This is a genomic window from Citrobacter sp. S39 (genome assembly GCF_009495675.1).
Taxonomy (GTDB): domain Bacteria; phylum Pseudomonadota; class Gammaproteobacteria; order Enterobacterales; family Enterobacteriaceae; genus Citrobacter; species Citrobacter freundii.
In genome coordinates this window covers 979,076-1,035,762 of the sequence record NZ_CP045555.1, presented here as the reverse complement: position 1 = coordinate 1,035,762, position 56,687 = coordinate 979,076, and the positions used below count along the sequence as shown (strand labels likewise).

The 56,687-nt window shown below is 53.4% G+C and carries 58 protein-coding genes and 1 other annotated feature (1 of these 59 cut by a window edge); of the genes, 21 read left to right on the top strand and 37 right to left on the bottom strand.

What is annotated here, in order from left to right; all coding sequences use genetic code 11:
* A protein-coding gene (locus tag GFB57_RS04820) for a C69 family dipeptidase (RefSeq protein WP_005121531.1) crosses the window boundary here: on the top strand, window positions 1-310 show its end. 1,187 nt of this gene lie to the left of the window's left edge; only the last 310 of its 1,497 coding nucleotides appear in the window; its start codon lies off the left edge, out of view; the stop codon is at window positions 308-310.
* Between the two features lie 36 nt (window positions 311-346).
* On the opposite strand, the gene GFB57_RS04815 is transcribed toward GFB57_RS04820, so the two are convergent.
* Window positions 347-1,249 (bottom strand): LysR family transcriptional regulator, encoded by a 903-nt coding sequence (locus tag GFB57_RS04815; protein WP_003023980.1) that lies wholly within the window; start codon window positions 1,247-1,249, stop codon window positions 347-349.
* A gap of 104 nt (window positions 1,250-1,353) precedes the next feature.
* Between GFB57_RS04815 and GFB57_RS04810 the strand changes: the two genes are divergently transcribed.
* The 3 genes from GFB57_RS04810 (at window position 1,354) to GFB57_RS04800 (ending at window position 3,680) form a co-directional block, all read left to right on the top strand.
* Window positions 1,354-2,361, top strand: coding sequence for a zinc-binding alcohol dehydrogenase family protein (locus tag GFB57_RS04810; RefSeq protein WP_003023978.1), 1,008 nt, complete (start codon window positions 1,354-1,356; stop codon window positions 2,359-2,361).
* Between the two features lies 1 nt (window position 2,362).
* Complete coding sequence (locus GFB57_RS04805) at window positions 2,363-2,659, top strand: putative quinol monooxygenase (RefSeq protein WP_290366938.1); 297 nt, start codon at window positions 2,363-2,365, stop codon at window positions 2,657-2,659.
* A 118-nt stretch (window positions 2,660-2,777) separates the two neighbouring features.
* A complete protein-coding gene (locus GFB57_RS04800; RefSeq protein WP_003023973.1) occupies window positions 2,778-3,680 on the top strand; it encodes a carboxylate/amino acid/amine transporter in 903 nt (300 codons plus the stop codon).
* 28 nt (window positions 3,681-3,708) lie between these two features.
* Here GFB57_RS04800 and nlpA read toward each other — a convergent pair whose 3' ends face one another.
* The 10 genes from nlpA to GFB57_RS04750 form a co-directional block, all read right to left on the bottom strand.
* Window positions 3,709-4,527 (bottom strand): lipoprotein NlpA, encoded by an 819-nt coding sequence (gene nlpA / locus GFB57_RS04795; protein WP_003023970.1) that lies wholly within the window; start codon window positions 4,525-4,527, stop codon window positions 3,709-3,711.
* A 123-nt stretch (window positions 4,528-4,650) separates the two neighbouring features.
* The gene (locus GFB57_RS04790) at window positions 4,651-5,589 is read right to left on the bottom strand and encodes an Rpn family recombination-promoting nuclease/putative transposase (RefSeq protein ID WP_008323821.1); all 939 of its coding nucleotides are present in this window, start codon (window positions 5,587-5,589) and stop codon (window positions 4,651-4,653) included.
* A gap of 210 nt (window positions 5,590-5,799) precedes the next feature.
* Window positions 5,800-6,543 (bottom strand): 2-dehydro-3-deoxy-phosphogluconate aldolase, encoded by a 744-nt coding sequence (locus tag GFB57_RS04785; RefSeq protein ID WP_003023966.1) that lies wholly within the window; start codon window positions 6,541-6,543, stop codon window positions 5,800-5,802.
* Window positions 6,530-7,639 (bottom strand): D-glucosaminate-6-phosphate ammonia lyase, encoded by a 1,110-nt coding sequence (gene dgaE / locus GFB57_RS04780; protein WP_003023964.1) that lies wholly within the window; start codon window positions 7,637-7,639, stop codon window positions 6,530-6,532. The genes GFB57_RS04785 and dgaE overlap by 14 nt, the downstream gene beginning before the upstream one ends.
* Window positions 7,640-7,642: 3 nt before the next feature.
* Window positions 7,643-8,503, bottom strand: a complete 861-nt coding sequence (locus GFB57_RS04775) for a PTS system mannose/fructose/sorbose family transporter subunit IID (protein WP_005121522.1) — start codon at window positions 8,501-8,503, stop codon at window positions 7,643-7,645.
* Window positions 8,500-9,249, bottom strand: coding sequence for a PTS sugar transporter subunit IIC (locus GFB57_RS04770; RefSeq protein ID WP_003023960.1), 750 nt, complete (start codon window positions 9,247-9,249; stop codon window positions 8,500-8,502). The genes GFB57_RS04775 and GFB57_RS04770 overlap by 4 nt, the downstream gene beginning before the upstream one ends.
* A gap of 25 nt (window positions 9,250-9,274) precedes the next feature.
* Window positions 9,275-9,760, bottom strand: a complete 486-nt coding sequence (locus GFB57_RS04765) for a PTS system mannose/fructose/N-acetylgalactosamine-transporter subunit IIB (RefSeq protein WP_003023959.1) — start codon at window positions 9,758-9,760, stop codon at window positions 9,275-9,277.
* Between the two features lie 12 nt (window positions 9,761-9,772).
* Window positions 9,773-10,198 carry a PTS sugar transporter subunit IIA gene (locus GFB57_RS04760; protein ID WP_003023957.1) on the bottom strand — a complete coding sequence of 142 codons (426 nt, stop codon included), beginning with the start codon at window positions 10,196-10,198 and terminating at the stop codon, window positions 9,773-9,775.
* 120 nt (window positions 10,199-10,318) lie between these two features.
* Complete coding sequence (dagR, locus tag GFB57_RS04755; protein ID WP_003023954.1) at window positions 10,319-13,117, bottom strand: transcriptional regulator DagR; 2,799 nt, start codon at window positions 13,115-13,117, stop codon at window positions 10,319-10,321.
* A 90-nt stretch (window positions 13,118-13,207) separates the two neighbouring features.
* Window positions 13,208-13,624 carry a GNAT family N-acetyltransferase gene (locus tag GFB57_RS04750; protein ID WP_003023951.1) on the bottom strand — a complete coding sequence of 139 codons (417 nt, stop codon included), beginning with the start codon at window positions 13,622-13,624 and terminating at the stop codon, window positions 13,208-13,210.
* A gap of 130 nt (window positions 13,625-13,754) precedes the next feature.
* Here GFB57_RS04750 and GFB57_RS04745 point away from each other — a divergent pair, with 130 nt between their 5' ends.
* Together GFB57_RS04745 and GFB57_RS04740 are read left to right on the top strand one after the other, a co-directional pair.
* Entirely contained in the window at window positions 13,755-14,048 is a 294-nt protein-coding gene (locus GFB57_RS04745; protein WP_008323809.1) for a YicS family protein, read from the top strand.
* Window positions 14,049-14,142: 94 nt separating this feature from the next.
* Entirely contained in the window at window positions 14,143-15,525 is a 1,383-nt protein-coding gene (locus GFB57_RS04740) for a glycoside hydrolase family 1 protein (protein ID WP_003023942.1), read from the top strand.
* Between the two features lie 46 nt (window positions 15,526-15,571).
* Here GFB57_RS04740 and nepI read toward each other — a convergent pair whose 3' ends face one another.
* Entirely contained in the window at window positions 15,572-16,765 is a 1,194-nt protein-coding gene (nepI, locus tag GFB57_RS04735) for a purine ribonucleoside efflux pump NepI (protein WP_003023941.1), read from the bottom strand.
* 214 nt (window positions 16,766-16,979) lie between these two features.
* Here nepI and GFB57_RS04730 point away from each other — a divergent pair, with 214 nt between their 5' ends.
* Together GFB57_RS04730 and GFB57_RS04725 are read left to right on the top strand one after the other, a co-directional pair.
* A complete protein-coding gene (locus tag GFB57_RS04730; RefSeq protein ID WP_003023938.1) occupies window positions 16,980-17,339 on the top strand; it encodes a type II toxin-antitoxin system RelE/ParE family toxin in 360 nt (119 codons plus the stop codon).
* Complete coding sequence (locus GFB57_RS04725) at window positions 17,323-17,646, top strand: DNA-binding transcriptional regulator (RefSeq protein ID WP_003023937.1); 324 nt, start codon at window positions 17,323-17,325, stop codon at window positions 17,644-17,646. The genes GFB57_RS04730 and GFB57_RS04725 overlap by 17 nt, the downstream gene beginning before the upstream one ends.
* Before the next feature lie 66 nt (window positions 17,647-17,712).
* On the opposite strand, the gene GFB57_RS04720 is transcribed toward GFB57_RS04725, so the two are convergent.
* The 8 genes from GFB57_RS04720 to rbsK form a co-directional block, all read right to left on the bottom strand.
* Window positions 17,713-18,165 carry a DUF1198 family protein gene (locus GFB57_RS04720; RefSeq protein WP_003023933.1) on the bottom strand — a complete coding sequence of 151 codons (453 nt, stop codon included), beginning with the start codon at window positions 18,163-18,165 and terminating at the stop codon, window positions 17,713-17,715.
* A gap of 125 nt (window positions 18,166-18,290) precedes the next feature.
* A complete protein-coding gene (gene uhpT / locus GFB57_RS04715; protein WP_003023929.1) occupies window positions 18,291-19,682 on the bottom strand; it encodes a hexose-6-phosphate:phosphate antiporter in 1,392 nt (463 codons plus the stop codon).
* A 142-nt stretch (window positions 19,683-19,824) separates the two neighbouring features.
* Window positions 19,825-21,153: an MFS transporter gene (locus GFB57_RS04710; RefSeq protein WP_003023927.1), complete on the bottom strand. Its 1,329-nt coding sequence runs from the start codon at window positions 21,151-21,153 to the stop codon at window positions 19,825-19,827.
* Window positions 21,154-21,162: 9 nt separating this feature from the next.
* A complete protein-coding gene (gene uhpB, locus GFB57_RS04705) occupies window positions 21,163-22,665 on the bottom strand; it encodes a signal transduction histidine-protein kinase/phosphatase UhpB (RefSeq protein WP_008323788.1) in 1,503 nt (500 codons plus the stop codon).
* Entirely contained in the window at window positions 22,662-23,255 is a 594-nt protein-coding gene (gene uhpA, locus GFB57_RS04700; RefSeq protein ID WP_003023923.1) for a transcriptional regulator UhpA, read from the bottom strand. The genes uhpB and uhpA overlap by 4 nt, the downstream gene beginning before the upstream one ends.
* 153 nt (window positions 23,256-23,408) lie before the next feature.
* A complete protein-coding gene (locus GFB57_RS04695) occupies window positions 23,409-24,422 on the bottom strand; it encodes an aldose 1-epimerase family protein (RefSeq protein ID WP_008323784.1) in 1,014 nt (337 codons plus the stop codon).
* Window positions 24,423-24,433: 11 nt separating this feature from the next.
* Entirely contained in the window at window positions 24,434-25,750 is a 1,317-nt protein-coding gene (gene fucP, locus GFB57_RS04690) for an L-fucose:H+ symporter permease (RefSeq protein WP_003023919.1), read from the bottom strand.
* 27 nt (window positions 25,751-25,777) lie between these two features.
* Window positions 25,778-26,698 (bottom strand): ribokinase, encoded by a 921-nt coding sequence (gene rbsK / locus GFB57_RS04685; protein WP_003023917.1) that lies wholly within the window; start codon window positions 26,696-26,698, stop codon window positions 25,778-25,780.
* Between the two features lie 324 nt (window positions 26,699-27,022).
* Between rbsK and GFB57_RS04680 the strand changes: the two genes are divergently transcribed.
* A complete protein-coding gene (locus GFB57_RS04680; protein ID WP_003023916.1) occupies window positions 27,023-27,808 on the top strand; it encodes a DeoR family transcriptional regulator in 786 nt (261 codons plus the stop codon).
* Window position 27,809: 1 nt separating this feature from the next.
* Here the strand turns inward: GFB57_RS04680 and ilvN are convergent, their stop codons facing one another.
* The 3 genes from ilvN to ivbL form a co-directional block, all read right to left on the bottom strand.
* The gene (gene ilvN, locus GFB57_RS04675; RefSeq protein ID WP_003023914.1) at window positions 27,810-28,100 is read right to left on the bottom strand and encodes an acetolactate synthase small subunit; all 291 of its coding nucleotides are present in this window, start codon (window positions 28,098-28,100) and stop codon (window positions 27,810-27,812) included.
* A 3-nt stretch (window positions 28,101-28,103) separates the two neighbouring features.
* The gene (gene ilvB, locus GFB57_RS04670; RefSeq protein WP_003023911.1) at window positions 28,104-29,792 is read right to left on the bottom strand and encodes an acetolactate synthase large subunit; all 1,689 of its coding nucleotides are present in this window, start codon (window positions 29,790-29,792) and stop codon (window positions 28,104-28,106) included.
* A gap of 107 nt (window positions 29,793-29,899) precedes the next feature.
* Complete coding sequence (gene ivbL / locus GFB57_RS04665; protein WP_003827118.1) at window positions 29,900-29,998, bottom strand: ilvB operon leader peptide IvbL; 99 nt, start codon at window positions 29,996-29,998, stop codon at window positions 29,900-29,902.
* Window positions 29,999-30,519: 521 nt separating this feature from the next.
* Between ivbL and tisB the strand changes: the two genes are divergently transcribed.
* The 3 genes from tisB to emrD all read left to right on the top strand — a co-directional run bounded on the left by tisB (window position 30,520) and on the right by emrD (window position 32,944).
* Window positions 30,520-30,609 carry a type I toxin-antitoxin system toxin TisB gene (gene tisB / locus GFB57_RS04660; RefSeq protein ID WP_003023909.1) on the top strand — a complete coding sequence of 30 codons (90 nt, stop codon included), beginning with the start codon at window positions 30,520-30,522 and terminating at the stop codon, window positions 30,607-30,609.
* A 123-nt stretch (window positions 30,610-30,732) separates the two neighbouring features.
* Window positions 30,733-31,566 (top strand): DMT family transporter, encoded by an 834-nt coding sequence (locus GFB57_RS04655; protein WP_003840641.1) that lies wholly within the window; start codon window positions 30,733-30,735, stop codon window positions 31,564-31,566.
* A 193-nt stretch (window positions 31,567-31,759) separates the two neighbouring features.
* Complete coding sequence (gene emrD / locus GFB57_RS04650; protein WP_003023905.1) at window positions 31,760-32,944, top strand: multidrug efflux MFS transporter EmrD; 1,185 nt, start codon at window positions 31,760-31,762, stop codon at window positions 32,942-32,944.
* Here the strand turns inward: emrD and GFB57_RS04645 are convergent.
* Complete coding sequence (locus GFB57_RS04645; protein WP_003023902.1) at window positions 32,871-33,953, bottom strand: cellulase family glycosylhydrolase; 1,083 nt, start codon at window positions 33,951-33,953, stop codon at window positions 32,871-32,873. The two genes, emrD and GFB57_RS04645, sit on opposite strands and share 74 nt — an antisense overlap.
* Window positions 33,954-34,031: 78 nt before the next feature.
* A complete protein-coding gene (dsdC, locus tag GFB57_RS04640; RefSeq protein WP_290366973.1) occupies window positions 34,032-34,958 on the bottom strand; it encodes a DNA-binding transcriptional regulator DsdC in 927 nt (308 codons plus the stop codon).
* A 229-nt stretch (window positions 34,959-35,187) separates the two neighbouring features.
* Between dsdC and dsdX the strand changes: the two genes are divergently transcribed.
* Together dsdX and dsdA are read left to right on the top strand one after the other, a co-directional pair.
* On the top strand, window positions 35,188-36,525 hold the full coding sequence (gene dsdX / locus GFB57_RS04635; RefSeq protein ID WP_003023897.1) for a D-serine transporter DsdX: 1,338 nt from the start codon (window positions 35,188-35,190) through the stop codon (window positions 36,523-36,525).
* Between the two features lie 17 nt (window positions 36,526-36,542).
* Window positions 36,543-37,865 carry a D-serine ammonia-lyase gene (gene dsdA, locus GFB57_RS04630; RefSeq protein WP_003023894.1) on the top strand — a complete coding sequence of 441 codons (1,323 nt, stop codon included), beginning with the start codon at window positions 36,543-36,545 and terminating at the stop codon, window positions 37,863-37,865.
* 2 nt (window positions 37,866-37,867) lie between these two features.
* On the opposite strand, the gene GFB57_RS04625 is transcribed toward dsdA, so the two are convergent.
* From GFB57_RS04625 to ibpA, 6 genes are all read right to left on the bottom strand, one after another.
* On the bottom strand, window positions 37,868-38,380 hold the full coding sequence (locus GFB57_RS04625; protein WP_003023893.1) for a radical SAM protein: 513 nt from the start codon (window positions 38,378-38,380) through the stop codon (window positions 37,868-37,870).
* Between the two features lie 14 nt (window positions 38,381-38,394).
* Window positions 38,395-38,757 carry a DUF202 domain-containing protein gene (locus GFB57_RS04620; protein WP_003023890.1) on the bottom strand — a complete coding sequence of 121 codons (363 nt, stop codon included), beginning with the start codon at window positions 38,755-38,757 and terminating at the stop codon, window positions 38,395-38,397.
* Window positions 38,747-39,094 carry a YidH family protein gene (locus tag GFB57_RS04615; RefSeq protein WP_003023888.1) on the bottom strand — a complete coding sequence of 116 codons (348 nt, stop codon included), beginning with the start codon at window positions 39,092-39,094 and terminating at the stop codon, window positions 38,747-38,749. Before GFB57_RS04615 ends, GFB57_RS04620 begins: the two co-directional genes overlap by 11 nt.
* Window positions 39,095-39,280: 186 nt before the next feature.
* Complete coding sequence (locus tag GFB57_RS04610; RefSeq protein ID WP_003023886.1) at window positions 39,281-40,942, bottom strand: putative transporter; 1,662 nt, start codon at window positions 40,940-40,942, stop codon at window positions 39,281-39,283.
* A 124-nt stretch (window positions 40,943-41,066) separates the two neighbouring features.
* A complete protein-coding gene (gene ibpB, locus GFB57_RS04605) occupies window positions 41,067-41,495 on the bottom strand; it encodes a small heat shock chaperone IbpB (protein ID WP_003023884.1) in 429 nt (142 codons plus the stop codon).
* Window positions 41,496-41,587: 92 nt separating this feature from the next.
* Complete coding sequence (gene ibpA / locus GFB57_RS04600) at window positions 41,588-42,001, bottom strand: small heat shock chaperone IbpA (RefSeq protein WP_003023882.1); 414 nt, start codon at window positions 41,999-42,001, stop codon at window positions 41,588-41,590.
* Window positions 41,995-42,067, bottom strand: a sequence feature (ROSE (Repression Of Heat Shock gene Expression) occurs in the 5'-region of heat shock genes and acts as an RNA thermometer to modulate expression.). (Overlaps the previous gene by 7 nt.)
* A gap of 238 nt (window positions 42,068-42,305) precedes the next feature.
* Between ibpA and GFB57_RS04595 the strand changes: the two genes are divergently transcribed.
* Complete coding sequence (locus GFB57_RS04595) at window positions 42,306-42,638, top strand: YceK/YidQ family lipoprotein (RefSeq protein WP_003023879.1); 333 nt, start codon at window positions 42,306-42,308, stop codon at window positions 42,636-42,638.
* Between the two features lies 1 nt (window position 42,639).
* Here GFB57_RS04595 and GFB57_RS04590 read toward each other — a convergent pair whose 3' ends face one another.
* Window positions 42,640-43,866 carry a DUF3748 domain-containing protein gene (locus tag GFB57_RS04590; protein ID WP_003023876.1) on the bottom strand — a complete coding sequence of 409 codons (1,227 nt, stop codon included), beginning with the start codon at window positions 43,864-43,866 and terminating at the stop codon, window positions 42,640-42,642.
* 99 nt (window positions 43,867-43,965) lie between these two features.
* On the opposite strand from GFB57_RS04590, the gene cbrA reads away from it, so the two are divergent.
* Complete coding sequence (cbrA, locus tag GFB57_RS04585) at window positions 43,966-45,084, top strand: colicin M resistance lipid reductase CbrA (RefSeq protein ID WP_003023873.1); 1,119 nt, start codon at window positions 43,966-43,968, stop codon at window positions 45,082-45,084.
* A 4-nt stretch (window positions 45,085-45,088) separates the two neighbouring features.
* Here the strand turns inward: cbrA and yidA are convergent, their stop codons facing one another.
* From yidA to dnaA, 5 genes are all read right to left on the bottom strand, one after another.
* The gene (gene yidA / locus GFB57_RS04580) at window positions 45,089-45,901 is read right to left on the bottom strand and encodes a sugar-phosphatase (protein ID WP_003023871.1); all 813 of its coding nucleotides are present in this window, start codon (window positions 45,899-45,901) and stop codon (window positions 45,089-45,091) included.
* A 158-nt stretch (window positions 45,902-46,059) separates the two neighbouring features.
* Entirely contained in the window at window positions 46,060-48,474 is a 2,415-nt protein-coding gene (gene gyrB / locus GFB57_RS04575) for a DNA topoisomerase (ATP-hydrolyzing) subunit B (protein ID WP_003023868.1), read from the bottom strand.
* 28 nt (window positions 48,475-48,502) lie between these two features.
* The gene (gene recF / locus GFB57_RS04570; RefSeq protein WP_003023865.1) at window positions 48,503-49,576 is read right to left on the bottom strand and encodes a DNA replication/repair protein RecF; all 1,074 of its coding nucleotides are present in this window, start codon (window positions 49,574-49,576) and stop codon (window positions 48,503-48,505) included.
* A complete protein-coding gene (gene dnaN, locus GFB57_RS04565; RefSeq protein WP_003023863.1) occupies window positions 49,576-50,676 on the bottom strand; it encodes a DNA polymerase III subunit beta in 1,101 nt (366 codons plus the stop codon). Before dnaN ends, recF begins: the two co-directional genes overlap by 1 nt.
* Window positions 50,677-50,680: 4 nt before the next feature.
* Window positions 50,681-52,084, bottom strand: coding sequence for a chromosomal replication initiator protein DnaA (dnaA, locus tag GFB57_RS04560; RefSeq protein ID WP_003023861.1), 1,404 nt, complete (start codon window positions 52,082-52,084; stop codon window positions 50,681-50,683).
* Between the two features lie 606 nt (window positions 52,085-52,690).
* Between dnaA and rpmH the strand changes: the two genes are divergently transcribed.
* The 5 genes from rpmH to mnmE all read left to right on the top strand — a co-directional run bounded on the left by rpmH (window position 52,691) and on the right by mnmE (window position 56,548).
* Entirely contained in the window at window positions 52,691-52,831 is a 141-nt protein-coding gene (gene rpmH / locus GFB57_RS04555; protein WP_003023858.1) for a 50S ribosomal protein L34, read from the top strand.
* Between the two features lie 17 nt (window positions 52,832-52,848).
* Complete coding sequence (gene rnpA / locus GFB57_RS04550; protein ID WP_003023848.1) at window positions 52,849-53,208, top strand: ribonuclease P protein component; 360 nt, start codon at window positions 52,849-52,851, stop codon at window positions 53,206-53,208.
* Entirely contained in the window at window positions 53,172-53,429 is a 258-nt protein-coding gene (gene yidD, locus GFB57_RS04545; RefSeq protein ID WP_003023846.1) for a membrane protein insertion efficiency factor YidD, read from the top strand. The genes rnpA and yidD overlap by 37 nt, the downstream gene beginning before the upstream one ends.
* A 2-nt stretch (window positions 53,430-53,431) precedes the next feature.
* Window positions 53,432-55,078, top strand: a complete 1,647-nt coding sequence (yidC, locus tag GFB57_RS04540) for a membrane protein insertase YidC (RefSeq protein WP_003023844.1) — start codon at window positions 53,432-53,434, stop codon at window positions 55,076-55,078.
* A gap of 105 nt (window positions 55,079-55,183) precedes the next feature.
* Window positions 55,184-56,548 (top strand): tRNA uridine-5-carboxymethylaminomethyl(34) synthesis GTPase MnmE, encoded by a 1,365-nt coding sequence (mnmE, locus tag GFB57_RS04535; RefSeq protein ID WP_003023842.1) that lies wholly within the window; start codon window positions 55,184-55,186, stop codon window positions 56,546-56,548.
* Window positions 56,549-56,687: the final 139 nt, after the last annotated feature.

The window sequence follows — 56,687 nt, the reverse complement described above, 5'->3', positions numbered from 1 at the left end:
CTACTGGAAATATCGTAAATTACAAACGCTGACGATGACCGATTATCCGAAGCTCGCGCCAATCGTCAAAAAAGCCTACAAAGCGTGGGAAGACAAAGTGGCCAAGGAGCAAAAAGAGGTTGAAGCAGAGTATCTGAAGATGGCGAAAACTGATAAACCAGCCGCCGATAAGATGCTGAATGACTTCAACCTGCGCATCATGGCCGACGCCGAGAAGCTGACGGAAGATCTGACTAATCAGCTATTTACCATCCGCACCAAAGACATTCAGTCTGATATCTTCTTTGCAAACGCTGCGAAAAAAGACTGAGTAACGACGCGATAGTATTCTGGCGTAAAGCGCTTACTAGCTTTGCGCCAGCATTTCACACCGCGCCTTCACCGCGTCGTGCAGCAGACGGACCGCCGTTGAAAGCTGCTTCCGATGCGGGCAAATCATATTCAGCGGGACTTTCTCGCCCTGATAATCCGGCATCAGCAGTTGTAATCGACCGTCACGCACATCTTCGCTGACATCCAGCCACGACTTGTACGCCATACCTTCCCCGGCAATTGCCAGCCGTCGGATCACTTCCGCATCGTCGCTCATAATGGTGCCGTTAACCTGCACACTACTGACCTCGCCGTTGCGCGTAAACGTCCAGCGATCGTGCAGGCGGCCGCGTAATACGAAGGTCATGGCGTTGAGCTGTGTTAAATCATCCGGAGTTTGCGGCGCGCCGTTTTGTGCAACCCATTCCGGTGATGCCACCAGCACACGTCGGTTACTCGGTGCAACGGGCAGCGCAATGTAAGACGCGTCTTCGGTATTGCCATAGCGAAACGCAACATCGACGGGGTCTTTAAAGACATCCGTCACCTGATCGGAGAAAAAGATCCGCAGGCGCAGCGCGGGATAGCGGCGTCGAAACGACTGAAAGACCGGCAGCAGCAGGTTACGGCCAAGATCGGAAGGCACGGCGATTTGCAGCGTGCCAGAAACTTCATCTTCTGGGGTCTGAATTTTTTGCAGCCCGGCATGCATCACGTCCAGCATCTGGCGGGCATAGGGTAGCCAGACCTCGCCCTCCGGCGTCAGGCGTAGGCTGCGCGTGGAGCGGGCGAACAAGCGGATAGCCAACGTAGACTCCAGGCGCTTGATAGCTGAACTGACCTGAGCAGGCTGAACGCCGACTTCGCGCGCGGCATCGCTAAAACTATTCAGCGCCGCGGCGCGGACAAACAACGTGAGATCTTCAAGCCGGAACATTTTCACTCCCCGAGTATAAGTCCTGTCGCCGTAGGGCTATTTTTCCCGTTCTGCTACCGGTTTACCATCGAATTATTCAACTGATTCCTGTGACCGGAGAGACCATGAAAGCCATCGCTATTACCCGCGCCGCGACCGACGGCAATAACATTGAATTTTTACAAGAGATTGACCTACCCATGCCAGTCGCTACCGGGCACGATCTGCTGGTTGAAGTGAAAGCCATTTCCGTCAATCCCGTTGATACCAAGGTCCGCGAAGGTTTTAACGCCGATGTGCCGCGCGTTCTGGGCTGGGACGCCGTTGGCGTGGTGAAGTCCGTGGGTGAAGCCGTCACCCTGTTCACACCTGGCGATGAAGTCTGGTACGCCGGAGCACTGGGCCGCGCTGGCAGTAACAGTGAATTTCAGCTGGTTGATGAACGTATTACCGCGCTGAAGCCAAAAACACTAGATAATGCTTCTGCTGCGGCGCTGCCGCTGACCGCCATCACCGCCTGGGAAATGCTGTTCGACCGTCTGGGCGTTGAGGAAAATAGCAATGAAGATGATGTGTTATTGATTGTTGGCGCGGCTGGCGGCGTCGGTTCTATTCTGACGCAACTGGCCAGTAAGCTGACCAAAATGACCGTCATCGGTACGGCATCACGTCCGCAGAGCCAGAAATGGGTTCTTGAAGCGGGCGCTCATCATGTGATTGACCACAACAAGCCGTTGACGGAAGAGCTGGCACGGATAGGCATTAAAGAGGTGACGCACGTTGCCAGCCTGAACAATACCGAGCAGCACTATTCGCAAATTATTGCCGCCCTGGCACCGCAGGGCAAACTGGCGTTGATTGACGATCCGCACACTCTCGATGCGCGTCCGCTGAAGGCCAAAAGCATTTCGCTGCACTGGGAGTTTATGTTTACCCGTTCGATGTTTACCACCCACGACATCATTGCGCAGCATCAGTTACTGACCCGCGTGGCACAGCTGATCGACAGCAACACCCTCCGCACCACGCTGGGCGAACATTTTGGCGCAATCACCGCGGCAAATCTGCAAAAAGCCCACGCGCAAATTGAAACCGGTCGTTCGGTCGGCAAGATTGTGCTGGAGGGGTTTTAACATGTCCGATTCAGAAGTGATTTCAATTATTGCGGTACTGAAAGCCAAACCAGGGAAAATCGATGCACTGAAACAGGCACTGCAGGCTCTGTTACTGCCTACTCGCCGGGAGCCGGGCAATATTGAATATGCCCTGTTCCAGTTACGCGACACGCCGGATGTATTCTACGTACGCGAATCCTGGCACGGTCAGGCCGAGCATATCGCTCTGCCACATTTCCAGGCGTTCATTCTACAAATGAACGATCTGCTAGCCGAACCGCTACGGCTGGATTATCTGACGCCGATTGCGCCATAAAATAACTGCCGAAGCCCCCTGCCGCGTGGGGGGCTACACCAGTCATGTCTCACTCGCTTCGCTATCTCTGCTATGATGCCTGCACACAAATAAAACAAAACAACATGCCGAGGGAAAGATGAGTTCCACCAGAAGAGGGATGATGAACGTCCTGATTGCCGCCGTATTGTGGGGAAGTTCAGGCGTTTGCGCGCAGTACATCATGGAGCAAAGTCAGATGTCGTCGCAGTTTCTGACCATGACACGTCTGATTTTCGCCGGGCTGATTCTGCTGATGCTCTCTTTCGTTCACGGCGACAAAGTGTTCTCCATTATCAAAAACCGCAAAGACGCCATCAGCCTGCTGATTTTTTCCGTAGTTGGAGCGCTCACCGTACAGCTCACCTTTCTGCTGACCATTGAAAAATCCAACGCCGCCACCGCGACGGTGCTGCAATTTTTGTCACCGACCATTATCGTGGCGTGGTTTTCCGTGGTGCGCAAAGCACGACCGGGGATTTTAGTGCTGACCGCAATCTTCACCTCGCTCATCGGCACCTTCTTACTGGTCACCCACGGTAACCCAACGTCGCTGTCTATCTCACCTGCCGCGCTGTTCTGGGGAATTGCCTCGGCGTTTGCCGCCGCGTTCTACACCACCTACCCCTCAACGCTTATCGCGCGCTACGGCACGCTGCCGGTCGTCGGCTGGAGTATGTTAATCGGCGGCATGATCCTGCTGCCGTTTTATGCCGGACAGGGCACTAATTTCGTGGTGAATGGCAGTTTGATTCTGGCGTTTTTCTATCTGGTGGTCATCGGCACGTCGCTGACGTTTAGCCTGTACCTGAAAGGCGCGCAGATGATTGGCGGACCGAAAGCGAGCATTTTAAGCTGCGCAGAACCGTTGAGCAGCGCGTTGCTGTCACTACTGTTGTTAGGTATTACGTTTACCCTGCCAGACTGGCTGGGCACGCTTTTAATCCTCTCATCGGTAGTACTGATCTCAATGGACTCACGTCGCCGCGCCAGAGCGGTTTAACCCCAACCGGCGCGACAACGGGTCACGATTACCAACCCGGAACCGCGCCGCCGTTAAAGATAGTTTCTGCCGCCTTTGCCACTTCCGGTGACTGATAAGATTGCAGGAATTCTTTCACATTCTCGGCATCTTTGTTGTCTTCTCGCGCCACCAGGATGTTCACGTACGGTGAGTTTTTGTCTTCGATAAATACGCTGTCATGTACCGGGGAAAGACCGGTTTGCTGGATGTAGGTGGTACTGATAATCGCTACATCCACTTTCTGATCGTCCAATACGCGCGGCAACTGCGCGCCTTCCAGTTCCATAATTTTCAGATGCCGCGGATTTTCAGTGATATCCAACGCTGTTGGCAGCAGGCCGGTATCCGCTTTCAGCGTAATTAACTTCTCTTTTTGCAGCAGCAACAGCGCCCGCCCGAGGTTGGTTGGATCGTTAGGTATCGCAATCGTTGAACCGTCTTTAAGTTCAGCGACGGTTTTGATTTTCTTCGAATACCCTGCCATCGGGAATACAAAGGTATTGCCCACAGCAACCAGCTTATAGTCGTGTGCTTTATTATCTTGTTCGAGGAACGGACGATGCTGGAAGACATTGGCATCCAGCTCACCATGATTAGTGGCATCGTTAGGCAGCAGAGAACCGCTAAAACCCACCAGCTCCACCTCAAGGCCATATTTTTCTTTAGCGACTTTCTTCGCGACCTCCGCCACATCCTGCTCGGCACCGTTAATCACACCCACTTTGATATGCTTTGCATCACTGCTCTGTTGATCGCATCCTGCCAGCAATAATCCCGCCAGTAATACCGCCGCCCCGGCCCCGAAAAAAGGTATCTTCAGCTTCACGTTTTATCCTTTTGCAATAACCGCCTGATGAGTAATGAAATGACTATAGCGGCAAGGCCGCTGCGGTTTAAAAAACGAAAAAGCATCAGCAAGAAGAAAAAAGCATAACGGGAAAAAGATACATTAGTCGGAAGATGCCGTTAGTTCATCACTTGAAAGCCCGGTGATAATTAGCACCAGTTCACGATCGATCCCCTTCTCCAGCATGGCATGGGCTATCCGCAACGCTTCGTCTTGTTTGCCTTCAATCTTGCCCTTTTGTAATCCCTCTTGTAAGCCACTGTAATGACCCGTTCTTCGCCCTGATTCACGTAAACATTCTGCAATCGTCATTAATCTCTCCTTGTGTTGGGGAACGCGTAAAGCCACCTCGCGAATAAACGCCTCGAAACGCGGTGCGCTGCCAGACTGCATCAGATAATTAAATAGCGTTTCTACCTGGCTGTCATTAGCGTATCCCTTAACCAGCAGAGCAACCAGGTTATCCACCAGCACCATCAGGTCACGTTCACGTATATGCTTCTGGACAAGCTCAAGTAGCGCCATCCGCCGATGCTGCATAATCTCATCATCAGACAGCGCCGTAATGTCTACCAGCGGGAAGGCAGAACCATAAAGCTGCCGTGCGGTTTCTGGATCGTCAAATTCATCCAACCAACACAGCGAGTACGGATACGGGCTGTCAACGCCATGGTAAAAAAGTATTGGCACCACCAGTGGCAGCGTTTTGTGTCCTGCATCAAGGTGATTTTGCATCGCGGCAATGGCGTAACGCATCATCCGAAATGCCATATGAACATCCGATGAACTCTGGTGTTCAATCAACGCGTAGATATAGCCTTTACCGGTTCTAGTTTTTAGCGACCACAGAACATCGGAATAACTGGCACGCAGATCCTCCTCAATAAAACTCCCGGGTTCCAGTTTCAGTGTATCCAGATCGCAAAGCTCATGTAATGACGAAGGAAGATAGGTATCAAGAAAATCCCGCGCCGTATCTGGATGGCCTAAGAATTTTTTAAACACCGCATCATGCGGTGTAGATGTTGTTGGTTTTTGCATGGCGGTCCGTCACCGGAAGAACAAGATGACGGGACATTACTCGCCAGTGGCACAGACCACATCAGGGAAATTACCCCTTTGCGAGGCGCTTTCGAGGATAAATAGATGCTGCTGCAATGCATTCATTTTCCATGAATGATGTTCGCAAAAATACCCGGTAGGCGTGAGCACCTCCGGGCATTCTCTTTTCGCTCTCCAACGATGGCAACATCACACCAGGGCTTTGACTATCTCCATCAACCTGATGATATCTGCAGGCCGGGTATTACCGGTCTGTGGGTCGATAATCGAGCTGTAAACATGCGGCATGACGCGCGATACTCCTGCTTCCAGACAGGATTGCAGGATAATGCCGAAGTTATCGAGATCGATACCGCCGGTCGGTTCAATCAACGTCATGCCGTTGCGTGCCGCTGTCGTCGCCAGTGCGTACAACTCAGGCAGGGACTGCTCACCGCCCATTGGGAAGAACTTCGCCGCATGCGCGCCAGAGTCCAGCATCATACGTACCGCTGCATCACAGGAAACGTGGGCTGGCGTGCCCTGGCTGCTGCTGACGCCAGTGGAGATCAACACTTCCCCCGGCGTGCCCGTGGGACTGACTAACGCGTTGATATGGGTCTGTTCACCGCCCGTTGCCGCCAGCGCGCCTGCCGCAAAACTACAACCGGTAAAGGTCTGGTTGACGTGTGCCGGATGGACCTGTGAGGCAATCATCGCCGCTTTGTAATACTGCGCCGGGTCGCCCGCCCCCAGCCCCACGGAAATCGACGGCACGTCGACCATCCAGCGTTTTACTTCCTTAACCCCTTCCTCAACCGAGGAGAACTGCGCCGAAAGAATGCCGATCACCGCGTGACCTTCGGCAGCGTCATAGATTTCCCGGGCGTTGGCGATATCCTTCGCCAGCACGTTAATAGCCACTTTATTGCGATAAAAATTAATGTGCTGCATGGTCTGCAATCTCCTTTAGTCGGGCCACGATCAGTGCCATTTCCCCTTCTGCGACCGTACGCGGGTCAAGACTAAAGACGCCCTGATGAAGGTTGTAACGGCGAGCGTAAATCGCGATATCACCCTCTCGCAGCTGCGCTTCTACGGCGTAAGCATCCATCCCCAGCTCTTGTGCATTCACCAGAATACGAATCCGCCAGATGGCGCGCCCGGCTTCGTCCTGCTCAATATCCGCATCCAGTCCGCGAATCGCTGAAATCGCCTGCGCCACGGGGCGAAGCTCTTCGGCGGTGACCACGGTTTGCCCCTGATGATAGTTTTCCAGGGCATACACCAGCCCGACCATATTCTCTTTGCCGATCTTCATCGCCCGGGCAATTCCGTGGTGCTGCGCTTTACACGCGGCAATCCACTGTTTCTTCCCGGTGATAAACCCGGAGGTCGGCGCGTTAAAGGCTTTTGCTCCGCTGTAGACCACCATATCCGCCCCGCTCGCCACCCAGGCGTGTAAGTCTTCCTCGGCGGCGGCATCGACAATCAGCGGCAGGTTATGAACCTGCGCAACCCGTACGAAGTCTGCAATGCTCAACATGCCTTTCTGCACGCAGTGGTGCGATTTCACGTACAGCAGCGCGGCGGTGTTATCGGTAATCGCGCTCTCCAACTGCCAGCGGGCCGCCAGATTACTTGAGCCAACCTCCACCACCCGTCCTCCCCCTAAGCGGATCGCGCTGGTGATGGGCGCCCCGTAGTCAACGTTATGCCCGCGCAGCATGACCACTTCATTGGCCATACCCGCGCTGTCCGGCATCAGCGTGACACTAGCCTGGTCACCGCGGGTAATGGCGGCGGCAACGGCAATCGCAATACCCGCCGAGGCGCACGAAGTAACATAGCTGTCCTCCGCGCCGGTGTAGCGGGAAACCAATTCACCGGTACGGTCCACCAGCCGGTCAATTTCAACAAAGGCCGAAGCTGCCCGTGCGGTGGCTTGCATCACCTCCGGCGCGACGCTGGAAACGCCCAGAATCGTCATCTTGCCGCAGGCGTTAATCACCTGTTTTAGCCCCAATTGTTGGTAGATATTCTGTGTCATGGCTTACAGCACTCCCAGCAGTGAGCAGACCACGCTGAGTGCGACAATCGACAGCAAAATCGTGGTGTAACGCGGCCCTTTCTTCACCAGATAGAAATAAATGGCGAACACCGCCGCCAGCGGCAACAGACCGGGGGCAATAGAGTCGAGGATTTGCTGAACCACCACTTCAGAGCCTTTCAGGGCGCTGAGTTTTAACGGCGTGGTGATCTTGACGTAGCTCGCAGAAAGCGCGCCCATCATGATCAGGCCCAGCACGTTCGCGCCGTAGATCAGTTCCTTAATTCGCCCTCCCTGCAGCAGACCGATAATCGAGTCACGTCCCAGCGTATAGCCTTTGTGCACCATACCGTAGCTGATTGCCAACGTAATGGCCGGGTAGAGGATTAACGGTACAATTCCGCCCATCGCGCTGCCATTGGCGGCGAACGGGATAAAAATAGCAATTAACAGCGGCATCACGGCTGCCCAGATGATGGAGTCCCCCATCCCAGCCAGCGGTCCCATTAGCCCGGTTTTAATCCCGGTAATTGAGGCATCGCTGATCGGCTCGCCGCGGGTTTTCTGTTCCTCCATCGCAATGGAGATCCCCTGAATCACCGCCCCGAACGTCTGCTCTGAGTTGAAGAAGTTCAGATGTCGTTTCAGCGCTTCTACCTGTTCCTCTTTTTGCGGGTAGAGCTTTTTGATGATCGGCGTCATAGAGGCGCAGAAAATCAGGCTCTGCAAACGCTCATAGGAGCTGGAAACTTCCGCGCCCAGCCAGTAGATAAACCAGGCTTTGGTGATGTCTGCTTTGGTCAGCGTGCCGCTTTCACGCGCACGCTCCACCAGTTCATGTTGCATTACGTCGCTGCTCATCATGCTGCTCCTTCATTTTTCGCCAGACCTTTAATCAGGAAAGCCACGCAGGTACCAAAGATTGCCATCGCCATGATGTCCACCTTCAGGTACAACACCGCAAAGAAACCGCCAATAAACCACGGCAGCAGGCTCTTTTTACCGATCACCATAATGGTGATGGCGAAGCCCAACGCTGGCAGAATGCCGCCCATAATTTCAAAGGAGTGCGTCAGCCAGTGCGGCATCAGCTTGAGGAAGCTTTCCACCACGTCCTGACCAAAATAGTTGGCGGCGAAAACCACCGGGAAACGCAGTACAAGGCCAAGCAACGCCGGGTAGAGGAATGCACAGCGCATGATGCCCGCCATGTTGGCCGTTTCCGCATGTTTGTCGGCCATATGCACCCATGCCGCGTTTAACGTGCGGCGCAGCTGGTCGAGGAACACGCCGATGACGCCAAACGGGATCGCCAGCGCGATAGCCAGGTTCGGGTCCATTCCGGCCTTCACAGCGATAGGAATTGAAATACAGGCGGCCAGCGCCGGATCCGACGGGACGTTACCGCCTGGCGTAGAGGTCACGCCGAGATAAACCAGCTGCATACCGGCACCGATGATCATCGCCGTTTCCATGTTGCCTAACAGCAGGCCAACGAATACGGCAATCACGACCGGTTGCAGCAGCATAGCGGAGAAGGTGTAGCCAAGGCGTAAACGGGCAAACCAGTAATACAGCCCCATCAGGCTTGCAAAGACTAAAGTATCCATAGTTAAGTACCCTGTTATCAAAGAATTAGAATTTTTTCAGGATATCGTCCAGCGACTGAGGCTTATCTTCCGGGATAGTCTGGAAGAACACCTGAATCCCACGATTTTTCAGGTCGCTCAGAATGCCGACGTCTTTTTCATCCAGCGTAATGTTCTGGAATACCGCTTTGCGGTTTGGCCCACCGCCCAGCCCACCGACCTGAATGGTAGTGACGTCAAACCCCAACTGGACCGCTTCCTGAACCGCCGCCAGAGAAGGGAACAGCACCAGCACTTTGCCGTCACCAAGCTGGTTTTCTTTCCAGGCGGCCGCAAAACTTTGGTTACCAAAGCAATCCACTTTGATGTTTGGCGGCGCGGCCATCAGGTAGATGTTTTTCATAAACGGATCGGCATCCAGCTCATCGCTAACCACCGCAATCCGGTTGGCCTGAGATTGCCCAACCCATTTGGTCACCACTTGTCCATGAATCAGACGGCTATCGATACGACATAAGACGATGTTTGCCATAATGTTTATTCCTTATTGTGATTGTTGTAATTGACGCACGTGGGCGACAACGTCCAGGCAACTGCTACGCCCGGCGTCGACCAGTTCAGCCACGCAGGTGGTCAACTGGCCATGCTCGCGTTTGTCGAGCGCCTCCAGCAGCAAAGAGGCGTTGAGCCCGGAAATAACAGCCACCGGGTAATCGGCGCTCAGCCGTGCCGCCACGTTGGAGGTGGTGCCGCCAATAAAATCAGTCAGGATCAGTGAGCCTTCCGGCATGGTTTTCACTACGGCTTCAACGCGCTGATAAAACTCGCCGAGCGTATCAACGGGCATCAGCGCAATTTCCGTCACGCCTTTGATTTCACCCATCACCATGCGCAGGCTGTTGCAAAGCTGTTGCCCCCAGCCGCCATGGGTCAGCAGCAGGATCTGGGGCAAGGATTCAGTGGTAGTCAAAATGGCCTCCTGGCTCGATTACATAGACATAGGTAAACAGAGCAAAGGCTGTGCCAGAATTTGTGTCACGCGGGGAGGAGAGGAGCGCTGGCGAGGCAGAAAGCCGCGCCAGTAAAGGGATTAGCTATACAGCAGTTCGTAGATATAAAAATATTCCGCGTCCGATAAGCGAATGGCATAGGCCTCTTCGATCGGCAGGAAAGCGGATTTAATGACACTAAACGCGCGATTATCCAGATCCGGCTTGTTCTCCAGCGCCATCTGTAACGGTTTGCGGTTAATCACGATACGCTCGACCATACAGCAGCAGTGGATCAGGAAGCGCAGTGTCACCTGACGGCTCGGTTTGAGCGAAAGCGCGGTGGTCAGATGATTCAGCACGCCTTCCATCTCTTTGAGAATACGCTGCGGGTTGAGCACCGAAATATGGTTAATGATGCTCTCCATAGTCAACGCGCTGATAAAGCGCATCGCGCTGCGCTCCATCTCCAGACGGCGTTCGCTGCTGGAGAGATCTGGCGTCAGCAGGCTGAGTACCAGCTCGGGGCCTTGCTCAGAGAACAGCTCCTCGAGCGAGATAAACGGAATATCCGGCAGTCCTGGCTGGAAAGTGCCCACTATTCCCGCCAGGCGTTCACTGGCGTTAATCGCCTGCTGAACACGCTCCAGGCTGCGAACTTCGTTGTAATCGAGGATCACCATCCGCGTATCCTGCGACATCAACTCACCGAAGCTCTCCTCCAGCACCTTTTTGATTTTTTCTGCCGTTCCCATCCCGGTGATGCAGGAGATAACCAGCACTTTACCGCTGTTTTCCTGCTGCGGAGTACAGAGCTGACAGGGAATATTTTTGCTCTGCATCAACGCCGCCAGCTGCGGCAAGTCGCTGGTTTCGTAGCTTAAATCCAGCCCAATCTCCAGCAGGCTGGTGAGCGTGATATTGGGCATTAGCAGTACGTCTATCTGGAATAACTTACTGATCGTGCTGCCAAAATGGACCAGCGAGCCAATATCCACCATCAGGATCAATCGGCGATATTGCCGGGTCTGGATCATCTGTGTAAGGGCTTCCAGCGTGTCATGCACCGACTGCTCGAAAGGCATATCGATAGCGCTGAACACCTCGCGCTCCAGCACGCGATTCACGTACTGCGCCTGACTTGTGGCGGTCGTCGCACCGTGGGCAATCAAAATCACCCCGCAGTCCGGACTGGCGTCAATCCGTTGGCGGTAATGGCGACACTCTTTGAGGAACAGGCACAGCCAGACCACCTCCGTCGCCGGACACTGAATATGCAGCAGTTCATTGATTTTTCGGCATAACAGCGTAGCGTTTTCGTATTCATCTTTGCAGCGATCGAGGATCAGGCTGGAAGAATAAAGTTGCGGAATAAGGCCGCGCTGCACATAGCCAATCAGCGCCAGGAAGTGTTTGCGCAGCGGGTTAACCAGATTCTCCGGCAGCGTGAAACCGAGCACCTGTTCAACGCAGCCGATCAACAGCGTGACTCGCTCTTCAATCTGATCGCCATAGCGCGGAGGATGCGCCACGCTGTCGCGGCTGTAGAGACCATATTCAAATATCGAACTGAGCTTGTTTTTGAGGATTGCCAGCGTTTCGGCTGGCGGCACGTTGCTGTTACGCAGGTTGATATATTCGCGGGTCAGGAAGCTGTAGAAAAGATCGCTCTCTTCAATTTCGGCTCCGGTGGCCAGCGAATTTTTCAGCGCAGGCAGCGTGCGGGCATCGATGCTCAGGTGTTCTTTGCCTTCGAACAGCGCTCCAACCAACAGACGTTGTTCCGGCGTGGCGTTAAAGGGGATCTCGGTCAGACGTTTATCCAGCTGTAGCGTGTCGCTGTGCTCGGTCATCCCTGAGGCCCAGGCCTGGGCGCAGAGAAACTGAATGTCACTCTTAAGCTGACCAATGTTGCCTTCCAGCGGCTTGTTCAACAGCCAGAGCAGCAGGGTACGGTCGATGCTTATCGTACGCTCGATTTTGCGGCTCTCACGCTGTAAGAAGCCAACGATCAGTTCAACCTGCTCTTCCACCGAACGCTGGCGGATGCCGGGGAGATCGATACATACCTGAATACGTCGCTGGAAAGTGCGCAGCAACGCCGAAGTTACCGGTTCGGTGGTCGCACATATCAGGCGAACCGAGATTGACCGCACCACGGCGCTGGAACCCAGCGGCCGGTATTCGCCTTTGTCGAGAATAGAAAATAGCTTTTCCTGACCTTCATACGGCAGACGATGCACTTCGTCGAGCAGCAGATAGCCGCCGTCGGCTTGCTCGACCAGACCGGGTTTATTTTCATTTGCGCCGGTAAATGCCCCCTGTCGATGACCAAACAGGTGCGAAGAAAGCAACTCCGGGTTATGGGCGTATTCCGCGCAGTTAAAGTAAACCAGCGGCGGCGACGCTCCCACTGCGCGTTCGCAGGCGAAACGATGCATCAGTTCGGCAAAAAAGGTTTTGCCGACGCCGGAGGGACCGGTCAGCAGAACGTGCAGCCCGTGGGGATACAGCACCGCCGCGCGGCCTTTTTCCACCGCGTCGCGCAGGCTGCGATCGTAACCAATCAGGCCAGAAAAGGGATCGTCTGTCGCCTGGTTTTCCTGAACAGGCAACAGGTCGGCAACGGTTTGCACTTCACGCTCGGACTCATCCAGTTTGCGCCCCAGCAGCGTTTCAATCGCCTGACGATGCAGAAAGAATACCGGGCGTCCGCGGCTTTTAATCGCCAAGCCGTCGTTCCAGAGCTGATTGAGATCTTTACTGACCGAGTTGCGCGCCAGTCCGAGGTTAAAGCCGATAGCTTCTGCTGTGAACGCCGTTTCCTGCGCCAGATGGGCAAGATTCAGTCCTCGCGTCAGCCGTTCCAGCTCCCCCAGTATTATCTCAATCCGTCTCATCTCTTTACCGCTTAAGAAATAAATGATTGTTCAGAACATACACTATTCTGCTGCGCAAGAAAGTGAGGCGGCGTCCAGAGCTTCCGGTCATCAAAACGTTTTCGACAAATAATGCCGCGCGGAGCCGGTTTCCGGAAAGTTATCGAGGGTCATTTGCAGCTGATAGCCGTTTTTCTGATAAAACGGCAGCGCCTGGAAACTCATGGTATCCACCAGCGCATGCAGGCATCCTCTCTCACGCGCTGTCTGTTCGGCAGCCTGCATCAATTTTGTGCCGTAACCGCCTTTGCGCAGCGAATCATGCATCCACAGAAAATCAATACACAGCCATTCGCCTTTGATTTTGCCAATCAGCCCGCCCAGAATTTCATTGCTTTCATCGCGCCAGTACACCGCCAGGTCGCCAAAATTGGTGGTTCTCAGGAACTGGCGGTTGTAGGCGCGCAACCCGGCAAGCAGGGCATTTTGATCATCTTCAGTAATGGTATCTGTAATCTGTATTTGCATCCTATCCTCCTGAAAAACTACAACTTCTGGCTGATTATTTGTTTAGAAATTAACACAGGCTGATGAGTGAGGCGCATGCCGTCTACACTTACTCTTGAGATGATGCGCATCGACAACAAGGATTATTATCATGAAACGAGCCGCTTTACCGCTTATTGCCATTCTTTTCACGCTGTCGGGTTTAGCGCAGGCCGATTCGGCTTACGGCTCTCTACAGTCCGTTCATGAAAAAAATACTGTATTGAAGGACTTACGCAAGATTTGCACCCCACAGGGGTCGCCATCCGATGACGTGTGGGAAAAAACGATTATGTCTGATACACGTAATCAGCAGCATATCCGCGAGGCTATTCTGGCAATACAAAGAAATAACCAGAACAACTACTGGGAAGCACTTGGCAAAGTTGAATGCCCGGATTTATAAACATCTTGTTGTAAAATGAGCACTGTAACCGGTTTCTGTGTCGCAAAAACACGTATTGTTGCCAGAACGTATAAATAGCAATGGAGCAATAACAATGCGATACCGTTTTCCAGAAAACTTCTGGTGGGGCAGTGCCTGCTCGGCACTGCAAACCGAAGGGGATAGCCTGAACGGCGGCAAAAGCCAGACCACGTGGGACGTGTGGTTCGACCGCCAGCCAGGTCGTTTCCACCAGGGGGTTGGTCCAGCAAACACCTCAACCTTTTATCAGCACTGGAAACAGGATATCGCACTGCTCAAACAGTTGAAGCACAACAGCTTCCGTACGTCTCTGAGCTGGTCACGCCTGATCCCGGACGGTACCGGCGATGTTAATCCGGAAGCCGTCGATTTCTATAACAACGTCATCGACGAGCTGCTTTCGCAAGGCATTACACCGTTTATCACCCTGTTTCACTTCGACATGCCGATGGTGATGCAGGAGAAAGGCGGCTGGGAAAACCGTGAGGTGGTTGAGGCGTTTGGCCGCTACGCGCAGACCTGTTTTAACTTATTCGGTAACCGGGTTAAGCACTGGTTCACCTTTAACGAGCCGATTGTCCCGGTGGAAGGCGGCTATCTGTATGACTTCCATTACCCTAACGTGGTGGATTTCAAACGCGCGGCCACCGTGGCGTATCACACTGTACTGGCGCATTCCACAGCGGTACGGGCGTATCGCGCCGGAAACTACGGCGGTGAGATCGGTGTGATCCTAAATCTGACGCCCTCTTATCCACGCTCTCAGCACCCGGCGGATGTGAAGGCCGCGGACCATGCGGATCTGCTGTTTAACCGCAGCTTCCTTGACCCGGTACTAAAAGGGGAATATCCGGCGGATCTGGTCGAATTGCTGAAAGAGTACGATCAGCTACCAACCTGTCAGCCAGGCGACAGTCAGCTCATCGCCGAGGGGAAAATCGACCTGCTCGGTATCAATTATTATCAGCCGCGTCGCGTGAAATGTCGTGATACTGCGGTCAATCCAAATGCGCCGTTTATGCCGGAGTGGCTGTTTGATTATTACGAAATGCCGGGGCGTAAAATGAACCCTTACCGTGGCTGGGAAATTTATGAGCCTGGTATTTACGATATTATTACTAATCTTCGTGATAATTACGGCAACCCGCGCTGCTTTATTTCTGAAAACGGTATGGGTGTGGAAAATGAGCAGCGTTTCGTTGAGCATGACCAGATCAACGACAGCTACCGCATTGAATTTGTTTCTGAGCATCTTAAATGTCTACATAAAGGCATCAGCGAAGGTTGTAATTGTCTTGGCTACCATATGTGGACTTTTATTGATAACTGGTCCTGGCTCAACGGATATAAAAACCGCTACGGTTTTGTCCAGTTAGATTTAGACACGCAAAAACGTACGGTGAAAAAGAGCGGCGAATGGTTTGCCCATACTGCCGAAAACAATGGTTTTAATTAAAAATAACCAGGATGCCGGATAGCGATCCGGCATACCGAGCTTTAGTTTATTGCATATCCTTTATGCGAACTTTTGCGGCCACCAGAAGCGCCGTCAGCAGCATCAGACTACCGGAAATCACCAGGGGTGACAGCAATCCGAGAGTATCGAGCGCATAGCCTCCCACCGCAGCCCCACAGGTATTGGCAAGCTGGATCACGGCGACCTGCACCGATCCGGCTTTTTCTGCCTGATCGGCAAGCGAGCGCGTGATCCACGTCGACCAGCCGACCGGTACCAGCGCAAACAACAGTCCCCAGATAATCGCAATACCCGCCGCCACCACTTTGTCACTGCCCCACAGAATCAGGACCAGTGCACTGAGCGCCAGCACCAGTGGCGCACCGGCTAAAGCCAGTTTGACCGAACGCTTCAAAATCATCGACGAAAGCGACGTACCAACAAAGCTGGCAATACCGAAGCTCAGCAGCACCAGCGTCAGGCCATCAACGTCAAAGCCCGCCAGATTCATATAGATCGGGCGAATATAGGTAAAGAAGGCGAACTGCCCGGCAAAGGACATGAAGATGGCAATCATCCCGGCCATCACCCCCGGCCGCTGCAACAGGCTGAACATGTTTTGTTTCTGATGCGAAGGCTCGCCAGGCAGCGAAGGCAACGCTCTCACCACCCAAATTGTGCACAGCACGCCCATCACCGCCGCCGCATTAAACACATTACGCCAGCCAATAATGCCGCCTAAAAAGCTCCCCAGCGGCGCGGCAATCACCAGCGCGATGGAGACTGCGCCAAAAATAACCGACAGCGCTTTCGGCACCGTACGAGCTGGAACCAGACGCATGGTCAGCGACGCCGACATAGCCCAGAAGCCACCAAGCGCCAGACCGAGACAGGCGCGGCCAACGAGCAGCAGCGAAAAAGAGTTGGCAAAGGAAACCAGCAGGCAGGAGAGTGTTAGCAGCACCGAAAACAGGATCACCACATAGCGACGATCGGTCGCCTGAATAATTTGCGTCACAAACAGGCTGGCGAACATGGCGACAAATGCCGTCACGGTCACCGATTGCCCCGCCACACCTTCAGAAATCCCCAGATCCTGCGCCATCGGCGTTAACAGGCTAACGGGCAGAAACTCAACGGTTATCAGGCAGGCAACACAGAACGCCACGGCAAATACCGCCGACCAGTTAGGTCGGGAATTTGCCTCAGCGCGGGATTTTTGTTCAACAGCTTCACTCATTTTGTTACCTGCGTGGGGTTATTGTAGAAAAGTTACGCAGTGTAACATTAAATTTGTGACGTATTTAACGTTTCAGCAACTCTACCGTTTTGCATTGTCACTTGCGTAGAGGCTCGCACATTCCGAACGTGGCTGATTTTTCCCCTTTTTACAGCTAACTAAATGCATAGTATATCACCAGGTGCTATATTTATGGTTACAGGATGTCAACCCGATGCGAGTGTTCAAAACCAAATGGTTTACCAGGGAAGCGAAATCTCATGCGATTAATGACAATGAATTATGTAAAGCAATAGCCGCCACTCTTCAGGGAAGAGCAGACAATCTCGGCGGAGGAGTTTATAAAAAGCGGCTTAATCAAAATCGCGATCGCGCCATCATCCTTGCGAAAGGCGGAGAGCATTGGTTTTATACGTTCTTGTACGCCAAGCAGAACATAGCAAATATTAACAGTAGCGAGTTAAGCGGCTTTCGTGAACTGGCGAAGCATTATGCAAGCCTCGGTGATATGAAAATAGCAGCACTGATTCAGAGTAAAGAACTGGTAGAGGTCTGTCATGACAGCAAAGAATAAATTCAAAAGCCCTGCCTTTGAAGCCATCCATAGCGCAGCTTCTGGATTATTTAGCGTTGGTGCAATTCCACAGGAAACGATGCGCGATTTTGACAAAGCCAGTCTTAGTCACGTGGAAGATCTTCAACCGACTGAGATTAAAGCATTGCGTGAAAAGCTAAATGTAAGCCAACCCGTTTTTGCCCGTTATCTGAACACCAGCGTATCGACAGTGCAAAAATGGGAGAGCGGAGCTAAACGACCTGGTGGGATGTCATTAAAACTACTCAGCATCGTGCAAAAACATGGCCTGGACGTTCTGATGTAATTAGCCACTGCCAGATAGCGACACGTTTTGTCGACCTGAGAACCGTAACGCCATCAGGCATGACTATCAATGCAACCAATGCACGCCATCTTCGGGCTGGAAAAAGGCGTTATAGCGCATTTGAAACGCATTAAGCTCCTGCATGTCCGGCTCCATTTCGCGCAAAAAACCGAGCGCCAGACGCACCTGCGCGTCGGTAATCGGCGCGGCCAGTCGAGCTTTTTGCAGCCAACGGTGCCACTGCAGCAGATTCGGCTCACTGCCGTCGACAATCACGATTTGCCAGATCAACAGCACCTGGGCCGCATTTTGCAGATGTGATTCATCAGGGCGGTGGAGGTACTGTAAAAAAGCCTCACCCTGTACTTTTCCCATCTGATCGATCATCGATTCTACTGGCACGACATCAATGTTCAGTCGCTCGCTCAGACGGCGAATTGCCCGCCGCGACCCGGACGTTAGCACCCGAAATCCCACCACAAAAACAACCACCAGGGTGGCCAACATTATCCAAATCATGCGCACATCCATTACCAGACAGGATGTCCATCATAGCGGCAAATTTATCGCTGTCGATGGATGAACGCCACGGCATAAAAAAGCCCGCCATTAAGGCGGGCAAAAGTTACCAATGCACACTTAACTTAAGCGACTTTCAATTGTTGAATCTTTTTCTCGCGGCGAATTTTACGTTCTTCAAACACGGCCACGATGGCCATCAGACAGATACAACCGATGGCGGCGGTGTCCAGCGCGGCGAAGGTTCCTGCCCAGCCGGTGAGGCCGAAAATCGGCGTGCCGTCGGCAATCATCCCCAGACCAAGCTTGGCGAAGCTGTCACCAATCAGATAAGCAAAGGTGCCTTTAATCCCATCGGCTGCGCCGATCGCTTTTTTCGGTACAAATCCGACTGCCGCAACGCCGATTAACAGCTGCGGACCAAACACCAGGAAGCCCAGCGCAAACAGCGAAGCCAGATAAACGTACTGGTTGCTGGCGTGCTGATAAACGCCCAGGGTGGCGATAATCAACGCCAGCGCCACGCAGGCCACCAGCGCACGGCGGCCATTCGCCAGGTCAGAGAGCCAGCCCCACAGCAGCGTGCCGACCAGCGCGCCCACTTCAAACAGGGTAAAGCCCTGAATCGCCACTTCTTTGGAGAGCTTTAGCTCCTGGAAAGCGTAGACGGTGGACCACTGGTCAATACCGATACGCACTACGTACAGGAAGATGTTCGAGAAACATAACAGCCAGATCACTTTGTTTTTCAGCACGTACTCAACAAAGATCTGCCATTTCGTCATCTCGTTTTCTTCGGTCTCTTTGTCTTCTTCGCTGATCTCCTCACCGAACAACTCTTCAGCTTTACCAAGACCATAAGATTCCGGGGAGTCACTGCCGTAGCGCAGGCCGATAAAACCAACAATCAGCGCGATAATCGACGGGAAGATAAACATCCCGATGACGTGACCGTCGAACAGATAGTTAGCGCCAAACAGCGCCACGCCTGCCGCACCCGCACCGCCGAGGTTGTGGGAGATGTTCCACATACCGAGGTAAGAACCCCGCTTGCGACGCGGCGTCCATTTGGTGATGGTGGAATAGCTACACGAGCCGCCGGTACTCTGGAAGAAACCACTCAGCGCATAGAAGGCGATCATCAGAAACAGGCTGGTTGAACCCGCGCCCATGCTGGCGCTGAAGCCGAGCATACAGATGGCAGAGAGGATCAGCATAAACGGCAGGAACTGCTTGGTGTTTTTACCGTCCGCGTAGTAGGAAACCAGCGTTTTTCCCACGCCGTAGGTGATGGAGAAGCCCAGGCCAATCATCCCCAATTGCGTCATGCTCAGCCCGTAGGTGGAGATCATGTCGTTCTGCGCGATGTTGAAGTTTTTGCGGATCAGGTACATGGTCAGGTAGCCGATAAAGACCACCAGATAGGACTGCATGAACGGTTTGAACCACATTTTGCGCCGCACATCGAGCGGCAGATCCAGGGTCGGCTTGCGCACCTGGTTGAGAAAGGCCAGCATTTGACACTCCCGAGCTAATTTTTATACCTGCGAATAGCAGGCATTGTAAAAATCAGCCGGGAGACGTGCCTGAGACAGCGTCCAGGTGAAACCGGGAAAATTTCTTAGTTTTGCCCCACTCAGGGCAAAAAGGTGAGGTGCATCACGCTTCGTTGAGATCGCGCGGAGCCTGGGCGTTTAAAAACGGCAGCAGCAGCAGCGCGGAAATCCCCGCCGCAATGGCGATCACCACAAAAAACCCGGTCCAGTGCCAGACCTCCATCACCTTCGCCAGGGGCCAGCCGGAGAGCGATGCCCCCAGATAGGCAAACAGCCCAACAAAACCGGTTGCTGCACCTGCTGCCTCTTTGTGCGAACACTCCGCTGCCGCCATGCCGATCAGCATCTGCGGGCCGAAGACGAAGAATCCGGTGGTGAAAAAGCACGCTGCCTGCATCACGTAGCTGGCGAACGGCATCAGCCACAGCGAACCAACGGAGAGCAAAATTCCGGCGGCAAAAATCAGGTTCATTGGACCGCGGTTGCCGTTAAACAGCTTGTCCGAGCCCCACCCCGCCACCAGCGCACCGACAAATCCACCCAGTTCGAACATGGTCACGGCGGTATTGGCAGTCACCAGATCCACACCGAGCGTCTCAGACATGTACAGATTGCCCCAGTCATTAATCGCTGCACGGACCACGTACACCAGCACATAACACAGTGACAGCAGCCAGATATAAGGATTCAGCAGCACATAGCGGGTGAGGATCTCTTTGCGGCTCAGCCCTGCACCTTCCTGCTGCTGAGCAATTTCTAGCTCATCATGCCGCCAGTCGCCAATCGGCGGCAGACCAATCGCCTGCGGTCTGTCGCGCAGCCGCCAGCAGAGGAAAACCCCCACCACAATCGCCAGCAGCCCAGCGATCATCATCCCGGCGCGCCAGCCGTAGTGCAGCGCTGTCGCCGCCATCACGATAGGGATCAGCGCCCCGCCGACGTTGTGCGCGGTATTCCACAGCGCCCACCAGCCACCGCGCTCGGTACGCGAATACCACGCGGTCAATAAACGCGCGCAGACCGGCGACCCCCAGCCCTGGAAAAAGGCGTTCAGCGCCCACAGCACCGCAAAGGCCCACAGTGAGGTAGAGAATCCAAACAGAATGTTCACCACGCCGGTGGCGATCAGCCCGATTCCCATAAAATAGCGGGCGTTGGAGCGGTCGCTGACGATACCGGAAACAAACTTCGACAGGCCGTAGGTGATGTAAAACAGCGTCGCCAGTAGCCCAATATCGCTGCGGGTCAGCACGCCGCTGGTGAGGATATCCGGTACGGCGGCATTGAAGCTTTTGCGTGTGAAATAGAACAGCGCGTAGCCGAGCCAGATAGTGGTCAGGATATGCCGCCGCCAATAGCGATAGCGGGCATCCACTTCCTGCTTGTCGGTGATGAGCGGCGCATTGGCCGGGGCTTTTAAAAACGCAAACATGGCCGCTCCTTACACATAACGTTGAGGCAGTGACACGCTGACCCGCGTGCCGTGCGTACAGGAAATCGACAGCGATCCTCCGAGGGCGCTAATCCGTTCACGCATCCCGGTGAGGCCAAATCCATGCTGATTCGACCCCGGCGGCAGGCCGCTGCCATCGTCCTCAATCACCAGCATCAGCCGTTCATCCTGTTGCCAGCCCTGAAGCGTCACCGCGCTGGCGTTGGCGTGCTTAACGATGTTGTTCAGTCCTTCCTGACAGACGCGAAACAGTGTCACCCGCTGGCTTTCGCTGAGTGCAGATTCGTCAATTCGCCAGTCGAGATGGCTGACGATGCCGCGGCTTTCCAGCTCCATTTCGCGCATCAATGAGCGGATGGCCTGTTCCAGCGTGAGATCGTCCAACTGGCGTGGTCGCAGGCGGCCTAACAGGCGACGCACCGAATCGTACACGCCGAGAGAAAGTTGTTCGATGTGTGCCCCGCTACGCTTCACCCCTGCGTTTTCCGGCGCCAGGCGCTGGACAATACCCGCCTGGGTACGAATGGCGGTGATGGTTTGGCCGATATCATCATGCAGTTCGCGCGCTACGTCCCGACGCACGCTCTCTTCGGTCTCCAGCAGGCGTTCAGCCAGACGATGGTTGCGCGCTAATTCGTTTTGCAGCGACTGGTTAAGCTCACGCAGACGCTGAATGCCCGCGCCGAGCAGCAGCCCGGTCAGGCTTTGCACCAGCAGCGAGAGCAACAGGTCGACGGGATGATCGTGCCAGGTCTGGCTGGCAATCAGCGCGATGGCGTTCATCAGCGTCGCAATCAGCGCCCCCTGCCAGCCGTAGTGCCAGGCCAGCGCAATGATCGGCAACGCGAGGCAAAACGGTGTGAAGCGCGAAAGCTCGGCGGGTAAACCGAGCTGTAGCCACAGGCTGACGCTAAACAGCAGCAGGTACCAGACCAGATGCCGCCCGCGCCAGTTCACCGGCTGCGACACCACCGCAGGGCCCAGCGGCAGCCAGGTGGTGCTGGTCAGATAGTGCCAGAACACCAGGCAGATCGGCGCTAGCGTTAATCCGCCGGTGAGCGTCAGCAGCAACGCGTTCCATGCCTCTTCACCCTGCCCAAGCCAGGGCAGCGATTGCAGCAATGCCGCCGCCGTAAGCGCCGCGCCCTGCAACAGCAGCGTACGCCAGTCACGCTGGTGGCGGTATCGCGATATCAGCATCACCGGGAGTAACGTGAGGAAGCTGCCGATCATCAAAAGTGGCAAATGGGCCAGCACCACTTCCTGTACCAACCAGAAAAGAAGCAGCCATTCCGCGCCCAACAGCACCGGCCAGTAGTCACGTGGACATTGCAGCATCAGCCCCAGACGCAGGCCAAACGGAAACAGCAGTACCGCCAGCTCCGGGCGCTCAACCAGATGCAGGCTGATGCTCCACAGGCAAAACCACGCGGCAGAGAAGATAAAGAAGCAGGCAACAACGGTGATTAACCGGGAACAGAGCGTGTTCATTGCCAGCCGTCAAACATCCGGCGGGCCAGTTCGACGTCGTTGCTGACGCCCAGCTTTTCCATCAGGTTGGCGCGATGCACGTGCACCGTTTTCGGCGACAGACCCAGTTCAGCAGCAATCTCTTTGACCGCCATACCTTGTGCCAGTTTTTCCGCCACCTGACGTTCGCGTTTGGTGAGCGGATCCTGGCGACCAGCCGCCAGTTTGACGGCGATGTCCGGCGTCAGGTAACAGCCGCCGGTCGCAACGGTATGCACCGCTGCGATCAGCTCATCCGGGCTACAGCGTTTAGAAAGGAAACCACGCGCGCCCGCGTTGAGCGCCTGCTCCACCAGCGCCGGGCTGTCGTGGACGGAGAGCATGATAATCGCCATTCCTTTTGGCAACTGGCTTAACAGTTCAAGACCGGAGATATCTGGCATCGAGATATCACAGATACAGACCTGCACGCCGCGCCCCGGTAATCCCGCCAGCGCCTCACTGCCTGAGCCAAACTCAGCCACCACCTGCAAATCAGGTTCCAGCCCCAGCAGTTGGGCAAAGCCGGAGCGGACGATAAGGTGGTCGTCAATAAGGGCAACGGTAATCATGGATTCATCCTGGCGCTAAGACATGCCTGATGGCGCTGCGCTTATCAGGCCTACGGGCGGGTGCCGTTGTAGGCCGGATAAGGCATTAATACCGCCATCCAGCAAAAGCGCTTACCTTAACGATAAGCGCGTTGCTGTTCAAGCCTTGAGCGATCATGCTATGCCCGTTGTGACGGTAAATGTGCGGGTGTGTTTCGGTTCTATCTGAATCAACGTCCCGTTTCGCTCCGCTGCCAGGAAGCCTTCAGGGCGACAAGTCGCGGGTAGGGCGAAGGCTGCCACCTGCTGATCGCCGTTATAGAGGATCCAACGGGTGACATAATTCAGCTCCGCGCTGGAGAAACGCGTCACGAACGTGGTGCCATCAGGTGCGATCATGCTAAATTCAGGCTTATCTGTGTATCTATCCAGTTGGTCAGCGAAGAAAACGATTTCCGGATCGTAAAAATCGGGTTCATTAAGGCGCATCAGCGAAGTCTCACCCTGAATAATCCGCTGATTAAACGCCAGCCACTGCTCGGTAGGCTTAACATGTGCGGGTACCGATTCACGCAGCGTTATGGCTTCATCCGGGATATTCTGGCTGAAGGTCGCTTCCGGGACGTAGGCATAGTTCATATGGCACATGTACTGCAAAGGCATTGCCACTGAAGCGAGGTTAGTGACCGACATCTGAATATCAAACAGCGCGCTCGCCTTGCGCATGACCACCGCAGGATACGCCTGATAATGATGACCGAACCCCATCACATACTCGTAGCGTCCGCTCACGCGCAAATTCTCGCCTTCCAGCTCCAGCCAGGCCTCATCCATCGCAGCACAGGCCATTTCACCATGCAGCGGGTGAGAATCTTCCGGCGACGGGCAGCCATTAGCCAATAGCCCCGAGTGGAAAGCAAAGCAGCCGTAGGTCGCGACCACTTCTGCAGCCGGTTTTGGCTGACTGAACATGTTGCGCATGGTCAGATCATGCCCGTCAAACTGCGCATCCCAGATCATCTGCCCCATCCAGGGCAGAATAACCAGATGTCCACGACTGTTTTCTATCTTCAGCCCTTCCACACCGCTGGCATAACGAAACGCGGTAACCATGAAATCGCTATTTTTCAGTAAGATTCGCGGATGCTCTGCAAAGAGTTCCCGCCACAGCGTGATACGTGTTGTCATGATCGTTCTCCTCAGGAAACCGTCGCTTCAGCCAGATTGTTGCGTACTTTGCTTTCACGCCAGAAGTAGATACCGACGTACACGAAGCACAGCATGGAGACCAGGAACGAAAGTTGCAGCGAGTGGAACATATCAGCCACATAGCCCTGAATTGCCGGAACTACCGCAGCACCGACAATCGCCATGACAATGACAGCTCCCGCCATTTCAGTATGCTCGTTATCCACAGTATCCAGCGTACCGGCGTAGATTGTCGCCCAGCAGGGTCCAAACAGGACGCTCACCAGCACGGCGACGTACACGGCACTGAAGCTTGGCGCCAGCGCAACATAGACGAGGAACAGCGCGCCAATAATGGAGTATAGGATCAGCACTTTTTCCGGATTGAAGCGCGTCATCAATATGTTGGCGATAAACTTGCCGATAAAGAAGCAGGCAAAGCTATAGACCATGAAGGTTGAGGCGTCACGCTCGTTAATATCACCTAATTCCAGCGCCAGACGGATGGTGAATGACCATACCGCGACCTGCATCCCCACGTACAGGAACTGCGCCACAATTCCACGACGGAAACGGGCATTGCTGGCCAGATAACGCAGCGTGTCCATCGCTGACGGACGCTTATGACTCGCCGTTTGCGCGACTTTGCAGGTCGGGAAGCGGGTCAGCAGGAACAACACCATCACCACAACCAGTACCATAATCATGTACTTGTAAGGCTCAAGGGTATTTTCCAGCATCAACACTTTAAAGTTGTGGATCTGTTCCGCGTTCATCCCAGCCATCTGTTTTTCCAGACTCTCGCCTTCAGAGAAGACCAGATATTTGCCCAGCAGAATACCGGCAGCTGCGCCAATGGGGTAAAAGGTCTGGCTGATGTTCAGGCGTAAAGTGGCATACGCTTTTGGGCCAATCATGGAGCTGTAGGTATTAGCTGCCGTTTCCAGGAAGCTCAGGCCAATCGCAATCGCAAAAATTGCCGCGAGGAACATGGTGTAAGTGGCCATGTGCGATGCCGGGAAAAAGAGCGTACAGCCAACAATATAAAGCGTCAGTCCCATTAAGATGGCGATTTTATAGCTGGTCTTTTTAATCACCAATGATGCTGGAATCGCAATTAAAAAATAACCGCCATAAAAGGCACTCTGCACTAATGCCGAAGCAAAGTTGCTGAGTGAAAATACGCTTTTGAATTGCGTAATCAGAATATCATTTAATGCGGCTGCGCATCCCCATAATGGGAATAAACAGGATAACAAAATAAACTGGAACAGAGGCGTCTTATTCAGATAGCCGTCGGGCATCTGAATGATGTTTTTATCGTTCATAGTGCTACCTTTTACAATGCAGGAGTATTATTCGTTTAAGGTAAGAAACTCATTAAATTGTTCGATGCTTGGATAAGATGATTGAGTGCCTTTCCCGGTAACGCTAAATGCAGCGAAGAGAACGGCTTTTTTCATGGCGGCTTCGACATCACCGCTTTGAACGTAATAATGGGCAAAACAACCGATGAAAGCGTCGCCTGCGCCACTGGTATCGACAGCGTTCACTTTAAACGCCGGAACATGGACTTCCAGGTCACGCGTCATCCACAACGCACCTTTCTCACCCATGGTGACGATAATATTGTTCAGACCTTTATCAACCAGAGAACGTGCCGCTGCGCGAATATGGTCATAAGTATCCACTGGCATACCGGTTAATATTTCCAGCTCGGTTTCGTTCGGCACAAAAAAATCACATTTACAGGCATAAGACATATCTAATTCCCGTAATGCAGGGGCGGGATTTAGTAACACTTCAATACCGTGTTTTTTGCCAAATTCAATCGCGTGATAAACGGTTTCCAGCTGCACTTCCAGTTGCAGGACAATAAGCTGACATTTTTTCAGATCTTCCGCCGCACGATCGATATCTTCCGGGGAGAGAAATTTGTTCGCTCCTTTAATAATCAGAATACTGTTGCTGGAGTTCGCATTAACAAAGATCGGTGCGACACCGCTGCTGGTGCAGGGTACCTTTTCGACATAGGTGGTATTAATCCCCCAGGATTCGAGATTGCGAATAGTGTTATCCGCAAAAATATCATCACCGACTTTTGTCAGCATCAGTACTTTGGAATTGAGCTTAGCTGCCGCAACGGCCTGATTTGCGCCTTTGCCCCCGCAGCCAATTTTGAACGCCGGCGCTTCCAGCGTTTCCCCTTCTTTGGGCATCTGGTTGATGTAGGTGATGAGATCCACCATGTTGGAGCCAATAACCGCGATATCCATTTTACTACCTCTCAGAAACAATCACACTAGAATGATATTAAAATAACATTATCATGTTACTTTCGTATCATTTGTGACTAGGATCGCGATTGGAAGATCATTTTATTGTTTATTTATTACGCTAAATGTTGCGACCCCATCACACTACAAATAATGAAGTTGCTTACAATTGACTGAAAGTTAACTGGATATAATCAATAAAACGTGAAAAAACACGCTTTTATTTCCGAATAGTCAGACGTATAGTAATGCGGCAATGCCATGTTCTCAGAAACACAAAAATGTTACTGAAGGAACATGGGAACATGATTCGTGGAGAAGCACATGGAAACTAAGCAAAAAGAACGTATTCGACGTCTGATGGAATTGTTGAAGAAGACCGACCGAATCCATCTGAAAGAGGCGGCACGAATGCTGGAAGTTTCCGTGATGACTATTCGTCGGGATCTCAGTCAGGATGACGAGCCGTTACCGCTTACGCTGCTCGGTGGTTACATTGTGATGGTGAACAAGCCCGCCGCCATCGTTAATGCCCCAGTGCCTGCGCAAAAACAGTATCACCGCGACGATTTACCGGTTGCCATTCTGGCCGCGGGACTGGTAAGTGAAAATGATCTGGTCTTTTTTGATAATGGTGCGGAAATGCCGTTGGTGGTCAGCATGATCCCGGATGATATTTCCTTTACCGGAATTTGCTACTCGCACCGGGTATTCGTGGCGCTAAATGAAAAACCCAACGCCACGGTGATTCTTTGCGGAGGCACCTATCGGGCGAAAAGTGACGCCTTTTACGATACCAGCACCCCCTCTCCGCTGGATGCGCTCAACCCACGAAAAGTATTCATCTCCGCCAGCGGCGTCCATGAGCATTTCGGCGTTAGCTGGTTCAATCCGGACGATCTAGCCACAAAACGCAAAGCAATGGAACGCGGATTACGCAAAATTCTGCTGACGCGCCACGCCCTGTTCGATGAGGTCGCCCCCGCCAGCATTGGTCCACTTTCCACCTTTGACGTACTGATAAGCGACCGTCCGTTACCGGCAGATTACGCAACCCACTGCCGGAACGGCTCTGTCAAAGTGATCACCCCGGATTCAGACGGCGACTAACTCACTCAAAGAACACGGTGATTTTGTTAAACATCGACGGATCGGACTGATTGCGGGCCACTTTCACCACATCTTCAAGCTTGTCGATCTGGCTTATCATCTGCTCAAGACGTTGATCGTCGTTGACCAGTAGCCAGATGCGGCTCTTATCGCTGTCCTGAATCGGTAGACAGAGGATGCCTTCTACGTTGAACGCACGACGGGCGAACAGGCCGCAAACGTGAGTCATTACGCCCGGATGGTTACGTACGGTGAGTTCCAGGATTACGTTGTCATGAGTCTGCTGTTGCATGGCTTATTCCCCCACCATTTCTGTGTTTGCCGCACCCGGCGGCACCATCGGGTACACTTTTTCTTCGGCATCGATGCGCACGTGGATCAGCGCAGGTCCAGGGCGATTAATAATCTCCTGCAACGCTGCCTGTGGGTCCGCTTCGTTATTCAGATCGCAGGTTTCGAGACCAAACCCGGCAGCTATCTGCATAAAGTTAATCATCCCCGGATAGGTCGCGGCAAAAACACCCTGCTTATAGAACAGACTTTGCTGTTGATATACAAGACCTAACGCTTCGTTATTCATCAGAATGATTTTAATATCCAGCTGATTTTCGCTGGCGGTCGCCATTTCCTGAATATTCATCATCAGGCTGCCATCGCCGGAGAAGCACAGCACTTTTTTGTCTGGGTTAGCCAGGGCCGCACCAATCGCCGCAGGCAGGCCAAAGCCCATGGTTCCCAGACCGCCGGAGGTCAGCCACTGGCGTGGACGATTCAGCGGGTAAGCCTGTGCCGCCCACATCTGATGCTGGCCTACGTCAGTGGTGATAATGGCGCTGTCGTCTACGCAGGCAGCCACGGCGTTGATCAATCCATAGTGGCTGAGCGGATTTTTTTCCTGGGGGATCGTGCACGGAAATTCTTGCTGCAGGTCAGACACCAGTTGATGCCACTCTTCACGCGGCTGCGCTTCAATCTGTGGGAGCAATTGTGCCAGAACCTCATCGACATCTGCCTGGATCGCCACATGCGGCTGTTTGATTTTACCCAGCTCCGCGCGGTCAATATCCACGTGGATGATTTTGGCATTCGGGCAGAACTGTTCGGTTTTACCAATCGCCCGGTCATCAAAACGTGCGCCCAGAACAATCAGTAAATCCGCTTCTTGCAGAATAAAGTTGGTGCTGCGTGCGCCATGCATGCCCAGCATGCCTAACGACAGCGGATGCGCTTTTGGCAGCATACCGAGCGCCATCAACGTCATGGTGGTAGGCAGTTTTGCTTTTTCGGCCAGCTCACGAACACGTTCCGGCGCGTTAATTACGCCGCCGCCGAGGTACAGCACCGGGCGTTTGGCGGCGTTAATCATAGCTGCAGCATCGCGAATGCTGTCCTGGCTGAACGCTGGTGCCGCCATTTTCTGCGCGGGTTCCGGCATCTCTTCAATGTCAAAAACAGCGGTTTGAATATCCTTAGGAATGTCTATCCACACCGGGCCTGGACGTCCGGACTGCGCAATGCGGAACGCATCGCTCATGACCTGCGGTAATTCACTGATATGGCGGACCAGATAGTTGTGCTTAGTGATGGGGATAGAGATGCCGTAGGTGTCGACTTCCTGGAAAGCGTCGGTGCCGATCATTGAGGCCGGAACCTGCCCGGTGATACACACCAGCGGGATGGAATCCAGACGCGCATCGGCAATGGCGGTTACCAGGTTGGTTGCGCCCGGTCCACTACAGGCCATACAGACAGCGGGTTTGCCATCGGTTCTCGCCATTCCCTGCGCGATAAACCCCGCGCCCTGCTCGTGGCGCGCCAGGATATGACGGATTTGTGTGCTTTGGCTTAAGGCGTCATATACGGGAAGAATCGAGCCACCTGGAATACCGGTGACGACCTGAATCCCCTGACGTTCCAGGAAATGAACGATGAATTCTGCGCCCGTAAAACGCGTACGCTTGGATGTTATGCCCGAAATTGCCATGCTCCAGTCCTTTTATTCTGGGCCTTTGCTCCGGGCAGGTCTCTGAAACGAAAAACCCCGCCCGGTTTGCGCCGGCGGGGTTTTGGAATCGTGTGTTGATTCGGACCCTACGGCGCATTGCCGACGACCACCACCACACGCACGACGACCGCTGCGCGAGATGGCGCAGTTTTTAGTAGGGTCGCAGTCAGCATGGAAGGGTTCATTAGGGACCTGTCTGTTTGTTGATTAACTGGATTTATACAAACACAGGTTTTTCAGCGTGACAATGGAAAAATTTTCATCTGCACAAAAATGCTTCAACGATCACATTTCATTGTATGTCGTGCAAAAACAAAAAACCCCGCCGGAGCGAGGTTTTTTCAGCGTTGTGCGGTTGGTAGCCGCCGAACACACTGTGTTATGTCAACGAAAAAAGTATACGCGTTCTACGAAGAACACGCAATTTCGGCACGAATTTTGATGTTTTTGAGTATGGAACATGAATAGCGCAATGTCCATAAAGCACTGTTAATTTATACAGTATTTATCTATAATGTCTCGGTACGCAATGTGTTATGCGGGGGCCGCATCGTAAACCGGCGCATCAAAGTCCTGGCTGAAACGGGTGGTGCCGTCAGCGCCTTAACCCCCGCGTGAGCACACTGTGTTATGTCAACAAAGGTGCTGGCAACAGGCAGCGGCGAGGTACGTCAGCACCGTGCTCCTTGTACCAAAAGGAGAGCGTATGAGCCTCGTGGATATCGCTATTCTTATCCTCAAACTCATTGTTGCAGCACTGCAACTCCTTGATGCCGTTCTGAAATACGTTAAGTAATTCAGATTCAAGTCGCACCTAAGGGGGGCGGATAACACTCCGCTCCCCTTTCACCTTCTCCCTGGTGCTTGTATCGCGTCAATATGTTACGTTTTTATGACATCCTCAGGGAAGAATTCCGCCATGACGCTTTCTGTTTTCTGCATTTTGCTGTTCGCCGCACTGCTGCATGCCAGCTGGAATGCCATCGTAAAAGCGGGAAACGACAAGCTGTACTCGGCGATCAGCGTCAGCGGAACCGCTGCGATTATGGCGCTGATTTGTTTACCCTTTGCGCCGCAACCCTCTGCCGCCAGCCTGCCGTTTTTAGCTGTCTCAACCGCATTACAGGTGGTCTATACCGTCCTGGTCGCTAAAACCTATCAGGTTTCGGATATGAGCCAGACCTATCCTCTGATGCGCGGCACAGCGCCACTGCTGGTCGCGATTATCAGCGTCCTGTTTCTTGGTGATAGCCTCTCGCTACTCGCCTGGGTGGGGATTGCCACCATCTGTCTGGCTATTCTCGGGATGGCGTTTAACGGACGCAGCGGTTCGCAACGCGGGATTATCCTGGCGCTCATTAACGCCTGCTTTATCGCCGGTTATACGCTGGTTGATGGCACCGGCGTACGTTTATCAGAAACCGCGCTGGGTTATACGCTGTGGACCTTCTTTCTGAACGGCTCCTGCCTGCTGGGCTGGGCGATGATCGCCAGACGCCGGGAAGCGTCGCGCTATCTTGTACAGCAGTGGAAGAAAGGTATTCTTGGTGGCATTGGCACAATGGGTTCTTACGGCCTGGCGCTGTGGGCCATGACCCAGGCTCCGTTGGCGGTAGTCGCGGCGCTGCGTGAAACCTCTATCCTGTTTGGCGCGCTGCTCGCGTGGCTGCTACTGAAAGAGAAGGTTGCCGGAATACGTCTTGTCGCGGCTGCAGGTATTGCCGTAGGCGCAGTTTTACTACGCTTATCATGATCGCGTTGTAAACCCGATGCAATCCGGCAACATTTGTTGCCGCTTTTTGTTTACATTTCCTGCCGTCCATCACATAAACATTCCAGCCCACTATCTGGCCTTCTTTTTCTGTTGTGGTAGATTCCACGCGCATTTACGGGAAAGTGCAGCACCTTATTCTTCTTTTTTCTCTTTTTTAAAAGTAATCAGCGAAATGAAAAGGCATAGAAGCGTCAATTTGTTGTTGATGTTGGTATTACTGGTGGCGGTAGGTCAGATGGCGCAAACCATTTATATCCCCGCGATTGCTGATATGGCGCGTGAACTGAACGTTCGCGAAGGGGCGGTGCAAAGCGTAATGGCCGCCTATCTGTTGACCTATGGTCTATCACAACTGGTTTACGGTCCCCTTTCAGACCGCGTTGGCCGCCGCCCGGTTATCCTCGCCGGGATGTCTATTTTTATGCTGGCCACGCTGGTCGCGATTACCACGCATAGCCTGACGGTACTGATTATCGCCAGTGCCATCCAGGGGATGGGAACGGGCGTCGGCGGAGTGATGGCGCGAACGTTACCGCGCGATCTGTACGAAGGCACGCAACTGCGCCACGCCAATAGTCTGTTAAACATGGGGATTCTGGTCAGTCCGCTGTTAGCTCCGCTGATTGGCGGTGTGCTGGATACAGTGTGGAACTGGCGCGCCTGCTATATTTTTCTGTTGATTCTGTGTGCGGGCGTGACGTTTAGCATGGCACGCTGGATGCCGGAAACGCGCCCTGCAGGTGCGCCGCGTCCACGGCTGATCGCCAGCTACAAAACCCTGTTTGGTAATAGCGCTTTCACCTGTTACGTGCTGATGTTGATCGGCGGTCTGGCAGGCGTTGCGGTCTTCGAAGCCTGCTCCGGAGTATTATTGGGCGCACGTCTCGGTCTAAGCAGCATGGTGGTCAGTATCCTGTTTATTCTGCCCATCCCGGCGGCGTTTTTCGGTGCATGGTTCGCCGGTCGCCCGAATAAGCGTTTCTCGACGCTAATGTGGCAGTCGGTGACCTGCTGTCTGGTAGCGGGTTTAATGATGTGGATCCCAGGGCTGTTTGACGTGATGAACGTCTGGACGCTGCTGGTTCCTGCCGCACTATTTTTCTTCGGCGCCGGAATGTTGTTTCCGCTGGCAACCAGCGGTGCAATGGAGCCTTTCCCGTTCCTGGCAGGCACTGCTGGCGCGCTGGTTGGGGGATTACAGAACATTGGTTCCGGCGTGCTGGCGTGGTTCTCTGCCATGCTGCCGCAGACCGGGCAAGCCAGTCTGGGCCTGCTGATGACCCTTATGGGGCTGTTGATTTTTGTTTGCTGGCTTCCGCTGGCGTCACGCGTGTCGCATCAGGGACAGGCGGTTTAAGCGTATGATGGCCCGGCTTATCGCCGGGCTTTTCGCATTCTGGCGCGATAATCGTCGTCAGTAACGGTTCCAGCGCCGGACGCCAGGCCCCCTCCTCACCATCATAGAACTGCGTATCCGCATTGATAGCATAGGGAATTTTCGCTTTTTTCAGCTCGCACGCCATAAAGCGGGCAAACGCCATTTGCGAGGCAGAAGGCGCGTTTTTGACGGTTTCTCCCGGCGACCAGCCCCCTACCCAACTGACATGCCCGGTTTTCTGCTGCCAATGAATGGCGGTATTGATACGGGCGCGAATGGCGGCCTTTTCTGCCGCAGTCCCTGAGGTCCACGGATATTTGCCGTTATTTTTCAGCGGTCCCCACGGAAAAATATGCCATTGGGCCAGCACCGTATTCTGACTTTGCGGCGGCAGCTTTAGGTTGGCCAAATCTTCCGGAGCGGCATGCAGTTTCGGCGCGATAAAAATCATTCGCTGTGGATCGATGGCATGGATGGTTCGAATGGCTTTGTCATACACGCGATTGAGCGACGCCTGATTATGGTTGAGCTTATCAGAGGGGTCGTAGATCAGGTCGAACCCCAGCAACGGCGAGCGTTGACCAAAGTAATGCGCCACCGCCACCCACCAATTAACCACCTCTTTTTCGTTCCCGGCGCTGGGGTCTTTTTTATATTCGTCTGCCTGATAGGCAATGATCGGGATCACGCCATACTGCTCGCAGGCTTCCACCAGCTTGCGCAGATGAATCAGCCGCGCCTCCGTAGGCTCTCCCGCTACGCGAATGCGTACGTGGGCCAACCCTTTCGCCTTGTAGTCCCGCACTACCAGCGGATCGAATTCACGGATACCCCGATCGGTGCGCGCCCAATCTACGTCCATCCCAACGCCAAGCTGCTGTGCATACTGCGCCGCCGTCAGCGCAGGTTGCGCGGCACACACGGTGGCGCTGGCCAACAGTAAAAGGGAAACAATCGGCTTTAACACGGTCGTCCTTACGCAAATCATCAGGAGTGATATCACGTATTTAGCACGCTTTTTCACTTTCCGTGTAGAGAGAAAGCGTAAAAAATATTCGCGGTCCGCTTATTTTACCTGCTCCTGAAGCCAGCTAATAAACGCCTCGATTTTCGGCCACTGCCTGCCGGGCAGCGTGGTGATGTAGTAATGCTGATGGCATTTCAGCGCCATATCGCCAAAAGGCGCTACCAGTTCTCCGCTGTCGAGACGTTTTTGCACCAGCCGCTTTCGGCCCATCGCCACGCCGATATGGTTCATGGCGGCAATTACCGCTAAATCAGAACGATCGAAACCAATCCCCGATGATGTCGGCAAATTCGCCGAAAAATGCTGCGCCCAACTGTGCCATTCATCGGTTCCTGAGTCGTTACTCCATGCCTGTCTGTCGTGCAGCAAGGTGCAGTGCGGCAAATTCACTAACGAACCGGTAAGGTCATGGCGGCGAGCGTAGTCCGGGCTGCATACCGGCAGGATCTCTTCATCCATCAGGAAGTGGTGCGTAAGCTGCGCGGAGGGCGCATCGTCAAAATAGATAGCCAGATCGACCCCGGCACGCTGCAGATTGACGTTGTCGTTTCTGGTCAGGATGGTCAGTGAAATTGACGGGTAGCGACGGGTAAAGTCACCGAGCGCCGGAACCAGCCAGCACTGGGCGATAGAAGGTCGAGAGTAGACGGTGAGCGTCCCGGACAGCTCCTGGTTTTTAATATCGAGGATTTCCTGATTCAGCGTATCCAGCGACGATTTCAGCGCCCAGAATACCCGCTTACCCTCGTGGGTGAGTTCCACTTTACGGTGCGAACGGACAAACAGCTGAATGCCCAGTTCATCTTCCAGTTGATTAATGCGATGGCTGACGGCGCTGGGGCTTAACGACAGCTCATCTGCCGCCAGCGCAAACGACTGATGCCGGGCCGCCACTTCAAAAGTATACAGCTTTGACAGCTGCCAGCCATTGAGCAGCCGGTTTCTGACCTCGCGTAGGGGATCCAAACTCACCTCCTGTCCTCCTGATTCATTCGCCGGAGTGTAAAAAACTTCGCTGCAAAAATCAGCATAAAGATGAATCAAGGTGAACCATATCGCATAAACATAGCGTAATTAGACATAAATCACTCACTTGATGCAATCTAGCTCATGTGAAAGGAGATTTATATCGTTTGTCAGACGGTGCCTTATTTTTGTCCAATAACCTTATATTAATCACAGGGCAAGGTGAGCTATGCACTCTCAAATCTGGGTTGTGAGCACGCTGCTGATAAGCATCGTGTTAATCGTTTTGACCATCGTGAAGTTCAAATTCCACCCGTTTCTGGCGCTGCTGTTAGCCAGTTTCTTCGTGGGTACGATGATGGGGATGGGGCCGCTGGATATGGTCAATGCCATTGAGAGCGGCATCGGCGGTACGCTGGGCTTCCTCGCGGCGGTTATTGGCCTTGGGACTATCCTCGGAAAAATGATGGAAGTATCCGGCGCAGCCGAACGCATCGGCCTGACGCTGCAGCGCTGCCGCTGGCTTTCCGCCGACGTCATTATGGTGCTGGTCGGGCTAATTTGCGGGATCACGCTGTTCGTTGAGGTCGGCGTGGTGCTATTAATTCCACTGGCCTTTTCGATTGCTAAAAAAACCAATACCTCATTACTGAAGCTGGCGATTCCGCTGTGTACGGCGCTGATGGCGGTACACTGCGTCGTACCTCCGCATCCGGCCGCTCTGTTCGTGGCGAATAAGCTGGGCGCAGACATTGGCACCGTGATTGTCTACGGCTTACTGGTGGGTTTAATGGCTTCGCTTGTCGGTGGGCCGCTGTACCTGAAATTCCTCGGTAACCGTCTGCCATTTAAACCAGTACCGGCTGAGTTTTCCGACCTGAAAGTGCGTGATGAAAGCACGCTGCCATCGCTGGGCGCGACGCTGTTTACCGTACTGCTACCAATTGGCCTGATGCTGGTGAAAACCGTCGCGGAACTGAACATGGCGAAAGGCAGCACGGTGTATACGCTGCTGGAGTTTATTGGTAACCCGATCACCGCGATGTTTATCGCCGTTTTCGTAGCCTATTACATTCTCGGTCTGCGTCAGCACATCGGTATGGGTGCGCTGCTGACCCACACCGAAAACGGTTTTGGCTCGATTGCTAACATTTTGCTGATTATCGGCGCAGGCGGCGCATTCAACGCTATTCTCAAGAGCAGCGGGCTGGCGGATACTCTGGCGCTGATCCTCTCAAACATGCATATGCACCCGATTCTACTGGCGTGGCTGGTCGCTCTGATTCTGCATGCGGCGGTAGGCTCTGCCACGGTGGCGATGATGGGCGCAACGGCAATCGTTGCCCCGATGCTACCGCTGTATCCCAACGTTAGCCCGGAGATCATCGCCATTGCCATCGGTTCCGGCGCTATTGGCTGCACGATCGTCACCGATTCCCTGTTCTGGCTGGTGAAGCAGTATTGCGGCGCCACCCTGAATGAAACGTTCAAATACTATACGACCGCGACATTTATCGCGTCCGTTATTGCACTGGCTTGCACATTCCTGCTTTCCTTTATTATCTAAGCGCGAAGAGACTGACTATGGAAAACAATCAAACACTTATCGCCCAGCATCCTTTAGTGGAAGATCTGGTGGCTCTGAAAGAGACAACCTGGTTTAACCCTGGCACCACCTCTCTTGCGGAAGGTTTACCGTATGTTGGCCTGACAGCACACGACGTTGAGGATGCCCACGCGCGTCTGACGCGCTTCGCACCGTATCTGGCGCAGGCCTTCCCGGAAACCGCCGCCACCGGGGGCATTATCGAATCTGAGCTGGCCGCAATCCCTGCCATGCAAAAACGGTTGGAAAAAGAGTTCGGGCAACACATTAACGGCGAAGTCCTGCTGAAGAAAGACAGTCATTTGCCGATTTCAGGCTCGATTAAAGCGCGTGGCGGCATTTATGAAGTACTGACCCATGCGGAAAAACTGGCGCTGGAAGCCGGTCTGCTGACCACCAAAGACGATTACCGCGTTCTGTTTTCGCCGGAGTTTAAACAGTTCTTCAGCCAGTACAGCATCGCGGTTGGCTCCACCGGCAACCTGGGGATGTCGATTGGTATCATGAGTGCCCGCATCGGCTTTAACGTCACGGTGCATATGTCTGCCGACGCCCGCGCGTGGAAAAAAGCCAAGCTGCGCAGCCACGGCGTGACGGTAGTGGAGTACGAAGAAGATTACGGCGTGGCGGTTGAACAAGGTCGTAAGGCGGCACAATCCGATCCGAACTGCTTCTTTATCGATGATGAAAATTCCCGCACGCTATTTTTAGGCTATGCGGTCGCCGGTCAGCGTCTGAAAGCGCAGTTTGCCCAGCAGGGACGCACGGTGGATTCAGACCATCCACTATTTGTCTACCTACCGTGCGGTGTCGGTGGCGGCCCTGGCGGCGTGGCATTTGGCCTGAAGCTGGCATTCGGCGATAATGTGCACTGCTTCTTCGCTGAACCGACTCATTCACCGTGTATGCTGCTGGGGATTTACACCGGGCTGCACGATACCATTTCCGTACAGGACATCGGCATCGATAACCTGACAGCAGCGGATGGACTGGCGGTGGGTCGCGCATCGGGCTTTGTTGGCCGGGCGATGGAACGTCTGCTCGACGGTCTGTACACCCTGGACGATCAGACAATGTACGATATGCTGGGCTGGCTGGCGCAGGAAGAAGGCATTCGTCTTGAGCCGTCGGCGCTGGCAGGCATGGCTGGCCCTCAGCACGTTTGCGCCTCCACGGATTACCAGCAGATGCATGGCTTCAGCGCGGATCAGCTCAATAACGCCACCCATCTGGTGTGGGCAACCGGCGGCGGCATGGTGCCGGAAACCGAGATGGCGCAATACCTGGCGAAAGGGCGCTAATCTCAGCGCAGCATCGCCATCAGCTCCATCGGTGAGCGATGCTGCTTAAGCAGGTCACGCATCACGCGCATATGCGGTGCGGTATGGTTGAAGAAAGCCTGATATCCTGCACACAGCACGCCCTTTCCATTTTCCTCGCAGTACGCAGGACAATCACCATGGTAATATTGAAACAATGAGCATGTTTGGCAACGCGTATTCATTGATGACATGGTCTGTCGTTCAATTTGTGCTGCCAGACCACACCACTGGCGGAGCGTTTTGTCGAAAAGCTGGATAGATATCTGATTAATATCTTCACGTACCCAGATATCAAATATCGTAATTAAAAATCGGCCCCACGCCTCAGACGTAACCGATTCGTCTGTCAGATGACCTGAGCCATCGTGCTTAACCAGCGGAATAAACTGTACCAGGCGAACATTTCCTTGTTGCAAACCACGGTACACTTCAACTGGTTGTAAACACTTCTGGTGGTCAATCACCACGTTTAAAACATCATCACTAACATCCATGTTCTCACATCCTGTCATGCAAAATTCCCGATAAATACGATAAGTTGGCGAACATGCGTTACAGCAAACAGTATTGCGAGGGATAACACCGCGAGGGAGATCATAAATTTGTCACGCACCGCACGAGATTCAGAAAAATCGCTATGTGTAACATCCATCAGATTACGGCTGCGGGTATAGCGCCAAAGTACGATTCCCACCATCGCCAGCACCACAATTGAAACCCAAAACAGGAAGCCCGCCTGATGCCAGTTGTGCTTCAGCGCCAGCGCCATTAACGCACCATATCCCAGCAGGGTACGAAACCAGGCCAGCGATGTTCGCTCCGGTTGTAACCCCGGGTCGGCGATACGTCGCGATTTGCGGCTATCCGGCATACAGCACCAGCGTCATGACAATCACTGCCACAATAGTCAGCATAACGCTGATAATCAGCAGGCTGTGGGTGTAGGGCAAGTCCTCTTTCAGTCGCATCGCCTTTTCGTTACGTAGCCAGCGCAGGTAGCCGTAGATCGCCAGACCGCCGGCAAACAGACACAGCAACAAGGCAAGCGCCTCACGGATGACCGGCGTGGCAAAATCCGGGGCCAGTTGATCAAGGCCAACTCCCGCCGCCAGAAATCCGAGCGCGGTGCGGATCCACGCCAGAAAGGTACGTTCATTTGCCAGCGAGAAGCGATAGTCCGGTGCTTCCCCAAGGCGAGAAATCTTCATGACAGCTCCTTAAATATTGTTGTCTGGTCGTTATACCGGAACAGTTAAGGAGTATGAACCTGATTCTCAAACGAAAGGGCGAGTCTGGTGATGAGACAATGGAAAAGAGAGAGGGGTATTTGTAATGCCGGATGGCGAGTTGCGTTTTATCCGGCCTACAGGAGATGCAGGCCGGATAAGTCAGTTTTAACCTAATCCCCAGAAGAGCACCGCCAGCAATTGCGGGGTGATAATCCTCAGGAACATGACCAGCGGATAAACGGTGGCGTAGGAGAGCGCTGCCGCCCCGCTGGTGGCATGCAGGTTGTTAGCAAACGCCAGCGCAGGAGGATCGGTCATTGAGCCGGCCAGCATGCCGCACAGCGTCAGATAGTTCATTTTGGCGAAGATCCGTGCCAGCAAGCCCACGGTAATGAGCGGAATCGCGGTAATGAAAATACCGTAGCCCACCCAGCTCAGACCATCGCCTTGCGTCAGGGTATGAACAAAATCACCGCCTGACTTCAGACCAACCACCGCGAGAAACAGTACGATACCCAACTCTCGCAGCGCCAGGTTAGCGCTGGGAGGCATAAACCAGTACAGCTTACCGATGCTGCCAATACGTCCAAGAATCAAAGCCATAATCAGCGGCCCACCGGCCAGCCCCAGCTTCAACGCCACCGGGAAACCCGGGATAAACAGCGGGATTGACCCCAGCAGAACACCCAGTCCGATACCGATAAATACCGGCAGCATCTGCACCTGCTGCAGTTTTTGCTGCGCGTTACCAACAACATTGGCAACGGCGTCAATCGACGAAGGGCGCCCAACCAGATTGAGGATATCCCCGAATTGCAGGCTGGCGTCGCTGCTGGCTACCAGCTCAACCCCCGCACGGTTCAGGCGGGAGATCACCACGTCGTAACGTTCTTTAAAGTGCAGATCGCGGATACGTTTACCCAGCACTTGTTCGTTGGTCACCACCACGCGCTCAACGCGTAAATCAGTCCCGCGCGTCGACAACGATGTGTCCACCTCCTGACCAATCACCACCTGCGCGTTGTGCAGATCAGCTGGCTGCCCGACCAGGTGTAACAGGTCGCCCATCTGGATAACTGTCCCTGGCGACGGCACCATCAATGTCTCGTCACGTTTCAGACGCGAGCAGATGATTTTGTCGCTGTTCAGAATCGGGACATCCTGAATTGCCATATTGTTGATGTTTGGGTTTTCCACACGGATGTTCATCGTCTGAATCAGTGCGTGCCCGTTGGTTAGCGTGGATTCATGCTGCTGGGCTTCAGCATCGACGTTAACGCGGAAAATAAGGCGCATCAGCCACATGGTGAGTAAAATTCCGCAAATGCCGAAAGGATAAGCCATGGCATAGCTCATCCCCATCTGGTCAACCACATCGCCAGGGGTACCCAGATCGCGCAGAATTTGCTGCCCGGCTCCCAACGCTGGGGTATTGGTGACCGCCCCGGAGAATATACCCAGTACCACGGGAAGAGGAATGGCAAAAAGTTTATGCAGAATCGCGGTGACCAGGCCACCCATGATTACAATCAGCACGGCAAACAGATTCAGCCGCAGGCCCGAAACGCGCAATGACGCAAAAAAGCCCGGTCCGACCTGGATACCGATGGTGTAGACGAACAGGATCAGGCCAAATTCCTGAATAAAATGCAGCATGTCGCCGCTCAGGGTCATCCCTGCCTGATCGACAAAATGCCCGACAATAATACCGCCGAACAGCACGCCTCCGATGCCAAAACCAACACCACGTATTTTTATGTTGCCGATCCATAATCCGACAACTGCCACTAATGCCAGAACACTGACCGTCAATGCTATATCACTCATTATCCTGTTCCCTGTGAATAACATCATTAAGTAAATGGATTCTCGCAGAGTACAGTCGCAATGTATGGGTGGTAAAGCACAAAAAAGCCCCGTCATTTCTGGCGGGGCAAAGGCATGGAGCTATTTAACTATTTAATGCGGGACGTTCGCTGATAGCGATACGTTGTGGAGCAATGGCTTCAGGTTCATTCCGGGTCAAATCGATATGCAGCAAGCCGTTAGTGAAGCTTGCGCCGGAGACCTCCATATTTTCAGCCAGCGTAAAGCTCAGGCTGAACGGCTGAATGACCAGCCCCTGGTGCAACCATTTGGTCTCTTTTTCCGGCTGCTGCGGCGTACCTTTCACGGTCAGGCGCGTGCCTTCCAGTTGAATATCCAAATCGTCCTGGCGGAAACCGGCTAACGCAAGGGTAATGCGGTAGTGGTTATCATCGCTCTTTTCGATGTTATAAGGCGGGAAGCTCTGGCTTTCACCGGTGTTTTGCAAAGCATTGGCCAGTTTGTCAAAACCGATCCATTGACGCAGCAGTGGGGATAAATCGTAGTTACGCATAATAATCTCCTTCTAAGAAGCGAGTAGGTACCTTTCGGCTCCCTGACGGCAAGCCGATGACTTAGTAAGGCCGCCTGAAGCGGCCTATAGAATTAGTTGATTTCGATGCGGCGCGGCTTATTCGCTTCAGGAATCACGCGCTCAAGATCGATATACAGCAGACCATTTACCAGGTTTGCGCCGCGAACATGAATGTTCTCCGCTAACTGGAACTTACGTTCGAAGTTGCGCTCGGCAATACCCTGATACAGGTAAGTACGTTCTTTTTGATCGTCCGCATGGGCACCTTTCACCACCAGCAGATTATCCTGGGCAGTAATTTCCAGTTCGCTTTCAGCAAAACCGGCAACGGCAATTGCAATGCGGTAATGGTTTTCGTCTACCAGCTCAACGTTGTACGGAGGGTAGCCGCCATTGCTTTGGCCCTGATTGTTTTCCAGCAGGTTAAACAGACGGTCAAAACCAATAGCAGAACGGTACAGCGGGGATAAATCAAAGTTACGCATAATTAATAGCTCCTGAAATCAGCGAGAATAATTGACCTTCCATCATGGACAGGTCAGGTAGCCAGGACACCCATCAGGCATGCCCTTCATTTGTCTACACTCTAAAAATGGGTCTTAATACAAACTTTTCAAGCGTATTCATCTGACTTTTTTTGCAGTTTGTTGTCTATTGCATACACTGGGGGGAGCAGTTGTTCTCGTTAAATCGCGATGGCCGCCACAGTGCGACGAAATGGTGATGTTATTTTCGCAACGGATCGCTTTAACTCACCATGCAAACACGATAAATACAGATGAATAAATGATGATTAAAAAAATGTTGGTAACACTGACGATGTGTAGTGGGATGGCGTTTGTAAGCGGCTGTTCCAGCATCATGTCGCATACCGGTGGCAAAGAAGGGACATATCCTGGCACGCGAGCCAGTGCCACAATGATTAGCGAAAGTGATACGAACTGGGGAACCAAGTCACTGGCGATTCTGGATATGCCTTTCACCGCGGTGCTCGATACGGTATTGCTACCGTGGGATCTCTTTCGCAAAGACAACTCGGTGAGATCCCGCGTAGAAAAGAGCGAGGAGAGAACCCAGGCCACGAACGCCGTTATTCCCCCGGCAGAAATGTCCGCTCCATAAGTTAACGCTCGGTTTCAGTCACCCACAGCTGGCGGAAACCCTCGACGTCTTCCATCCACGCAACCTGTCGACCATCAGGGGAGAAGACGATCGCATCGGCCGACGGCGGGTTACCATGCCGTTCCGTTAAAAAATCAATCTTGCCCGTTTGAACATCACAACAAGCAATTCTGTTCTCCAGTACAAATCCCAGCCATTTCCCCGATGGGTGCCAGTTTAAGGCTGACTGAATATTCGTAGTGCATTGGGTAAGCTGACGCGGTGCTCCCCCCTGTGGGGAAATCAGCCATAACTGCACAATACCGCTGTCATCACGCATTAAAAACGCAATCTCAGACGCCTTTGGATTACTGCGTACCCAATGGCGAGGTTGATTCACTAGCCCCGGGAAGACGCGCTCATGGGTAAACGTCAGGCGACGTTGACAAATACCGGATGGCGGCGCAGGCATGGTCATGTCAGTCCCCTCCAGAGGCGCGTCCCCCGGCTGTTTCCAGTCGTTTTCATCCAGTGGCAAATCGACAATAAACAATTCCGGTACTTTTTCGCCATTCACTGACAACGTATCGCCGATAAACGCCAGCCTGTTTTCTCCTACCCAGCCCTCTTCATAGGCACGGTTAATCTCATCGCTACCCGGTTTTGGCGTTGGTGTCGTCTGGCTCACCAGCACGCACCAATGGCTGCCACTGTATTCACGCGGATGCTGCGCGAAGACCTTCACCGGCCCATACGGTGCAGCCACGCCGACGTTGCGTAAATCCAGCGCCGCCGAGCGCTCATGCAAAACATGGTCGTTATAGGTGAAACTGACAAACTCACCGTTTGGGCTAAAGACATGCACATGACTCCCGCCACGCAGCGCGCCTGGCGTGTACGGCGCGGTAATATCCATCGCATCCAGATTCTCCACCCCAGCCTGCGTAACAATCACCCCACGACGATGATGGAAGTCGTAATGCCATGTTTCATCAGGATTTTCAGGCCCATGAATGAATACATATTTTTCCGACTTTGGATGAACGGTCACCACGCCAACGTGCGCTCCCTGAGTAGCCCGGTAAATCACCTCCAGTTCGCCAGTATGGATATTGACGCGCTCAATTGTTTCACCGGTAAAGGAGGCGCCAGAAGGACGCACATCAAAGACCAGCCACTGGCTGTCCGGTGTCCAGGTGTTAATATTGGTAAGCTGATGATTACGCGGCGTAAAGGTGATTTGCTTCATGGGATGCCCTGATACAAGACGATTAAAGCAATCATACTTCACAAGCACTTCACTTTCAGGCTTTAGCGTATCGCCATCTTCATTTTTGCGGACAGAAAGATGGAACATTTTGACGTGGCGATTATCGGATTAGGTCCGGCAGGCGCAGCGCTGGCGCGGCAGTTGAGCGGAAAAATGCGCGTGATTGCGTTGGATAAAAAACGCCAATGCGGCAACGAAGGTTTCACTAAACCCTGCGGCGGTCTGCTGGCCCCGGACGCCCAGCGTTCGTTTATCCGCGATGGTATAACCTTACCCGTTGATGTCATCGCCAACCCGCAGATTTTTAGCGTTAAAACTATTGATGTTGCCGCTTCTTTGACGCGTAACTACCAGCGCAGCTACATTAATATCAACCGCCATGCTTTTGATTTATGGCTTAAATCTCTCATCCCTGACGATGTACAGGTGTATCACGACAGCCTGTGTCGGAAAATCTGGCGCGAGGGCGATAAATGGCATGTTATCTTCCGCGCCGACGGTTGGGAGCAGCAGATCACCGCGCGTTATCTGGTGGGGGCAGACGGTGCGAATTCACTGGTGCGCCGTCATCTCTATCCCCAGCACCAAATCCGTAAATATGTCGCTATTCAACAATGGTTTGCGGAGAAACATCCTGTGCCGTTCTATTCCTGTATTTTTGATAACGATGCAACTGACTGTTATTCATGGAGTATCAGCAAAGATGGCTATTTTATCTTTGGTGGCGCCTACCCCATGAAGGACGGACAGGCACGCTTTGACGCGCTGAAGGAGAAGCTGAAAGCGTTCCATTTCCAGTTCGGCAAACCGGTGAAAAGTGAAAAATGTACGGTTCTGTTCCCCTCACGCAGGAAAGACTTTGTCTGCGGAGAGGACAACGCATTTTTGATTGGTGAAGCGGCCGGTTTTATCAGCGCCAGCTCGCTGGAAGGGATTAGCTATGCGCTGGACAGCGCGGAGATCCTCAAATCGGTACTGCTGCGGGATACGCCAGATATGAATCACGCTTACCGTAAAGCTACCCGTAAAATACGTCTCAAACTGTATGGCAAAATCCTGAAAAGCCGGGCACTCACATCAGCATTTTCGCGGAAATGGATAATGCGCAGCGGCGTGGCGCATATTCCCCAGGGAGACCATTCAGCACCACAAATCATGGCTGAAACAGGGCAAATGAAACAAGGCACTTGCCCATAATTTCTTAATTCAGCGCAAATTTCTCAATGGCATACGCGACGCCATCTTCGAGGTTGGATTTGGTCACGAAGTTGGCGATTTCTTTGACTGATGGAATAGCGTTGTCCATGGCAACACCCACGCCTGCGTATTCAATCATCGCGATGTCGTTTTCCTGATCGCCTATCGCCATCACCTCTTCGGCTTTAATACCTAACGCATCGGCCAGCGATTTTACGCCAGTGCCTTTATTGACGCGTTTATCGAGGATTTCGAGGAAATACGGCGCACTTTTCAATACGGTGTACTTCTCTTTTACTTCTGCTGGGATGCGCGAGATGGCTTTATCGAGGATCTCCGGTTCATCAATCATCATCACTTTCAGGAACTGGGTTGCTGGATCCATTTTCTCGGCTTCACAGAACACCAGCGGGATGGTCGCGACAAACGATTCGTGCACCGTGTAGTAGCTGATATCACGGTTCGCGGTATACAACGTGTTGCGATCGAGGGCGTGGAAATGTGAGCCAACTTCCCGGGAAAGCTGCTCCAGGTAGCGATAATCGTCATAGCTTAACGCAGTTTGCGCTACGGTACTGCCATCTCCAGCTTTCTGCACCAGCGCACCGTTGTAGGTAATGCAGTAGTCACCGGGTTGTTCCATATGCAGTTCTTTCAGATAACTGTGAACGCCGGCATACGGGCGTCCTGTGGTCAGCACCACATTCACGCCACGCGCGCGCGCCGCGGCAATCGCCGTTTTGACCGCAGGTGAAATGGTGTGATCGGGCAGCAGAAGTGTGCCATCCATGTCGATAGCAATAAGTTTGATAGCCATGAGTTCCCCGGATTAAATGAGTCCGTCCTCATGCTAACGCGATTCCGCTCAAAAAACAGCTACGAAAAGGGGGATAGAAAGGGGAATCGAGATTCCTCTTTTTTGGGCAAAAAAATACCCGGTTGCGCAAACAACCGGGTATGTTTAACAACGCACGATTAGATATCGATGTTCGCCGCTTTCAGGGCATTCTCTTCGATAAATGCGCGACGCGGTTCAACGGCATCACCCATCAGCGTGGTGAACAGCTGGTCGGCAGCAATCGCATCCTTCACGGTAACGCGCAGCATACGACGGCTTTCCGGATCCATGGTGGTTTCCCACAGCTGTTCCGGGTTCATCTCGCCCAGACCTTTATAACGCTGGATAGCGAGGCCGCGACGTGACTCTTTCTGCAGCCATTCCAGCGCCTGCTCGAAGCTGGCAACCGGCTGGCGACGCTCGCCACGTTCGATAAACGCATCGTCCTCGATCAGTCCACGCAGCTTCTCGCCGAGCGTACAAATACGACGATATTCGCCACCGGTCACAAATTCATGCTCCAGCGGATAATCAGTATCAACGCCGTGGGTACGCACGCGGATCACCGGCTCGAACAGGTTCAGTTCAGCGTCTTTACGCACAAAGCTGTTCCAGGTGCTGCCGTGAACTTCGTTTTCATTCAGTACGTTAACCAGCTGGGACACCCAGGCAGTGACTTTCGCTTCATCAGCCAGATCGGCTTCAGCCAGCGTCGGCTGATAAACCAGTTCTTTCAGCAGCGCTTTCGGGAAACGACGTTCCATACGGCCAATCATTTTCTGCGTCGCGTTGTATTCAGAAACCAGTTTTTCTAATGCTTCACCCGCCAGGGCTGGTGCGCTGGCGTTGGTGTGCAGCGTGGCGCCATCAAGGGCGATAGAGATCTGGTACTGATCCATCGCTTCATCGTCTTTGATGTACTGTTCCTGCTTGCCTTTCTTCACTTTGTACAGCGGCGGCTGTGCAATGTAAACGTGGCCGCGCTCAACGATTTCCGGCATCTGACGATAGAAGAAGGTCAACAGCAGCGTACGGATGTGCGAGCCGTCGACGTCCGCATCGGTCATGATGATGATGCTGTGATAACGCAGTTTGTCCGGGTTGTACTCGTCGCGACCGATGCCGCAGCCCAGCGCGGTGATCAGCGTCGCCACTTCCTGAGAAGAGAGCATCTTGTCGAAACGCGCCTTCTCAACGTTAAGAATTTTACCCTTCAGCGGCAGAATCGCCTGGTTCTTACGGTTACGTCCCTGCTTCGCAGAGCCGCCCGCTGAGTCCCCTTCCACCAGGTACAGTTCAGAGTGAGCCGGGTCGCGTTCCTGACAGTCCGCCAGTTTGCCCGGCAGACCCGCTAAGTCCAGCGCGCCTTTACGACGGGTCATTTCACGCGCGCGACGTGCAGCTTCACGAGCACGCGCAGCATCAATGATTTTGCCGACAACGATTTTCGCGTCAGACGGGTTTTCCAGCAGGTATTCGCTCAGCAGTTCGTTCATCTGCTGTTCTACCGCCGATTTCACCTCAGAGGAGACCAGCTTGTCTTTGGTCTGTGAGGAGAACTTCGGATCCGGTACTTTCACGGAAACAACGGCAATCAGGCCTTCACGGGCATCGTCACCGGTAGCGCTGACTTTCGCTTTTTTGCTGTAGCCTTCTTTGTCCATGTAGGCGTTCAGGGTACGGGTCATCGCCGCACGGAAGCCTGCAAGGTGAGTACCGCCGTCACGCTGCGGAATGTTGTTGGTGAAGCAGTAGATATTTTCCTGGAAACCATCGTTCCACTGCAGCGCAACTTCAACGCCGATACCGTCTTTTTCGGTGGAGAAGTAGAAGATATTCGGGTGGATCGGCGTTTTGTTTTTGTTGAGGTATTCAACAAACGCCTTGATGCCGCCTTCGTAGTGGAAATGATCTTCTTTGCCGTCGCGCTTGTCGCGCAGACGAATAGAGACGCCGGAGTTCAGGAATGACAGCTCACGCAGACGCTTCGCCAGAATGTCGTATTCGAACTCAACGACGTTGGTAAAGGTTTCGTGGCTTGGCCAGAAACGGACCTGAGTACCCGTCAATTCTGTTTCGCCGGTTACCGCCAGCGGCGCCTGCGGCACACCGTGCACGTAAGTTTGCTGATGCACTTTGCCTTCACGACGAATCACCAGCTCCAGTTTCTGCGACAGGGCGTTAACGACGGAAACACCTACGCCGTGCAGACCGCCGGAAACTTTATAGGAGTTATCATCGAATTTACCGCCTGCGTGCAGAACGGTCATGATAACTTCCGCCGCCGAAACGCCCTCTTCCGGGTGAATACCGGTTGGGATACCACGGCCATCATCGGTAACGGACACGGAGTTATCAGCGTGAATCGTTACCACGATATCTTTACAGTGACCCGCGAGCGCTTCGTCGATAGCGTTATCTACCACCTCAAATACCATGTGGTGCAGACCGGTGCCGTCATCCGTGTCGCCGATATACATACCCGGGCGCTTACGCACCGCATCCAGTCCTTTCAGGACTTTGATACTGGAGGAGTCATAAGAATTCGACATCAACGTTTCTCGCTCATTTTATCTTGGGTTAATCCGTTATTTTACCCTTTTCCACGGTAAACATCTTCGAATTTTCATCGGACATGTCTATAACGTGTTCAGCGCTAATTGCGCTGACAAAGACCTGAGATTGCGTGGCTTTTAAGCGGCTGGCCAGCAGCCCGCGACGCGCATCATCCAGTTCAGAGGCAAAATCATCTATCAGGTACAGGCAGCGCCGTCCGCTTTCGCGGGTCAGGAACTCCCCTTGCGCCAGACGTAAGGCGCACATCAGCAGCTTGAGCTGCCCACGCGACAACGTATCTTCCACCGGCGCACCGTCGGCGCGAATGCGGAAATCCGCCTTATGCGGACCGTGCGCGGTGTAGGTCAACATGCGATCGCGTTCAAAACTACGTTCCAGCACTTCGGCGTAATCTGTCTCTTTCTCCCAGCCGCGCTGGAAAGAGAAGGAGAGAGAAAACTCGGGAAGAAACTGCTGGCAGGTATCCGCCATATCCTGCGCGATACCGGCGCTGTACTCCGCGCGCCAGGTGCTGATTTGTTCCGCCAGTGGGATCAGTTCTTTATCCCACGGGCGCAGTTGCTCATAACGACTCACCTGGCGCAGCGCTGCATTGCGCTGCTTGAGCAGTCGCTTCAGGTTACTCCAGGCGGTGAAAAATCCGGCTTCATTGTGAAAGCATCCCCAGTCAAGGAATGCTCTTCTGTATTTGGGGCCGCCATTGAGTAAAGTAAACCCCTCAGGCGTGATCAACTGCATCGGCATCAGGTGCGCCAGTTCCGCGACCTTGTGCCCGTCAGTGCCGTCAATGCGCACTTTGCTGTCACCCAGTTTGTCTTTCGTCAGGCCAATCGACGTCTCACGTTCTTCACCCTGCAAACGCCCGTGTAAAACAAACGACTCCTGCTCGTGGCGAATCACGCGGCCAATCTGCAAACTGCGAAACGCCCGACCATGGCCGAGCGTATAGATAGCTTCCAGCACGCTGGTTTTGCCGCTGCCGTTAGCGCCTACCAGAAAGTTAAAGCCGGGAGATAAAGCGAGATCCGCATTTTCGATATTGCGAAAATCGCGGATCAACAGGCGGGTCAGCGACATTACAGTCTCATTGGCATAACAACGTAAGCCGCGCTCTGGCTGGCTGCATCTTCAATTTGTACACTGGAGACGGAATCGGTCAGCAGAATACGCACGTTTTCGCACTTCAGCGCGTTCAGAACGTCCAGTACGTAGCTAACGTTAAAGCCGATTTCCAGTTCAGTACCAGGATAGGAAACATCCAGAATTTCTTCTGCTTCTTCCTGCTCCGGGTTGTTGGCAGTGATTTTGAGCTGGTTTTCGCTGACATACAGACGCACGCCACGGAATTTCTCGTTGGAGAGAATCGCCGCACGCGCAAACGCCTGTTTGAGGATATCGCAACCGGCTTCCAGATGTTTGTCCGGATTCTTCGGCAATACGCGGCGATAATCCGGGAAACGACCGTCAACCAGCTTGGAAGTAAAGATGAAGTCACCAACGTGCGCACGAATATTGTTGCTGCCAATCTGCACGCGCAGCGGGTTATCGCCGCCATCGAGCATACGCATCAGTTCAATCACACCTTTACGCGGTACGATCACCGAATGGCTAGGCAACGGCTGACCGACAGGCATTGAACAGACCGCCAGGCGGTGACCGTCGGTCGCCACGGTACGCAACTCTTCCCCTTCGGTTTCAAACAGCATGCCGTTTAAGTAGTAACGCACGTCCTGATGCGCCATCGAAAACTGCGTGGCTTCAATCAGGCGCTTCATTGTCGCCTGTGGCAGGGTGAATTCGACTTCGCTCTGCCAGTCGTCCAGATTCGGGAAGTCGGCGGCAGGCAGCGTAGACAGCGAGAAACGGCTACGGCCAGAACGCACCAGCATACGGTCGCCTTCCAGTTGAACGGCAATTTCCGCCCCTTCTGGTAATCCACGGCAAATATCGAAGAATTTACGCGCCGGTACGGTGGTCGCACCAGGTTCATGAGGCTGGATCAGCGCCACGCGCGCCACCATCTCCATTTCGAGATCGGTACCGGTAAGCGAAAGGGTGCCGTCAGCAACCTGCAGCAGCAGGTTTCCGAGGATCGGCAGTGTAGGACGTCCACCCAGCGGGCCGCTGACCTGCTGAAGCGGTTTTAATAAATGTTCACGTTCAACGGTAAATTTCATAGCGTCACGAAGATAATGTTCTGATTAAATTGGAGAAATCTTCTTTAATATCATGGCTTTCTTCACGCAACTGCTCAATCTTGCGGCAGGCATGAAGCACGGTAGTATGGTCACGCCCACCAAACGCGTCGCCAATTTCCGGCAGACTGTGGTTAGTGAGCTCTTTTGCCAGCGCCATCGCCATCTGGCGCGGACGAGCTACCGAGCGAGATCGACGCTTAGAAAGCAGATCCGCAATTTTGATTTTGTAATACTCCGCCACCGTCTTCTGGATATTGTCGATGGTGACCAGCTTTTCCTGCAAAGCCAGCAGATCGCGCAGCGCTTCACGCACGAAATCGATAGTAATCGCCCGGCCGGTAAAATTGGCGTTAGCGATCACGCGGTTCAGTGCGCCTTCCAGCTCACGTACGTTAGAGCGTAGACGCTTGGCAATAAAGAACGCTACTTCACCCGGCAGACGAATGTCGTTTTCGTCGGCTTTTTTCATCAGGATCGCAACACGCGTTTCCAGTTCAGGCGGTTCGATCGCGACAGTCAGTCCCCAGCCAAAACGGGATTTCAGACGATCTTCAACGCCGTTGATCTCCTTCGGATAGCGATCCGAGGTCAGGATGATCTGCTGATTGCCTTCCAGCAGGGCGTTAAAGGTGTGGAAAAACTCTTCCTGCGATCGCTCTTTATTCGCGAAGAATTGGATATCGTCAATCAGCAGCGCGTCAACGGAACGGTAGTAACGTTTAAACTCTTCGATCGCGTTGTTTTGCAGGGCTTTGACCATGTCCTGCACAAAACGCTCGGAGTGCATATACACCACTTTCGCGTTTGGCTTACGCGCCATAATGCCGTTACCGACAGCGTGCAGCAGGTGGGTTTTACCCAGACCCGTACCACCATAAAGGAATAACGGATTGTAGGCGCCGCCAGGATTGTCCGCCACCTGACGTGCCGCCGCGCGCGCCAGTTGGTTAGATTTACCTTCAACGAAGTTATCAAACGTGTGTTTGACGTTGACGTTAGAACGATAGGTAGGTTCTGCCGGAGCCGGGACGTTATCCCAGCCTGGACGCGCCGCCGGAGCAGCACGTTGTGGTTGCACTTGCTGAGTCACGTGGGCGGGCGCAACAACGTTGTTGACCGGCGTTTTCAGCGTTTGCGTGACGGGTTTAGTACCGACTTCAAAGCGCAGCTGTGGGGCATCCGCTCCACAGAAATTATTGAGTAATCCATTAATATTATTAAGGTATTTATCCCTTACCCAATCGAGCACGAAACGGTTTGGCGCGTACAAAGCCAGCGTGTTATCGCTCAGTTCCGCCTGCAACGGGCGTATCCACATACTGAACTCTGTGGCTGGTAACTCATCCTGCAATCGGGCAAGACACTGCTGCCAAAGCGAAAGTGACACGGCGGACTCCACTCGAACAAAAGTCGATAAATGACAAAGGCTGAAACATTCATGATTGTTGACGCACACCGACAAGACCCTATGCAAAGGGTGACGTGCGAATTGCTATCTGCAATTTTTACCCGATCAGGATCCATTGAAACGATCAGGACCGCGGATCATAGCGTAAACTGAGAAAGAGATCTTCTGTTTCTCACAGATTCTTCCCGATTTATCCACAGGATGATCCAGAATCGGCTAAGTGTAAACGATCCTGGAGAAGTGCTGCAGGTTTTAGCGCGCATATTGAAAAAATTAATGAGTAAAGATGCTTTACTGCTTAAACGATCTAATAAAGATCCCGAGCGATCCTTGCGCTTTATCCACCAGCCCGTATAATTCTTACCCCCAGCGAGTAACGGTCGCCTTACGGCGTCAACGCTGCCTGTTTTTTACGCGAAACCATGCGGAAAAAAGCGGGAAATAAGGAAAGAGAATTGACTCCGGAGTGTACAATTATTACAATCCGGCCTCTTTAATCACCCACACTGTGGCGTAAGTCGTTCGAAATTCGTTCGGGTATACGCAAAAGTCAGTGAATTTATTCAAGTTTAGGTAGAAATCGCCATGAAACGCACTTTTCAACCGTCTGTACTGAAGCGCAACCGTTCTCACGGCTTCCGTGCTCGTATGGCTAATAAAAATGGTCGTCAGGTTCTGGCACGTCGTCGTGCTAAAGGCCGTTCTCGTCTGACCGTTTCTAAGTAATAAAAGCTAGCCCCTGAGTGGTTAAGCTCGCATTTCCCAGGGAGTTACGTTTGTTAACTCCCACTCATTTCACATTCGTCTTCCAGCAGCCACAACGGGCTGGCACGCCGCAAATCACCATCCTCGGCCGCCTGAATTCGCTGGGGCATCCCCGTATCGGTCTTACAGTCGCCAAGAAAAATGTTAAACGTGCGCATGAACGCAATCGGATTAAACGTCTGACGCGTGAAAGCTTCCGTTTACGTCAGCACGACCTTCCAGCAATGGATTTCGTGGTGGTGGCGAAAAAAGGGGTTGCTGACCTCGATAACCGTGCTCTCTCGGAAGCGTTGGAAAAATTATGGCGTCGCCATTGTCGCCTGGCTCGCGGGTCCTGATAGCCCTTATTCGGGTCTATCAACGCCTGATCAGTCCGCTGCTTGGGCCGCATTGCCGTTTCACTCCAACCTGTTCGAGCTACGGAATTGAGGCATTGCGCAGGTTTGGAGTGATAAAAGGCAGTTGGTTGACGGTGAAACGCGTATTAAAATGCCACCCTTTACACCCTGGTGGTGACGATCCCGTCCCGCCCGGACCATTTGATACCAGAGAACACTAACGATGGATTCGCAACGCAATCTTTTAGTCATCGCTTTGCTGTTCGTGTCTTTCATGATCTGGCAAGCCTGGGAGCAGGATAAAAACCCGCAACCTCAGGCCCAACAGACCACGCAGACAACGACCACCGCAGCGGGTAGCGCCGCAGACCAGGGCGTACCGGCCAGTGGCCAGGGGAAACTGATTACGGTTAAAACTGACGTGCTTGATCTGACCATCAACACCCGTGGTGGTGATGTGGAACAGGCTTCACTGCCAGCTTACCCGAAAGAACTCGGTTCTACCGAACCGTTCCAGTTACTGGAAACCACGCCACAGTTCATCTATCAGGCACAGAGTGGCCTGACAGGTCGTGACGGCCCGGATAACCCGGCTAACGGCCCGCGTCCGCTGTACAACGTCGAAAAAGACGCGTTTGTACTGGCTGACGGTCAGAACGAACTGCAGATCCCGATGACCTATACTGACGCAGCGGGTAACACATTCACTAAAACGTTTGTACTCAAGCGTGGTGAATATGCTGTCAACGTTAACTACAGCGTGCAGAACGCCGGCGAAAAACCGCTGGAAGTCTCCACCTTTGGTCAGCTGAAGCAATCCATCAATCTGCCATCTCATCGCGACACAGGTAGCAGTAACTTTGCGCTGCACACCTTCCGCGGCGCGGCGTACTCCACGCCGGATGAGAAGTATGAGAAATACAAATTCGACACCATTGCTGAAAACGAAAACCTGAACGTCAATGCTAAAGACGGCTGGGTCGCAATGCTGCAACAGTATTTCGCAACGGCATGGGTTCCGCGTAACGACGGCACCAACAACTTCTATACCGCTAACCTGGGTAACGGCATTGCCGCTATCGGCTATAAGTCACAGCCGGTACTGGTACAGCCTGGCCAGACTGGCGCGATGACCAGTACCCTGTGGGTCGGCCCGGAAATTCAGGATAAAATGGCGGCCGTTGCACCGCACCTGGATCTGACCGTGGATTACGGCTGGTTGTGGTTCATTTCTCAGCCGCTGTTTAAACTGCTGAAGTGGATCCATAGCTTCCTGGGTAACTGGGGCTTCTCCATCATCGTTATCACCTTTATCGTTCGTGGCATCATGTACCCGCTGACCAAAGCGCAGTACACCTCCATGGCGAAGATGCGTATGCTGCAGCCGAAGATTCAGGCAATGCGTGAGCGTCTGGGCGATGACAAACAGCGTCAGAGCCAGGAAATGATGGCCCTGTACAAAGCTGAGAAGGTTAACCCGCTGGGCGGCTGCTTCCCGCTGATCATCCAGATGCCAATCTTCCTGGCGTTGTACTACATGCTGATGGGCTCCATTGAACTGCGTCATGCACCGTTCGCTCTGTGGATCCATGACCTGTCTGCACAGGACCCGTACTACATTCTGCCAATTCTGATGGGCGTGACGATGTTCTTCATTCAGAAGATGTCTCCGACCACCGTAACCGACCCGATGCAGCAGAAGATCATGACCTTTATGCCGGTCATCTTCACCGTGTTCTTCCTGTGGTTCCCGTCAGGTCTGGTGCTGTACTATATCGTCAGCAACCTGGTAACCATTATTCAGCAGCAGCTGATTTACCGTGGTCTGGAGAAGCGTGGCCTGCATAGCCGCGAGAAGAAAAACTCCTGATTCGGTGTAGGCCGGATTAGGCGAAGCCGCCATCCGGCAAACGGAACATAAAGTAAAGGGCGGTCATTAGACCGCCTTTTTTATTGCATTAAGAAGAGACAAACCATGAGCCATAACGACACCATCGTCGCTCAGGCCACCCCACCGGGACGTGGTGGCGTGGGTATCCTGCGTATCTCCGGCCTGAAGGCACGTGAGGTCGCAGAAACCGTACTGGGGAAACTACCCAAACCGCGTTATGCCGATTATCTGCCGTTTAAAGACGCGGATGGCAGCACGCTGGATCAGGGGATTGCCCTGTGGTTCCCCGGCCCGAACTCCTTTACCGGCGAAGACGTTTTAGAGCTTCAGGGTCACGGAGGTCCGGTGATTCTTGACCTGCTGCTCAAACGTATTCTGACCATTCCCGGGCTGCGCATTGCCAGACCGGGTGAATTCTCCGAGCGCGCGTTTCTCAATGATAAGCTCGATTTAGCCCAGGCAGAGGCGATTGCCGACCTGATCGATGCCAGCTCGGAGCAAGCCGCTCGCTCGGCGCTGAACTCGTTGCAGGGTGCATTTTCCGCACGGGTAAATCATCTTGTGGAAGCGCTCACTCACCTACGCATCTATGTGGAAGCGGCGATCGACTTCCCGGATGAAGAAATCGACTTCCTGTCTGACGGCAAGATTGAAGCGCAGCTCAATAGCGTTATCAGCGATCTTGATGCCGTGCGTGCGGAAGCGCGTCAGGGCAGCCTGCTGCGCGAAGGGATGAAGGTAGTCATTGCCGGTCGCCCTAACGCCGGGAAATCGAGCCTGCTGAACGCGCTGGCAGGCCGTGAGGCGGCTATTGTGACCGACATTGCGGGGACGACTCGCGACGTACTGCGTGAGCATATTCATATCGACGGTATGCCGCTGCACATCATCGATACTGCCGGTTTGCGCGATGCCAGCGATGAAGTTGAACGCATTGGTATCGAACGTGCCTGGCAGGAAATCGAACAAGCCGACCGTGTGCTGTTTATGGTGGATGGCACCACCACCGACGCCGTGGACCCGGCTGACATCTGGCCAGACTTTATTGCCCGTCTGCCAGCCAAACTGCCGATTACCGTGGTGCGTAACAAAGCGGATATTACCGGTGAGACGCTGGGCCTTAGCAAAGTAAATGGCCACTCACTGGTTCGTCTCTCCGCACGTACCGGTGAAGGTGTTGACGTACTGCGTAACCATCTCAAACAGAGCATGGGCTTTGAAACCAATATGGAAGGTGGCTTCCTGGCGCGTCGTCGTCACCTGCAGGCACTGGCAGAAGCGGCGGAGCATCTTGAACAGGGTAAAGCCCAACTGCTCGGCGCATGGGCCGGAGAATTGCTGGCAGAGGAGCTACGTCTGGCGCAGCAGAACCTCAGTGAGATCACCGGGGAATTTACCTCCGACGATCTGCTGGGACGAATTTTCTCCAGCTTCTGTATTGGTAAGTAACGTTGTATTGCCCGGTGGCGCGATGCTTGCCGGGCCTACAGGCCCTGTAGGCCGGATAAGGCGTTTACACCGCCATCCGGCAACAACAATTTCCCATGCGGAAATCACTGTTGTCCAAATGGCAACTCGTGCAGTTGAC

Bases quoted from the DNA above. Each gene is read 5' to 3' on its own strand.
- cbrA (WP_003023873.1), top strand. From the start codon at position 43,966: ATGGAACATTTTGACGTGGCGATTATCGGATTAGGTCCGGCAGGCGCA.
- ibpB (WP_003023884.1), bottom strand. From the start codon at position 41,495: ATGCGTAACTACGATTTATCCCCACTGCTGCGTCAATGGATCGGTTTT.
- dnaN (WP_003023863.1), bottom strand. From the start codon at position 50,676: ATGAAATTTACCGTTGAACGTGAACATTTATTAAAACCGCTTCAGCAG.
- GFB57_RS04785 (WP_003023966.1), bottom strand. From the start codon at position 6,543: ATGCAGCACATTAATTTTTATCGCAATAAAGTGGCTATTAACGTGCTG.
- GFB57_RS04770 (WP_003023960.1), bottom strand. From the start codon at position 9,249: ATGGATACTTTAGTCTTTGCAAGCCTGATGGGGCTGTATTACTGGTTT.
- GFB57_RS04810 (WP_003023978.1), top strand. From the start codon at position 1,354: ATGAAAGCCATCGCTATTACCCGCGCCGCGACCGACGGCAATAACATT.
- nepI (WP_003023941.1), bottom strand. From the start codon at position 16,765: ATGAGTGAAGCTGTTGAACAAAAATCCCGCGCTGAGGCAAATTCCCGA.
- dsdX (WP_003023897.1), top strand. From the start codon at position 35,188: ATGCACTCTCAAATCTGGGTTGTGAGCACGCTGCTGATAAGCATCGTG.
- uhpT (WP_003023929.1), bottom strand. From the start codon at position 19,682: ATGCTGGCCTTTCTCAACCAGGTGCGCAAGCCGACCCTGGATCTGCCG.
- GFB57_RS04610 (WP_003023886.1), bottom strand. From the start codon at position 40,942: ATGAGTGATATAGCATTGACGGTCAGTGTTCTGGCATTAGTGGCAGTT.
- dsdA (WP_003023894.1), top strand. From the start codon at position 36,543: ATGGAAAACAATCAAACACTTATCGCCCAGCATCCTTTAGTGGAAGAT.
- GFB57_RS04655 (WP_003840641.1), top strand. From the start codon at position 30,733: ATGACGCTTTCTGTTTTCTGCATTTTGCTGTTCGCCGCACTGCTGCAT.
- GFB57_RS04800 (WP_003023973.1), top strand. From the start codon at position 2,778: ATGAGTTCCACCAGAAGAGGGATGATGAACGTCCTGATTGCCGCCGTA.
- GFB57_RS04595 (WP_003023879.1), top strand. From the start codon at position 42,306: ATGATTAAAAAAATGTTGGTAACACTGACGATGTGTAGTGGGATGGCG.
- fucP (WP_003023919.1), bottom strand. From the start codon at position 25,750: ATGAACGATAAAAACATCATTCAGATGCCCGACGGCTATCTGAATAAG.
- GFB57_RS04620 (WP_003023890.1), bottom strand. From the start codon at position 38,757: ATGCCGGATAGCCGCAAATCGCGACGTATCGCCGACCCGGGGTTACAA.
- ibpA (WP_003023882.1), bottom strand. From the start codon at position 42,001: ATGCGTAACTTTGATTTATCCCCGCTGTACCGTTCTGCTATTGGTTTT.
- rpmH (WP_003023858.1), top strand. From the start codon at position 52,691: ATGAAACGCACTTTTCAACCGTCTGTACTGAAGCGCAACCGTTCTCAC.
- dgaE (WP_003023964.1), bottom strand. From the start codon at position 7,639: ATGACACAGAATATCTACCAACAATTGGGGCTAAAACAGGTGATTAAC.
- yidC (WP_003023844.1), top strand. From the start codon at position 53,432: ATGGATTCGCAACGCAATCTTTTAGTCATCGCTTTGCTGTTCGTGTCT.
- GFB57_RS04765 (WP_003023959.1), bottom strand. From the start codon at position 9,760: ATGGCAAACATCGTCTTATGTCGTATCGATAGCCGTCTGATTCATGGA.
- GFB57_RS04775 (WP_005121522.1), bottom strand. From the start codon at position 8,503: ATGATGAGCAGCGACGTAATGCAACATGAACTGGTGGAGCGTGCGCGT.
- yidD (WP_003023846.1), top strand. From the start codon at position 53,172: ATGGCGTCGCCATTGTCGCCTGGCTCGCGGGTCCTGATAGCCCTTATT.
- mnmE (WP_003023842.1), top strand. From the start codon at position 55,184: ATGAGCCATAACGACACCATCGTCGCTCAGGCCACCCCACCGGGACGT.
- ilvB (WP_003023911.1), bottom strand. From the start codon at position 29,792: ATGGCAATTTCGGGCATAACATCCAAGCGTACGCGTTTTACGGGCGCA.
- GFB57_RS04750 (WP_003023951.1), bottom strand. From the start codon at position 13,624: ATGCAAATACAGATTACAGATACCATTACTGAAGATGATCAAAATGCC.
- tisB (WP_003023909.1), top strand. From the start codon at position 30,520: ATGAGCCTCGTGGATATCGCTATTCTTATCCTCAAACTCATTGTTGCA.
- GFB57_RS04790 (WP_008323821.1), bottom strand. From the start codon at position 5,589: ATGCAAAAACCAACAACATCTACACCGCATGATGCGGTGTTTAAAAAA.
- gyrB (WP_003023868.1), bottom strand. From the start codon at position 48,474: ATGTCGAATTCTTATGACTCCTCCAGTATCAAAGTCCTGAAAGGACTG.
- GFB57_RS04615 (WP_003023888.1), bottom strand. From the start codon at position 39,094: ATGAAGATTTCTCGCCTTGGGGAAGCACCGGACTATCGCTTCTCGCTG.
- GFB57_RS04590 (WP_003023876.1), bottom strand. From the start codon at position 43,866: ATGAAGCAAATCACCTTTACGCCGCGTAATCATCAGCTTACCAATATT.
- dagR (WP_003023954.1), bottom strand. From the start codon at position 13,117: ATGAGACGGATTGAGATAATACTGGGGGAGCTGGAACGGCTGACGCGA.
- GFB57_RS04805 (WP_290366938.1), top strand. From the start codon at position 2,363: ATGTCCGATTCAGAAGTGATTTCAATTATTGCGGTACTGAAAGCCAAA.
- GFB57_RS04725 (WP_003023937.1), top strand. From the start codon at position 17,323: ATGACAGCAAAGAATAAATTCAAAAGCCCTGCCTTTGAAGCCATCCAT.
- GFB57_RS04720 (WP_003023933.1), bottom strand. From the start codon at position 18,165: ATGATTTGGATAATGTTGGCCACCCTGGTGGTTGTTTTTGTGGTGGGA.
- GFB57_RS04815 (WP_003023980.1), bottom strand. From the start codon at position 1,249: ATGTTCCGGCTTGAAGATCTCACGTTGTTTGTCCGCGCCGCGGCGCTG.
- GFB57_RS04740 (WP_003023942.1), top strand. From the start codon at position 14,143: ATGCGATACCGTTTTCCAGAAAACTTCTGGTGGGGCAGTGCCTGCTCG.
- emrD (WP_003023905.1), top strand. From the start codon at position 31,760: ATGAAAAGGCATAGAAGCGTCAATTTGTTGTTGATGTTGGTATTACTG.
- uhpB (WP_008323788.1), bottom strand. From the start codon at position 22,665: ATGAACACGCTCTGTTCCCGGTTAATCACCGTTGTTGCCTGCTTCTTT.
- GFB57_RS04645 (WP_003023902.1), bottom strand. From the start codon at position 33,953: ATGATTTGCGTAAGGACGACCGTGTTAAAGCCGATTGTTTCCCTTTTA.
- GFB57_RS04625 (WP_003023893.1), bottom strand. From the start codon at position 38,380: ATGGATGTTAGTGATGATGTTTTAAACGTGGTGATTGACCACCAGAAG.
- rbsK (WP_003023917.1), bottom strand. From the start codon at position 26,698: ATGGATATCGCGGTTATTGGCTCCAACATGGTGGATCTCATCACCTAC.
- recF (WP_003023865.1), bottom strand. From the start codon at position 49,576: ATGTCGCTGACCCGCCTGTTGATCCGCGATTTTCGCAATATCGAAAAT.
- GFB57_RS04695 (WP_008323784.1), bottom strand. From the start codon at position 24,422: ATGACAACACGTATCACGCTGTGGCGGGAACTCTTTGCAGAGCATCCG.
- ivbL (WP_003827118.1), bottom strand. From the start codon at position 29,998: ATGAACCCTTCCATGCTGACTGCGACCCTACTAAAAACTGCGCCATCT.
- uhpA (WP_003023923.1), bottom strand. From the start codon at position 23,255: ATGATTACCGTTGCCCTTATTGACGACCACCTTATCGTCCGCTCCGGC.
- GFB57_RS04730 (WP_003023938.1), top strand. From the start codon at position 16,980: ATGCGAGTGTTCAAAACCAAATGGTTTACCAGGGAAGCGAAATCTCAT.
- GFB57_RS04745 (WP_008323809.1), top strand. From the start codon at position 13,755: ATGAAACGAGCCGCTTTACCGCTTATTGCCATTCTTTTCACGCTGTCG.
- GFB57_RS04710 (WP_003023927.1), bottom strand. From the start codon at position 21,153: ATGTTTGCGTTTTTAAAAGCCCCGGCCAATGCGCCGCTCATCACCGAC.
- GFB57_RS04680 (WP_003023916.1), top strand. From the start codon at position 27,023: ATGGAAACTAAGCAAAAAGAACGTATTCGACGTCTGATGGAATTGTTG.
- yidA (WP_003023871.1), bottom strand. From the start codon at position 45,901: ATGGCTATCAAACTTATTGCTATCGACATGGATGGCACACTTCTGCTG.
- ilvN (WP_003023914.1), bottom strand. From the start codon at position 28,100: ATGCAACAGCAGACTCATGACAACGTAATCCTGGAACTCACCGTACGT.